This is a genomic window from Halopseudomonas oceani (assembly GCF_963677335.1).
GTDB classification, from domain to species: Bacteria; Pseudomonadota; Gammaproteobacteria; order Pseudomonadales; family Pseudomonadaceae; genus Halopseudomonas; species Halopseudomonas oceani.
In genome coordinates this window covers 4,024,425-4,079,834 of record NZ_OY781932.1, presented here as the reverse complement: position 1 = coordinate 4,079,834, position 55,410 = coordinate 4,024,425, and the positions used below count along the sequence as shown (strand labels likewise).

52 protein-coding genes and 1 riboswitch (2 of these 53 running past the window's edge) are annotated in these 55,410 nt (G+C 62.3%); of the genes, 28 read left to right on the top strand and 24 right to left on the bottom strand.

From position 1 onward, the window contains the following. The 3 genes in view from pdxA to ACKPCU_RS18890 are tightly spaced (each overlapping or abutting the next) and all read right to left on the bottom strand, a layout consistent with a single transcriptional unit that may run on beyond the window. Nucleotides 1-480, bottom strand: partial view of a 4-hydroxythreonine-4-phosphate dehydrogenase PdxA gene (gene pdxA, locus ACKPCU_RS18900; protein ID WP_104739642.1) — the 5' end (the start) only. Its footprint begins 513 nt before the window's first position; 480 of the gene's 993 nt are visible here — the first part of the coding sequence; the start codon lies at nt 478-480; its stop codon lies beyond the left edge, outside the window. Further along, nucleotides 477-1,766, bottom strand: coding sequence for a peptidylprolyl isomerase (locus ACKPCU_RS18895; protein ID WP_321349044.1), 1,290 nt, complete (start codon nt 1,764-1,766; stop codon nt 477-479). Before ACKPCU_RS18895 ends, pdxA begins: the two co-directional genes overlap by 4 nt. Then, nucleotides 1,756-4,422 carry an LPS-assembly protein LptD gene (locus ACKPCU_RS18890; protein ID WP_321349043.1) on the bottom strand — a complete coding sequence of 889 codons (2,667 nt, stop codon included), beginning with the start codon at nt 4,420-4,422 and terminating at the stop codon, nt 1,756-1,758. Before ACKPCU_RS18890 ends, ACKPCU_RS18895 begins: the two co-directional genes overlap by 11 nt. A 187-nt stretch (nt 4,423-4,609) precedes the next feature. On the opposite strand from ACKPCU_RS18890, the gene ACKPCU_RS18885 reads away from it, so the two are divergent. From ACKPCU_RS18885 to ACKPCU_RS18875, 3 genes are read left to right on the top strand one after another with little or no spacing between them, the layout of a single operon-like run. Further along, the gene (locus tag ACKPCU_RS18885; protein ID WP_321349042.1) at nt 4,610-5,626 is read left to right on the top strand and encodes an aminoglycoside phosphotransferase family protein; all 1,017 of its coding nucleotides are present in this window, start codon (nt 4,610-4,612) and stop codon (nt 5,624-5,626) included. After that, entirely contained in the window at nt 5,626-6,291 is a 666-nt protein-coding gene (murU, locus tag ACKPCU_RS18880) for an N-acetylmuramate alpha-1-phosphate uridylyltransferase MurU (RefSeq protein ID WP_321351897.1), read from the top strand. Before ACKPCU_RS18885 ends, murU begins: the two co-directional genes overlap by 1 nt. A 3-nt stretch (nt 6,292-6,294) precedes the next feature. Beyond that, entirely contained in the window at nt 6,295-7,083 is a 789-nt protein-coding gene (locus ACKPCU_RS18875) for a DnaJ domain-containing protein (protein ID WP_321349041.1), read from the top strand. Between the two features lie 4 nt (nt 7,084-7,087). On the opposite strand, the gene ACKPCU_RS18870 is transcribed toward ACKPCU_RS18875, so the two are convergent. Next, a complete protein-coding gene (locus ACKPCU_RS18870; protein WP_321349040.1) occupies nt 7,088-8,044 on the bottom strand; it encodes a DUF3530 family protein in 957 nt (318 codons plus the stop codon). A 95-nt stretch (nt 8,045-8,139) separates the two neighbouring features. Here ACKPCU_RS18870 and rpe point away from each other — a divergent pair, with 95 nt between their 5' ends. From rpe to ACKPCU_RS18830, 8 genes are all read left to right on the top strand, one after another. Next, nucleotides 8,140-8,814 carry a ribulose-phosphate 3-epimerase gene (rpe, locus tag ACKPCU_RS18865; RefSeq protein WP_321349039.1) on the top strand — a complete coding sequence of 225 codons (675 nt, stop codon included), beginning with the start codon at nt 8,140-8,142 and terminating at the stop codon, nt 8,812-8,814. A 1-nt stretch (nt 8,815) separates the two neighbouring features. Continuing rightward, nucleotides 8,816-9,496 (top strand): phosphoglycolate phosphatase, encoded by a 681-nt coding sequence (locus tag ACKPCU_RS18860; protein WP_321349038.1) that lies wholly within the window; start codon nt 8,816-8,818, stop codon nt 9,494-9,496. A gap of 176 nt (nt 9,497-9,672) precedes the next feature. Then, a complete protein-coding gene (gene trpE, locus ACKPCU_RS18855) occupies nt 9,673-11,151 on the top strand; it encodes an anthranilate synthase component I (protein ID WP_096004353.1) in 1,479 nt (492 codons plus the stop codon). A 12-nt stretch (nt 11,152-11,163) separates the two neighbouring features. Continuing rightward, nucleotides 11,164-11,760, top strand: a complete 597-nt coding sequence (locus tag ACKPCU_RS18850; RefSeq protein WP_118128914.1) for an aminodeoxychorismate/anthranilate synthase component II — start codon at nt 11,164-11,166, stop codon at nt 11,758-11,760. A gap of 18 nt (nt 11,761-11,778) precedes the next feature. After that, nucleotides 11,779-12,825: an anthranilate phosphoribosyltransferase gene (gene trpD / locus ACKPCU_RS18845; RefSeq protein ID WP_321349037.1), complete on the top strand. Its 1,047-nt coding sequence runs from the start codon at nt 11,779-11,781 to the stop codon at nt 12,823-12,825. Beyond that, nucleotides 12,822-13,616, top strand: a complete 795-nt coding sequence (gene trpC, locus ACKPCU_RS18840; RefSeq protein WP_321349036.1) for an indole-3-glycerol phosphate synthase TrpC — start codon at nt 12,822-12,824, stop codon at nt 13,614-13,616. Before trpD ends, trpC begins: the two co-directional genes overlap by 4 nt. A gap of 523 nt (nt 13,617-14,139) precedes the next feature. Further along, a complete protein-coding gene (locus ACKPCU_RS18835) occupies nt 14,140-14,715 on the top strand; it encodes a cytochrome b (protein WP_321349035.1) in 576 nt (191 codons plus the stop codon). Next, nucleotides 14,712-15,287, top strand: coding sequence for a YceI family protein (locus tag ACKPCU_RS18830; protein ID WP_321349034.1), 576 nt, complete (start codon nt 14,712-14,714; stop codon nt 15,285-15,287). The genes ACKPCU_RS18835 and ACKPCU_RS18830 overlap by 4 nt, the downstream gene beginning before the upstream one ends. Before the next feature lie 296 nt (nt 15,288-15,583). Here ACKPCU_RS18830 and ACKPCU_RS18825 read toward each other — a convergent pair whose 3' ends face one another. Beyond that, on the bottom strand, nt 15,584-16,498 hold the full coding sequence (locus ACKPCU_RS18825) for a LysR family transcriptional regulator (protein ID WP_321349033.1): 915 nt from the start codon (nt 16,496-16,498) through the stop codon (nt 15,584-15,586). A 245-nt stretch (nt 16,499-16,743) separates the two neighbouring features. On the opposite strand from ACKPCU_RS18825, the gene ACKPCU_RS18820 reads away from it, so the two are divergent. Both ACKPCU_RS18820 and ACKPCU_RS18815 read left to right on the top strand, forming a co-directional pair. After that, entirely contained in the window at nt 16,744-17,928 is a 1,185-nt protein-coding gene (locus ACKPCU_RS18820; protein WP_321349032.1) for an acyl-CoA dehydrogenase, read from the top strand. A 173-nt stretch (nt 17,929-18,101) separates the two neighbouring features. Continuing rightward, nucleotides 18,102-19,280 (top strand): CaiB/BaiF CoA transferase family protein, encoded by a 1,179-nt coding sequence (locus ACKPCU_RS18815; protein ID WP_321349031.1) that lies wholly within the window; start codon nt 18,102-18,104, stop codon nt 19,278-19,280. On the opposite strand, the gene ACKPCU_RS18810 is transcribed toward ACKPCU_RS18815, so the two are convergent. Next, entirely contained in the window at nt 19,270-20,046 is a 777-nt protein-coding gene (locus tag ACKPCU_RS18810; RefSeq protein ID WP_321349030.1) for a GntR family transcriptional regulator, read from the bottom strand. The two genes, ACKPCU_RS18815 and ACKPCU_RS18810, sit on opposite strands and share 11 nt — an antisense overlap. Nucleotides 20,047-20,249: 203 nt before the next feature. Here ACKPCU_RS18810 and ACKPCU_RS18805 point away from each other — a divergent pair, with 203 nt between their 5' ends. From ACKPCU_RS18805 to ACKPCU_RS18795, 3 genes are all read left to right on the top strand, one after another. Further along, on the top strand, nt 20,250-21,944 hold the full coding sequence (locus ACKPCU_RS18805; protein ID WP_104738720.1) for an L-lactate permease: 1,695 nt from the start codon (nt 20,250-20,252) through the stop codon (nt 21,942-21,944). A 72-nt stretch (nt 21,945-22,016) separates the two neighbouring features. After that, complete coding sequence (lldD, locus tag ACKPCU_RS18800; RefSeq protein WP_104738721.1) at nt 22,017-23,171, top strand: FMN-dependent L-lactate dehydrogenase LldD; 1,155 nt, start codon at nt 22,017-22,019, stop codon at nt 23,169-23,171. Nucleotides 23,172-23,183: 12 nt separating this feature from the next. Further along, entirely contained in the window at nt 23,184-25,991 is a 2,808-nt protein-coding gene (locus ACKPCU_RS18795) for an FAD-binding and (Fe-S)-binding domain-containing protein (protein ID WP_321349029.1), read from the top strand. 48 nt (nt 25,992-26,039) lie between these two features. Here the strand turns inward: ACKPCU_RS18795 and ACKPCU_RS18790 are convergent, their stop codons facing one another. The 9 genes from ACKPCU_RS18790 to ahcY form a co-directional block, all read right to left on the bottom strand. Further along, nucleotides 26,040-26,705 (bottom strand): lysophospholipid acyltransferase family protein, encoded by a 666-nt coding sequence (locus ACKPCU_RS18790; RefSeq protein ID WP_321349028.1) that lies wholly within the window; start codon nt 26,703-26,705, stop codon nt 26,040-26,042. A 7-nt stretch (nt 26,706-26,712) separates the two neighbouring features. Then, nucleotides 26,713-27,669, bottom strand: coding sequence for a phosphatidate cytidylyltransferase (locus ACKPCU_RS18785; RefSeq protein WP_211287134.1), 957 nt, complete (start codon nt 27,667-27,669; stop codon nt 26,713-26,715). Further along, on the bottom strand, nt 27,669-28,325 hold the full coding sequence (locus tag ACKPCU_RS18780) for a CDP-alcohol phosphatidyltransferase family protein (RefSeq protein ID WP_321349027.1): 657 nt from the start codon (nt 28,323-28,325) through the stop codon (nt 27,669-27,671). Before ACKPCU_RS18780 ends, ACKPCU_RS18785 begins: the two co-directional genes overlap by 1 nt. Next, complete coding sequence (locus ACKPCU_RS18775; RefSeq protein WP_321349026.1) at nt 28,322-28,747, bottom strand: hypothetical protein; 426 nt, start codon at nt 28,745-28,747, stop codon at nt 28,322-28,324. Before ACKPCU_RS18775 ends, ACKPCU_RS18780 begins: the two co-directional genes overlap by 4 nt. A 120-nt stretch (nt 28,748-28,867) precedes the next feature. Further along, nucleotides 28,868-29,467: a DUF3617 family protein gene (locus tag ACKPCU_RS18770; protein WP_321349025.1), complete on the bottom strand. Its 600-nt coding sequence runs from the start codon at nt 29,465-29,467 to the stop codon at nt 28,868-28,870. Between the two features lie 132 nt (nt 29,468-29,599). Further along, nucleotides 29,600-31,225: a DEAD/DEAH box helicase gene (locus ACKPCU_RS18765; RefSeq protein WP_321349024.1), complete on the bottom strand. Its 1,626-nt coding sequence runs from the start codon at nt 31,223-31,225 to the stop codon at nt 29,600-29,602. A 418-nt stretch (nt 31,226-31,643) separates the two neighbouring features. Beyond that, a complete protein-coding gene (locus ACKPCU_RS18760; protein ID WP_104738730.1) occupies nt 31,644-32,381 on the bottom strand; it encodes a substrate-binding periplasmic protein in 738 nt (245 codons plus the stop codon). 71 nt (nt 32,382-32,452) lie between these two features. Then, a complete protein-coding gene (metF, locus tag ACKPCU_RS18755) occupies nt 32,453-33,298 on the bottom strand; it encodes a methylenetetrahydrofolate reductase [NAD(P)H] (protein WP_321349023.1) in 846 nt (281 codons plus the stop codon). 129 nt (nt 33,299-33,427) lie between these two features. After that, nucleotides 33,428-34,831, bottom strand: coding sequence for an adenosylhomocysteinase (gene ahcY, locus ACKPCU_RS18750; protein ID WP_104738732.1), 1,404 nt, complete (start codon nt 34,829-34,831; stop codon nt 33,428-33,430). Between the two features lie 20 nt (nt 34,832-34,851). Continuing rightward, nucleotides 34,852-34,934: riboswitch (S-adenosyl-L-homocysteine riboswitch) on the bottom strand. A gap of 103 nt (nt 34,935-35,037) precedes the next feature. Between ahcY and ACKPCU_RS18745 the strand changes: the two genes are divergently transcribed. Beyond that, nucleotides 35,038-35,499, top strand: coding sequence for a c-type cytochrome (locus tag ACKPCU_RS18745; RefSeq protein ID WP_321349022.1), 462 nt, complete (start codon nt 35,038-35,040; stop codon nt 35,497-35,499). A gap of 107 nt (nt 35,500-35,606) precedes the next feature. Here the strand turns inward: ACKPCU_RS18745 and metK are convergent, their stop codons facing one another. From metK to ACKPCU_RS18730, 3 genes are read right to left on the bottom strand one after another with little or no spacing between them, the layout of a single operon-like run. Beyond that, entirely contained in the window at nt 35,607-36,791 is a 1,185-nt protein-coding gene (gene metK / locus ACKPCU_RS18740; RefSeq protein ID WP_321349021.1) for a methionine adenosyltransferase, read from the bottom strand. Continuing rightward, on the bottom strand, nt 36,788-37,801 hold the full coding sequence (locus tag ACKPCU_RS18735) for an ArsR/SmtB family transcription factor (RefSeq protein ID WP_321349020.1): 1,014 nt from the start codon (nt 37,799-37,801) through the stop codon (nt 36,788-36,790). Before ACKPCU_RS18735 ends, metK begins: the two co-directional genes overlap by 4 nt. A gap of 39 nt (nt 37,802-37,840) precedes the next feature. Further along, nucleotides 37,841-38,023 carry a hypothetical protein gene (locus ACKPCU_RS18730; RefSeq protein WP_321349019.1) on the bottom strand — a complete coding sequence of 61 codons (183 nt, stop codon included), beginning with the start codon at nt 38,021-38,023 and terminating at the stop codon, nt 37,841-37,843. Here ACKPCU_RS18730 and tkt point away from each other — a divergent pair. The 7 genes from tkt (at nt 38,022) to ACKPCU_RS18695 (ending at nt 45,532) form a co-directional block, all read left to right on the top strand. Beyond that, nucleotides 38,022-40,022: a transketolase gene (gene tkt / locus ACKPCU_RS18725; protein WP_321349018.1), complete on the top strand. Its 2,001-nt coding sequence runs from the start codon at nt 38,022-38,024 to the stop codon at nt 40,020-40,022. The genes ACKPCU_RS18730 and tkt overlap by 2 nt on opposite strands. A gap of 94 nt (nt 40,023-40,116) precedes the next feature. Continuing rightward, entirely contained in the window at nt 40,117-41,154 is a 1,038-nt protein-coding gene (gene epd / locus ACKPCU_RS18720) for an erythrose-4-phosphate dehydrogenase (protein ID WP_321349017.1), read from the top strand. 59 nt (nt 41,155-41,213) lie between these two features. Then, complete coding sequence (locus tag ACKPCU_RS18715) at nt 41,214-42,374, top strand: phosphoglycerate kinase (RefSeq protein WP_321349016.1); 1,161 nt, start codon at nt 41,214-41,216, stop codon at nt 42,372-42,374. 142 nt (nt 42,375-42,516) lie between these two features. Then, nucleotides 42,517-43,581 (top strand): class II fructose-bisphosphate aldolase, encoded by a 1,065-nt coding sequence (gene fba / locus ACKPCU_RS18710; protein ID WP_088274425.1) that lies wholly within the window; start codon nt 42,517-42,519, stop codon nt 43,579-43,581. A gap of 48 nt (nt 43,582-43,629) precedes the next feature. Next, entirely contained in the window at nt 43,630-43,914 is a 285-nt protein-coding gene (locus tag ACKPCU_RS18705; protein WP_321349015.1) for a hypothetical protein, read from the top strand. Nucleotides 43,915-43,944: 30 nt separating this feature from the next. Continuing rightward, entirely contained in the window at nt 43,945-44,418 is a 474-nt protein-coding gene (locus ACKPCU_RS18700) for a hypothetical protein (RefSeq protein ID WP_104738739.1), read from the top strand. Nucleotides 44,419-44,437: 19 nt separating this feature from the next. Beyond that, complete coding sequence (locus ACKPCU_RS18695) at nt 44,438-45,532, top strand: PQQ-dependent sugar dehydrogenase (protein ID WP_321349014.1); 1,095 nt, start codon at nt 44,438-44,440, stop codon at nt 45,530-45,532. A 5-nt stretch (nt 45,533-45,537) separates the two neighbouring features. On the opposite strand, the gene ACKPCU_RS18690 is transcribed toward ACKPCU_RS18695, so the two are convergent. Next, on the bottom strand, nt 45,538-46,566 hold the full coding sequence (locus tag ACKPCU_RS18690; RefSeq protein WP_321349013.1) for a helix-turn-helix domain-containing protein: 1,029 nt from the start codon (nt 46,564-46,566) through the stop codon (nt 45,538-45,540). A gap of 201 nt (nt 46,567-46,767) precedes the next feature. Between ACKPCU_RS18690 and ACKPCU_RS18685 the strand changes: the two genes are divergently transcribed. Both ACKPCU_RS18685 and ACKPCU_RS18680 read left to right on the top strand, forming a co-directional pair. Next, nucleotides 46,768-47,973 carry an alkane 1-monooxygenase gene (locus ACKPCU_RS18685; RefSeq protein WP_321349012.1) on the top strand — a complete coding sequence of 402 codons (1,206 nt, stop codon included), beginning with the start codon at nt 46,768-46,770 and terminating at the stop codon, nt 47,971-47,973. Then, nucleotides 47,970-48,137, top strand: a complete 168-nt coding sequence (locus tag ACKPCU_RS18680) for a rubredoxin (protein ID WP_104738743.1) — start codon at nt 47,970-47,972, stop codon at nt 48,135-48,137. The genes ACKPCU_RS18685 and ACKPCU_RS18680 overlap by 4 nt, the downstream gene beginning before the upstream one ends. A 12-nt stretch (nt 48,138-48,149) precedes the next feature. Here the strand turns inward: ACKPCU_RS18680 and ACKPCU_RS18675 are convergent, their stop codons facing one another. The 5 genes from ACKPCU_RS18675 to ACKPCU_RS18655 form a co-directional block, all read right to left on the bottom strand. Then, nucleotides 48,150-50,018, bottom strand: a complete 1,869-nt coding sequence (locus ACKPCU_RS18675) for an SLC13 family permease (RefSeq protein WP_321349011.1) — start codon at nt 50,016-50,018, stop codon at nt 48,150-48,152. Nucleotides 50,019-50,046: 28 nt separating this feature from the next. Beyond that, nucleotides 50,047-51,423: an ATP-dependent RNA helicase DbpA gene (gene dbpA, locus ACKPCU_RS18670; RefSeq protein WP_321349010.1), complete on the bottom strand. Its 1,377-nt coding sequence runs from the start codon at nt 51,421-51,423 to the stop codon at nt 50,047-50,049. Between the two features lie 51 nt (nt 51,424-51,474). Further along, nucleotides 51,475-51,639 (bottom strand): hypothetical protein, encoded by a 165-nt coding sequence (locus tag ACKPCU_RS18665; protein WP_170063066.1) that lies wholly within the window; start codon nt 51,637-51,639, stop codon nt 51,475-51,477. A gap of 162 nt (nt 51,640-51,801) precedes the next feature. After that, complete coding sequence (locus ACKPCU_RS18660; RefSeq protein WP_104738746.1) at nt 51,802-52,761, bottom strand: sensor domain-containing diguanylate cyclase; 960 nt, start codon at nt 52,759-52,761, stop codon at nt 51,802-51,804. 21 nt (nt 52,762-52,782) lie between these two features. Continuing rightward, nucleotides 52,783-53,787, bottom strand: a complete 1,005-nt coding sequence (locus ACKPCU_RS18655; RefSeq protein WP_321349009.1) for a response regulator — start codon at nt 53,785-53,787, stop codon at nt 52,783-52,785. 262 nt (nt 53,788-54,049) lie between these two features. On the opposite strand from ACKPCU_RS18655, the gene ACKPCU_RS18650 reads away from it, so the two are divergent. Further along, nucleotides 54,050-55,120 (top strand): GGDEF domain-containing protein, encoded by a 1,071-nt coding sequence (locus tag ACKPCU_RS18650; RefSeq protein ID WP_321349008.1) that lies wholly within the window; start codon nt 54,050-54,052, stop codon nt 55,118-55,120. Nucleotides 55,121-55,210: 90 nt separating this feature from the next. Beyond that, a protein-coding gene (gene ald, locus ACKPCU_RS18645) for an alanine dehydrogenase (protein ID WP_104738749.1) crosses the window boundary here: on the top strand, nt 55,211-55,410 show its 5' portion. It continues 922 nt past the right edge of the window; only the first 200 of its 1,122 coding nucleotides appear in the window; it begins with the start codon at nt 55,211-55,213; its stop codon lies beyond the right edge, outside the window.

Sequence of the window (55,410 nt, the reverse complement as noted above, 5' to 3'; positions counted from 1 at the left end):
GGCGACGCGCAGGCCGGGACAGGCGAGCATCATTACCACCTGCTCGGTGGCTGTCTGCTCGGCGAAGAACTCGGTGTGACCGGAAAAGGGGACCCCCGCTTCGTTGATGATGCCCTTGTGTACCGGCGCGGTCACGATGGCGTCGAACCGGCCGTTTAGGGCGCCTTCGCCAGCAAGGCGCAGAGTCTCCAGCACGTAGGCAGCGTTGTCCGCATTCAACTGGCCGGGCAGGCAGGGCGCGCCAAGCGATACCGGCAGCACGCATAGCTGGCCGGCCGCCTGGGCAGTGGGCAGGGCGTCTGGATCAAACGGCAACAGCTCGACCGTCAGGCCGAGCTGTTGAGCACGCTCGCGCAGCATGTGCGGGTCGGCAATAACCACGCGCTCGCAGGGTGAGGGCTGCTGGGCAAGCATCAGGCACAGGTCGGGGCCAATGCCCGCCGGTTCTCCGGCGGTAATGGCCAGGCGTGCCGGATTCACCCGTTTTTGATCTCGACGTAAGCCTCGTCACGAATCTGCAGCAACCAGGTCTGCAGTTCTTCTTCGTACTTGCGGCTGCGAATCAGATTGATAGCCTGCTGCTCACGCATCTCGTCGGTCATGTCGACGTTGCGGGTGCCGAGCACTTCCAGAATGTGCCAGCCGTATTGGGTCTGGAACGGACGGGACAGGGTGTTTTCGGGGGTGGTGGTCATGACTTCGCCGAACTCGGGGGTCATGGCATCCGGGGTAACCCAGTCGAGGTCGCCGCCATTGAGTGCGGTGCCCGGATCTTCCGAATAGGCTTTTGCCAGAGCGGCAAAGGACTCGCCAGCCTTGATGCGATCATAGATGCGCTGGGTCAGCTGCGCTGCTTCGCCTTCGCTGCGGATTTCGCTCGGCTTGATCAGGATATGACGGACGTGGAATTCCTCGACCATCTGGCCTTCGCCACCACGGCGATCCAGCAGCTTGAGGATGTGAATACCGGCGGGCGAGCGCATCGGCTGGGTCACGCCACCAATATCCAGTGCATCAACGGCGCGGGCAAAGGGCGGCGGCAGCTGAGCAGCCTTGCGCCAGCCCAGTTCGCCGCCTTCCAGCGCGGTATCACCGGCGGAGCGGCTGGCTGCCAGCGTGTTGAAGTCGGCGCCACTCTGCAGCTGACGATAAATATCGGTGGCGGCACGGCCAACCTTCTCCACTTCGCTTGGGCTGGCGTTCTCGGCCAGCGGCAGCACGATCATCGCCAGGCGATAATCCGCCGAGGTCTGATACTTGCCAACCTCGGAATTGAGGAAGTTGCGCACTTCCTGATCGGTCACCTGAATGTTGTCCCGTACCCGGCGCTGACGCACCCGGTTGATGATCATCTCGCGGCGGATCTGCTCGCGTAACTGGCTGAAGTTGATGCCATCACGGGCCAGGGCGGCACGGAACTGCTCCGGAGTAACGCCGTTGCGGGCGGCGATCTGCTGTACCGCCTGATCAAGGGAAGCATCATCGATGGTGATGCCGGCGCGCTCGCCCATCTGCAGCTGGATGCTCTCCAGAATCAGGCGATCAAGTACCTGCGAGCGTAGCTCGCTGTCGGTCGGCGCGGGGGTATTGTTCTGGGCGAACTGCTGGCGCACGGAGGCCATGCGCTCATCGACCTGGCTAGCCATTACGACGTCGTTGTCGACGATCGCGGCGACGCGGTCCAGCGGCTCTACGGCGGCCTGGGCTGTGCTGCTGAGAAAAATGCCCGCACACAGGCTCAGGGCCGTCATCAACTTAAAATGCATTATCTTCACGCTCTCTGTAACCGGGGATACCATCGTCAAGGAGGCTTTCCACCTCATTGCCGCTCACGCTGCCGAGCCCTTTGAGGACAATCTGCAGGAAGATGCCGCGGTTCGCATCATCGGTGGCGACGGATTCGAACTCGTTGTAGTCAACCCAGTAGCGGTTGACGACACGCAGTTTCCAGCAGCAGCTGTCGTACTCAAGACCGCCAAAGGCTTCCAGGGTTCGATCCTCGGCAAAGTCATGCTGCCAGCGACCGATCAGGCTCCACTGCGGGTTGAGCGGCCACATGAACGACAGGTCGGACTGGTCGATACGGCTGTCCGGGTCGCGCTGGAAGGTGCCGGTCAGGGCGTTATAGGTGTTGATGTTGTTGCGGTAGCGGTAGCCCATGTTCAGCACCTTGCGGGGCTCGGGCTGATAGTGGGCAAATACGCTGCCGGCATCGCTGGTGCTGTCGTCCGGGTCCCAGATGACGTCGGCGTTCAGGCGCCAGGCATCACTGACCTGGTACATAGCTTCGGCCGCGTAGGCCGAGGACGAGGACTTCTCTGCGTCGCGTGCTACGCCGTCGGTATCCAGCAGTTGCACATTGCGGTCGCGGAAGTAGAACACCTGGCCGAAACTGGCGCGGGCGCGTTCGGTGCCATTGGCTTCCAGGGCGCGACTGGTCAGACCCAGAGACAGCTGATTGGCGTCGGCGACCCGGTCGTTGCCGCTGAAGCGGTTATCGCGGAACAGTGAGCTGTAGCTGAAGGTGTTCTGGTTGGTGTCGAACAGCGGCTGATCGTCCTGATCCTCGTCTGCGGCGTACAGGTAGAACGCGCGTGGTTCCAGGGTCTGGCGCAGGTTGCGGCCGAACCAGCTGGTGGCGCGATCAAAGTACAGACCGGTATCCAGGCTGGCGACCGGGATGGTGCTGGACGGGTTGTTGTTGGCGCCAGCGTAGTCGAAGCCGTCGGCACGCGAATCGAAGTTCAGATCGTAGTAGGTGCTCTGAGTGCGTACTTTCGGTGTGACAAAGGCCCAGCTGTTACGCCACGGATAGCTGATACTTGGGCTGACCACGACGCGGTGGCCGGTTGCCCGTTGCAGGCCGACTAGGTTTTCGTCTGCGGTCAGAATTGGCTGGCCAGCACTGTCGAACTGGATGCCGTCCTTGCCGGTCAGGAAGCCGTTGCTCAGGTTGCGATCAAAATAGGCGTACTCGGCGTTGTAGCCAAAGCGCAGGCCAGTGTCGCCCAGCCAGTTGGCACCGTCGAGGCGCAGTTGCGGCAGGCGTTCGTACGGGGTAACCGAGGTAATGGTTGCCAGCTCATAGCCGTGTACGGCTGCCTGGAAGCGCCAGCCGTCGCCACGATAGGTGATGCCTGCGCGCTGGTTGACATAGGTGCCGGAGCGGGCTTCGAGTGCGGTGTCGAGATCCTGGAAGTAGTATGGATCGCTGATGTCGGTGTAATCGACTTCGGTACTCCAGCGGCTTTTCAGGCCACCTTCATGCTGCCAGCCATACAACCAGCGGTTTTCGCCGTATTTGCTGTCATTCAGGAACGCGGCGGTCAGGGTGCCTTCGTCATCGTCGTGCAGATAGCGGAAATCCCCTTCCATCTGCAGCCCGCGTTCAGACAGATAACGCGGATACAGGGTGGCGTCATAGTTCGGGGCAATGTTGATGTAGTACGGCGTTTCAATTTCGGTGCCGTTGTCGGACGAATAGCTGAACGACGGGGTCAGCAGGCCGGTCTGCCGGCGGTCATCAATCGGGAAGTACATGTACGGGGTGTAGAACACCGGTACGTCCTTGACCCGCAAGGTGACGTGCTTGGCCTCGCCCCAGCCGGTTTCACGGTCCAGCTCGATGTCCTTGCCGTGCAGTGACCAGGTATTTTCACCCGGCTCGCAGGTGGTGTAGCTGCCGTCGCTGATGACGATGACGGCGTCGTCCCGCCGCCGCAGCGTTTCGGCTGTGCCGCGCGCGCGCGCGTCGTGGACGACGTATTCCACGCCGTCGATGCGGGTCTCGCCGTTGTCGATGCGCATGGATGCGCTGTCGCCCAAAACCAGCACGCCCTGATCGCGCAGGCGAACGTTGCCTTCGAGTACCGCCTGGGCGTTGGCCTGATCAAAACTGGCCTGGTCGGCGCGGGCCTGCAGGCGGCCCTGGCGCAGTAGCACGTCGCCCTGCAGTACGCCGGTCTGGTTACCCTGTTCGAAGCGGCTGGAGTCGGCAGAGGCATAGACCGGCAGTTGGTCAAAGGGCGTGGAGTCGTCGCGGCCACTGCGTTCCGGCTCGACGTAGGTGCCACCGCAGTAGGGCGCAATGGCTGCCTGTTGCTCGCTGCTCAACTGCTCGCGCGGAACCCAGTCCAGACGAGTAAAGTCGGTACTGGGCGTTGCCCGCCCGCCGCTGAGCGGCGCTGCCGTATCGGCACTCTTGACCACGCTGTCGGTCAAGGGCGCAGGGGCCGGTGCCGGTCGTGGTGGTCTGGGCGGCAATTCGCCCCGGGGTTGCAGCGGCTCGCAGGACCAGCTGTTGCCGGCCGGCCGGCACTGGACCTGATTGGCTGCTACCGAGCTCAGCGGCTGTATTAACAGCAGCGAACTGGCCAGCAACATCGGAAAGGAGGAGCGAAAGGGAGGAGTACGGTAGGCCATTATGTAATTGTCCGGGCTTCCAGTCGGTGCGTGCTCGCGACGCCTTGTGCGAGGAGAATGCAATCTGCATGCTGTGTCAGTCGAGCAAGATAACGGATAATAAAGCAACACGCGATGCCTGATCTAGGAATGTACCGAATTAATGCCACCGGGCCAGTGCCCGGGTAGATGCTGAAGTGGGAGAACGATGGATTCACGACTGCAACAGATGCAACCTTGGCTGGATCAGGCGCTACCGCGCGCTGCAGCTGCCCTCGGCTGGGCTGAGCTGCCTGCCGGTGAGCTGGTGCCCGCCAGCGCCGACGCCAGCTTTCGCCGCTACTTTCGCTGGCAGGCGGCTGGCCGCAGCCTGATCATCATGGATGCGCCACCCGAGCATGAAAATACCGAACCCTTTGTTCGCATTACCCGGTTGCTGCAGAACGCTGGCGTGCGGGTGCCGCAGTTGTTCGCCGAGGACCTGCAGCAGGGTTTTTTGCTGCTGGAGGACATGGGCGCCAAGACTTATTTGCAGACTATCGAGCAGGGCGTTGCGCCAGCAGAGCTTGAGCGAATGTTTGCCGCAGCGATCACTAGCCTGATTCGCTGGCAGCTCGCCAGCCGGCCCGGTGTATTGCCCGACTACGACGAGGCGGTGCTGCGCCGCGAACTGGCACTGTTTCCGGACTGGTACGTCAGCCGCGAGCTCGGTCGCAGCCTGTCAGCCGAGGAGCAAACGCTTTGGGACGAGGTGCAGGCGCTGCTGCTCGACAGCAACCTCGGCGAGTCCAAGGTATACGTTCACCGCGACTATATGCCGCGTAACCTGATGACCTCTGAAGGTGAGCCGGGTGTGCTCGACTTTCAGGACGCGCTTTACGGCCCGGTCAGTTACGACGCTACCTCGCTGTTCGCCGACGCCTTTTTCAGCTGGCCGGCCGCCGAGCGCACGCAATGGCTGACGCGCTACTGGCAGCAGGCGCGGGAGGCCGGGGTGCCGGTGCCGGATGAGCTGGATACCTTCCTTGCCCAGGCGCGGCTGATGGGTGTGCAGCGTCACCTGAAGGTGCTGGGTATCTTTGCCCGGATTTGCCATCGCGACGGCAAGCCGCATTACCTGCAGGATGCGCCGCGCTTTGTCCGCTACCTGCGTGATGCTTGTGCTGCCGACACTCGGCTGGCGCCGTTGAGCGCGTTGCTCGACAGTCTGGGATTAGCCGCATGATGAGGGCGATGGTACTGGCCGCCGGCAAGGGGGAGCGGATGCGACCGCTGACCTTGCACACGCCCAAGCCGCTGTTGCCGGTTGCGGACAAGCCGTTGTTGCAGTGGCATATCGAGGCGCTGGCCACGGCAGGGGTAGCCGAACTGGTGATCAATCATGCCTGGCTGGGCGAGCAGATTGAGCGTTATTTTGGGGATGGCTCGCGCTTCGGTCTGCGTATCCGCTGGTCCGCCGAGGGTGAGCCGCTGGAGACCGGCGGCGGTATTCGCAAGGCGCTGCCGCTGCTGGGCGATGCGCCTTTTATCTTGATCAATGGTGACGTCTGGACCCGGTATAACTTTGCGCAGTTGGCACTGCCGGAAGGCATGCTGGCGCATCTGGTGCTGATCGATAATCCTGTGCACAACCCTAATGGCGACTTTTTGCTCACCGATGGCCTAGTCGGCAACCCTGCGGCCGGGCAGGTAGGCCTGACGTATAGCGGCATTGCTGTACTGCACCCCGACTTGCTGGCGGAGCACCCGGAAGGGGCTTTTGCGCTGGCGCCACTGCTGCGCGCGGCAGCGGAGCAGGGGCGGGTCAGTGGCGAGCATTTTCGTGGCGCCTGGATCGATGTCGGTACGCCAGAGCGGCTGGCCGACGCTGACCGCGTGGCGAGGGGCTGACGGATGCTCTGGCCGGTAACCGTGTTGGGCGCCGTGGTGGGCGGGCTTGGCGGCGCCGTGCCTGGAGCCGTGCTGGGTGCGGTGGTAGGCCACGCGCTGGACCGCCACTGGCAACTGCGCCACTGGCGGGATCTGCCTGACCGGTTGGCCCAGTTGCGGAGTGCCGGCAACAGTTTCGAGCGCGTGCTGTTTCTCTGCTTGGGACGGTTGGCCAAGGCCAGTGGCCGGGTGACTCAGGCGCATCTGCAGTTGGCGCGGGATCTGATGCAGCAGTATCGACTCGAGGGGGATGCCCGGCTGCAGGCCATGCGTGACTTCAATGAAGGCAAACAGGGTGATGACTTGATCAAGGTGGTGCGTGCGTTCTGTCGGCGCGAGCCGGGGCGTGCTGCCGAGCTGATGGATGGCTGTTGGCGGATGGCTGTGCTGCCGGGGCGGCTGAGCGATGAGGTTCAAGGTCTGCTGGCAGGGTGGTCAAAAGTCGCCGGGCTAGGCCAGGCCGAGCAGCAGCGGATGCATCAGCGTCATCAACACAGCCGTCAGACGCGCGGCGGTCGCGCTGCGGTTGCGCAGGAGGATCGCCTTCAGCAGGCGGCCAACATACTCAAGGTCAGCCCCGCAGACTCGCCGGAAGTGATCAAACGGGCCTATCGCCGCCAGCTCAGCCTGCATCATCCGGACAAGCTGGCCGCTCGCGGTGTTAGTTCTGCCCAGCAGAGCAGCGCCGGTGAGCGTATCCGGCAGATTCAGCAAGCCTACGAAACGCTGCGCCGCCACCGCGGGTTCCGTTAAGGCGCTACGGCGCAGCCTCCGGTTCAGCCGGTTGCTGATGGCGGGTCAGCCAACCACGCAGCCGTTTGTCGAGCATCTCGTCTGCAAAGGCCGAGCGATCCATCGCTGCGAGATCCATTTGCTGGTAGCCCTGGTTGCCGGTCCGGCGGGCGATGCGAAGGTGGTCTGCGGCAAGTTGACTGTCAACGGTTACAGCCAGGTCGAGCAGCTCGAACACTGGGCGCTCGTTCTTCTCGAACAGGCTGTCCAGGCTTGGCTCTGGCGACGACGCAGGTTGTCTGGACTGATACAGAACGAGCGTCGCCGGTGGCTGGTCGGGTCCACTGGTGCTGGCGGCCAATAGCGCCCAGTAAGCAGACTCCCGCCGGGCAATGATGTGCACCTGCTGTGCGCCTTCGCTCTCCAGTACCTGTAAGCCGGCGCGGATCAGCGCCGTGGCCCGCTCGCTGTAGCGAGCCTCGGGCGGCGGCTCTGGCGCGGCGTCAACCTGGTCGCTTGCCGCCAGCAGTTCACCCTCCGGGACGATCTCGGGTGGCGCGGCATTGTCCGCAGCAGGTGGCTCCGCAGGCTCGGGAGGTACGTCGATCTGTGGAACAGAGGGGGCATCAGGCAAGCTGATGGCCAGGGTGTGCCAGCCGGCATCGCTGAGACTGATGCGGGCGGGGCCGATCAGCTCAGGCCAGTTGGCGTGCTCGCCTGGACCGGCAATCAGCAGAATGCCGCCGAGTGGTTCGGGGCGTGCTGCAGGTAGAAACAGCCCCAGCTGGGACTCACCGGCGAACTCGAGCTGCCGCTGTTCGCTGGTTGGCGCTTCGCGCTTGAGTGCTTGCTGATACTGGATATCACGGGACAGCGCTTGCGAGCGCTCGGCTGCTGCCGCGTCCAGTTTGGGCGCCGCTGGTTCCTGGGCCTGGGTGATACCGGCAAGGCAAAGCAGGGCTATGAGGGTTGGCGCGCGCATGGGGCTGTCTCGGTCCGAAGTCCTGATGAGTATAACCACGACGGATAGGGTAAACTGGCCGGCATTTCCGTGTCTGCCCCTGCCGAGGTTCTCCCATGCTCGATTACGCCATTGCGCCGTCTATTCTGTCCGCTGACTTTGCCCGCCTGGGTGAGGATGTTGATCGGGTGCTGGCCGCCGGCGCCGACATCGTCCATTTCGATGTCATGGACAATCACTACGTGCCGAACCTGACCATCGGCCCGATGGTTTGCTCGGCGCTGCGCAAGTACGGCGTCACCGCGCCCATCGATGTGCATCTGATGGTTAAGCCAGTGGACCGCATCATCGGCGATTTCCTTGAGGCCGGTGCCAGCTATATCACCTTCCACCCGGAAGCCTCCGAGCACATCGACCGTTCGCTGCAGCTGATCAAGGACGGCGGTGCCAAGGCGGGCCTGGTATTCAATCCGGCGACTTCGCTGGATGCGCTCAAGTACGTGATGGACAAGGTCGACATGGTGCTGCTGATGAGCGTCAACCCGGGCTTTGGTGGTCAGAAGTTCATCCCGGGCACGCTGGACAAGCTGCGGGAGGCGCGTGCGCTGATCGATGCCAGTGGTCGCGACATTCGCCTGGAGATCGACGGCGGCGTCAATGAACAGAACATCCGCGCCATCGCCGAAGCCGGTGCCGACACCTTTGTCGCCGGTTCGGCGATCTTCAACAAGCCGGATTACAAGGCGGTGATCGACAACATGCGTGCGGAGCTGGCACAGGCCAAGCGCTGATATGTCGTTGCTGCGCGAGCTGTTCGGTGGCGAGCTGCCGAACCTGGTTATGTTTGATCTGGATGGCACTCTGATTGACTCGGTGCCGGATCTGGCGGCGGCGGTGGATGTGATGCTGACTCAGCTGGGGCGTGAGGCGGCGGGTGTCGAGCAGGTTCGGCACTGGGTCGGCAACGGTGCGCGGGTACTGGTGCGTCGGGCGCTGGCCGGCGATATCGAACACTCGCACATCGGCGAGGCTGAGACCGAGCAGGCGCTGGCGCTGTTTCTCGAGGCTTACGCTGGAGATCACTCGCGCAGCACGGTTTACCCCGGAGTTCGCGCGTTGCTTGATCGGCTGCAAGGCGAGCAGGTGCCGCTGGCACTGATCACCAACAAGCCGAGTCGCTTTGTGCCGGAGCTGCTGGCGGACAAGCAGTTGGGCGGGTATTTCCGCTGGCTGGTTGGTGGCGACACCCTGCCGGTGCAGAAGCCCGACCCGGCGGCGCTTCATTGGGTCATGCAGCAGGCTGGTGTTGAGGCTGGGCAGGCGCTGTTTGTCGGCGATTCCCGTAGTGATGTGCTGGCGGCGAAGGCGGCCGGGGTGCCGGTGGTGGCGGTCAGCTACGGCTACAATCACGGGCGGCCGATTGCCTCGGAGAACCCGGATTTGCTGGTTGATTCGCTTGACGCGCTCATATAGGCTTGCTCGGGTGTCCCGACCAGTGATGGATCAGCCGTGTTTGTCAGCAATCGCAAACTGATGAGAGTTATCAAGGCGCTCGCCCGCTGGCGTTGGCGTACCTGAACTGTCCTCGCTCGCTCTCGAGTGCGAGCACCCTTGTTTGCGTATGACTTACCCTGCCTTTGAGGCTGATCATGACCCGAGACGAATTCCTTCGCCTGGCTGCCCAGGATTGCAACCGTGTACCCGTTGTACGCGAGGTGCTGGCAGACCTTGAAACCCCGCTGTCTACCTATCTGAAACTGGCCGACGGTGCCTACTCCTATTTGCTGGAGTCGGTACAGGGCGGCGAGAAGTGGGGGCGTTATTCCATTATCGGCCTGCCGGCTCGTACCGTGCTGCGCGTCGACGGCCATACCGCAACCGTGCTGGTGGACGGTGTCGAGCAGGAGCGCCACGAGTGTGCCGATCCGCTGGATTTCGTCGAAACCTTCAAGGCCCGTTATCGGGTGCCGAGCATTCCGGGTCTGCCGCGTTTCAATGGTGGACTGGTTGGCTACTTCGGCTACGACTGCGTGCGCTATGTTGAGCCGCGTCTTGCCGCGACGGTCAATCCGGATGTGCTGGGTACCCCGGACATCCTGCTGATGGTGTCCGATGAGGTTGTCGTATTCGATAACCTGGCCGGCAAGCTACACGCGATCGTGCTTGCCGACCCAAGCGCCGACGATGCCTTCGAACAGGCCAATGCCCGGCTCGATCAACTGCTTGAGCAGCTGCGCCTGCCGACCCCGGCGCGCAAGCTGATTGACCTGGCTGCGCCGGTCGATACCGACCTGGAATACCGCGCCAGCTTCACCCGTGAGGATTACGAGCGGGCGGTCGACACCATCAAGGAGTACATCCTTGCCGGTGACTGCATGCAGGTGGTGCCGTCCCAGCGCATGAGCATCGACTTCAAGGCCGAGCCGATTGATTTGTACCGGGCGCTGCGCAGCCAGAATCCGACGCCTTACATGTACTTCTTCAACTTCGGCGACTTCCATGTGGTTGGCAGCTCTCCCGAGGTGCTGGTACGTGTCGAAGAGGGCGAAGTAACGGTACGCCCGATTGCCGGTACCCGCCCGCGCGGCGCGACCGAAGAAGCCGATCTGGCGTTGGAGCAGGACCTGCTGTCCGACGCCAAGGAAATCGCCGAGCACCTGATGCTGATCGACCTGGGCCGTAACGATGTTGGTCGTGTGGCCGAGATCGGCAAGGTCAAGGTTACCGAGAAGATGGTTATCGAGCGTTATTCCAACGTCATGCACATCGTCTCCAACGTACAGGGCCAGCTGAAGCCGGAACTGACCGCAATGGATGCGCTGCGCGCCATCCTGCCGGCTGGCACCCTGTCCGGCGCGCCGAAAATTCGCGCGATGGAGATCATCGACGAGCTGGAGCCGGTCAAGCGCGGCGTCTACGGCGGTGCGGTCGGCTACTGGGCGTGGAACGGCAACATGGACACGGCCATCGCAATTCGTACCGCGGTGATCAAGGATGGTGAGCTGCATGTGCAGGCCGGTGGCGGCATTGTGGCCGACTCGGTGCCCGCGCTGGAGTGGGAAGAGACCATCAACAAGCGTCGCGCCATGTTCCGTGCGATTGCCCTCGCTGAACAATCGGCCCGGTAAAGGAGAAAAGCCATGCTGCTGATGATCGATAACTACGACTCCTTTACCTACAACGTGGTGCAGTACCTCGGCGAGCTGGGTGCCGACGTCAAGGTGGTGCGCAACGACGAACTGACCGTCGCCGAGATCGAAGCCCTCAACCCCGAGCGCATCGTCGTCTCGCCCGGTCCGTGCACGCCCAACGAAGCGGGTGTCTCGGTGCCGGTGCTCAAGCACTTTGCCGGCAAGCTGCCGATCCTCGGCATTTGCCTTGGCCACCAGAGTATCGGTCAGGCTTTCGGCGGTGATGTGGTGCGTGCCCGTCAGGTCATGCACGGCAAGACCAGCCCGGTGTATCACGAAGGCCTGGGCGTGTTTGCCGGCCTCAATAACCCGCTAACCGTGACCCGCTATCACTCGCTGGTAATCAGCCGCGATACGCTGCCCGACTGCCTGGAGCTGACCGCCTGGACCCAGCATGAAGACGGCAGCGTTGACGAAATCATGGGTGTACGCCACCGCGAATACATGATCGAGGGCGTGCAGTTCCACCCCGAGTCGATCCTGTCCGAGCAGGGGCATGAGATGCTCGCAAACTTCCTCAAGCAGCAGGGCGGCCTGCGCCGCTGACCAGCCAGGAGAGACGGTATGGATATCAAGACAGCCCTCGGCAAGGTGGTCGATCAACTGGATCTGTCCACCGAGGAAATGCAGGATGTCATGCGCCAGATCATGACCGGCCAGTGCACAGACGCACAGATCGGCGGCTTTCTGGTCGCCCTGCGCATGAAGAGCGAAACCCTCGACGAAATTACCGGCGCGGCCATGGTTATGCGCGAGCTGGCTTCCGGGGTGCAGATCAACGCTGAACGCCTGGTCGACACCTGCGGCACCGGCGGCGACGGCGCCAATATCTTCAATGTGTCGACCGCCGCCGCGCTGGTGGTGGCTGCTGCTGGCGGCAAGGTCGCCAAGCACGGCAACCGCGCGGTATCCGGCAAGAGCGGCAGCGCCGATCTGCTGGAAGCGGCGGGCGTAAACCTCAACCTGACGCCCGAGCAGGTTGCCCGCTGTGTTGAAAGCGTCGGTGTCGGCTTCATGTTTGCGCCGGCCCATCACGGCGCCATGAAGCACGCCATTGGCCCGCGCCGCGAACTGGGCATGCGCACCATCTTCAACATGCTTGGCCCGATGACCAATCCGGCCGGGGTCAAGCATCAGGTCATCGGTGTGTTCACCGAAGCGCTGTGCCGGCCGATTGCCGAGGTGCTCAAGCGTCTCGGCAGCGAGCACGTGCTGGTGGTGCACTCCAAGGATGGGCTGGACGAACTGAGTCTGGCGGCGACCAACCACATTGCCGAGCTGAAAGACGGCGAAGTGCGCGAGTACGACGTCAGCCCGGAAGAACTCGGCATCAAGAGCCGCTCGTTGATTGGTCTGACAGTCGATGACGCGGCGGCCTCGCTCAAGCTGATCCGCGATGCGCTCGGCAAGCGCGAAACCGAGGCCGGTGAAAAAGCGGCCGATATCATCATTCTCAACGCCGGTGCGGCGTTGTACGCGGCAGATCATGCGACCAGTCTGCTTGAAGGCGTCCAGCTCGCCTCTGATGCCCTTTACTCAGGGCTGGCGCGGGAAAAACTCAACGAACTTATCGCCTTCACCGAGGTGTTCCGGGAGGAAGCAGCACAATGAGCGTGCCGACCATCTTGCAAAACATCGTCGCGCGCAAGCACGAGGAAGTGGCAGAACGTCTCCAGCAGCGCAGCCTGGCCGAGCTGGAGCAGCTCGTAGCGGCCGCATCGCCCACCCGTGGCTTCGCCAAGGCCATTCAGGCCGCTGCTGCCGCGCGCCGCCCGGGGGTGATTGCCGAGATCAAGAAGGCGTCACCGAGCAAGGGCGTGCTGCGCGAGGACTTTCATCCAGCCGAAATTGCGGCCAGCTACGAGGCGGGCGGTGCGGTTTGCCTGTCGGTGCTGACCGATGTCGACTTCTTTCAGGGGCACGACGATTACCTGCAGCAGGCCCGTGCGGCCTGTTCACTGCCGGTGATCCGTAAGGACTTTATGGTTGACCCGTATCAGGTCGTCGAAGCCCGCGCCCTGGGGGCTGACTGCGTGCTGTTGATCGCGGCTTGCCTGGACGACGTGCAGATGGGCGAGTTGGCGGCGACCGCAAAGCAACACGGCCTGGATGTGCTGGTCGAGGTGCACGATGCCGCCGAGCTGGAACGCGGCCTCAAGCTGGATACCCCGCTGATCGGCATCAACAACCGTAACCTGCACACCTTCGAGGTGACGTTGGACACGACTCTTGAGCTGATTCCGCAGATTCCGCGTAACAAGACGCTGGTGACCGAGAGCGGCATTCTGCATCGTGCAGATGTGGAGTTGATGCTGGCCCATGACGTCTACGGGTTTCTGGTCGGCGAGGCTTTCATGCGTGGCAACGATCCGGGCCATGAACTCAAGCGACTGTTTTTCTAATTCGCGATATCAGCATTGAAAGAACCTCCTTCGGGAGGTTTTTTTGTGGTTTATCACCACGTAATTGGAGATGCATTTTTTGCGCTGGTACCAAGCCAGCTTTTCGCCTCCACGGCGAGCCAAGGGGGGGCTGCTTGCCCAGCCCCCCTTGGCGATCCCCCCCGGCACCCGGCTACGCGGCCCTTCGGGTTCGCTGCGTTGCTCGGCTTGGCAGGGGCCGGCAGAACTCGGCTCTTCGAGCCTCAAACAGGCTACCGTCCTTTTTCCTGCCAATCCTGCGCTACTCGCCCGCGTAAACGGGATGAACCCCGGGTGCACACTCCATTATCTGAGTACTCGGAACGCCCTTCACATAGTGTTCTTTCGCATTGCCCCTGATCTCCGCAGGGCACCTTTTCGTGGCGAAAACAAAGCATACTGCCAGGTTGAAATATCGAGAAATCTGTTTGGTGGGAACCAATTTTTGCGCTTTTTATCTTATTCAGTCGATGGGATTATGGCGCCCATCGCAGGTGAGGTGATTATGCAGTGGCGTAACAGCAAGGACAGATTCGGTTGGCTGGCAACGAGCCTGCACTGGGTAATGGCGGTGATGGTCGTAGGGCTTGCTGCTGTTGGTCTGTGGATGACCAGCCTTAACTATTACAGCCCCTGGTACACCAGCGCGCCGTTCTGGCACAAGAGCATAGGCCTGGTGTTTGCGGCTCTGTTGCTGGTTCGTCTGCTGTGGCGCTGGTTGTCTCCGGCGCCGGCAGCGTTGCCCACTCACTCGCGCGTCGAGCGTATGGCAGCAGGCACTGCGCAGTGGCTGATGTACGCCGCTATGCTGATCATTGTGATCAGCGGCTATCTGATCTCGACCGCCAAGGGCAGCGGTGTCAGCCTGTTTGGTTGGTTCGAGGTGCCGGCGCTGATCACCGGCTTGCCGGAACAGGCTGATCGGGCAGGTGCCGTGCACTATTGGCTCGCGCTTGGACTGCTGGGGCTCGCCGGGCTGCACGCGCTGGGGGCACTTAAGCATCACCTGATCGACAAGGACAATACTCTGCGGCGCATGCTCGGCATGCGGCTGCGCAACTCGACGGAGAATGGCAAATGAAGAAACTGATGGTTGCAGCCACCCTTGGTGGTTTGATGATGGCAGGTGGCCTGGCGCAGGCTGCGGACTACCAGATCGACAAGCAGGGGCAGCACGCCTCGGTCAACTTCAAGATCAGCCACCTGGGTTACAGCTGGATCTACGGCCGCTTCAACGACTTCGACGGCACCTTCAGCTGGGACGCTGCCAAGCCCGAGGCCAGCAGCGTCAACGTCACGCTGAACACCGCCAGCGTGGACACCAACCACGCCGAGCGCGACAAGCACATCCGCAGCGCCGACTTCCTGAACGTTGACGAGCACGGCGCTGCCACCTTTGCTTCCACCGGCATCGAGATGACCAGTGACGATACCGCCAAGGTGACCGGCGATCTGACCCTCAACGGCGTGACCAAGCCGGTGGTGCTGGATGCGCACTTTATCGGTGAAGGTGATGATCCCTGGGGTGGTTATCGCGCCGGCTTTGACGCGACCACTACGCTGAAGTTGGCCGATTTCGGTATCACTTACAACCTTGGGCCGGCGTCTGAAACCGTCGACCTGATCATTACTGTCGAAGGCGTTCGCCAGTAACCGCGTTAGCTAGTTCATGTGTGCTTCAGGGGCCTTCGGGCCCCTTTTTTTAGCCGCAAGCGGCAAGCCTGTAGGGCGAAGTAAGCGCAGCGTCTCCGCCAGTGTTTAAGCGCGGAGTGTGTTCACGGGCTACGGCGGGTTTGCTGCCGCCTCCGGTGGAGACGCCGTTGGCTTACTCCACCCTACCGCATCAGCGCAGAGCTCTATCGCAGGGGGGGGGGGCTTCTCGCTGAGAGAGCGGCTCGACGCTATGGAAACTCTCAGGAAGCCGCCGCCCAGGCGATCCTGCTTGCGGCTTACAGCTTGAGGCTTGCCGCTTCCTTAACCCAGGCCTGCGCCTGCTGCAGGATCCAGTCGCGAAACGCCAGTAACGCAGCAGACTCGGCCTTGCGCTCGGGGATGACCAGGTAATAGCCGTTGTCGGTTTCGAAACTGCGCGGGCACGGGCTGATCAGGCGGCCGTCGGCCAGCTCCTGGCGGATCAGAAATGGCGGGATCAGCGCGACACCCATGCCGTGCATCGCCGCTTGCGCGAGCATCGAGAACAGCTCTAGCCGGGTGCCGTTGAGGTCGTGCTCGACGCGCATATCGGCGGCGGCGAACCACTGGCGCCAGGCGTAGGGCCGGGTGGTCTGCTGCAGCAGTGGCAGTTGTGCGATGTCGTCGGGTGTCAACTCGTTGGCGGGTGCGATCAGCATCGGGCTGCAGACGGGGATAGGGGCCTCGGGCATCAGATAGTGCGTCTGGGTACCCGACCAGTCGCCGTCGCCGAAGTAGATAGCGGCGTCGAATTCGGTATCGGCAAACAGGAACGGCCGTGTGCGGTTAGTCAGGTTGACGGTAATCTGCGGATGCTGGCGCAGGAAGTGACTGAGCCGTGGCAGCAGCCACTGGGTGCCGAACGTGGGGACCAGGGCCAACTCCAGCGTGGCGGTGCCCTGGTTGCCCATGACTGACAGGGTGTCGCGCTCGACAGCATCCAGCCGGCTGGCGATGCGACGGCTGTAGATCTGCCCTGCGTCGGTCAGCTTGACCCCGCGACGGGTGCGGCGAAACAACTGGATGTCGAGAAAGGCCTCTAGGTTGGCGATCTGCCGGCACACAGCGCTTTGGGTCAATGACAGCTCTTCGGCGGCCTTGGTGAAGCTCTCGTGACGGGCAGAGGACTCAAAGCAGACCAGGGCCTGGGTTGGCGGTATTTTGCGACGCATGGGGCTCCTTCGGAGCGGCTATAAGCTATAAGTATCAAGCGGCAAGCTGTCCGTGCGCGGAGCTGGGGTGGCTTGCAGCTTGAAGCTTGCGGCTTATCGCTATGTTTTTCTGTCGGAGTTCCAATTTAGCACAAGTGACTGCATAAAAGGCGCTTGTTTGTGGTGTTCTCTGTGCGTAGAGTCGCTGATATCTTACGGTTCCCCTGTGGAACCCGATCACCAATAAAACGAATATCGGAGAGCTCATGGCCGCATCCAAGGCAAGTTTCAACTGGGAAGATCCGCTGCTGCTGGATCAGCAACTGACTGAAGAAGAGCGCATGGTGCGTGACAGTGCACGCCAGTACTGCCAGGACAAACTCATGCCGCGGGTGCTGAACTCGTTCCGCAACGAGCAGACCGACGTGGAAATCTTCCGTGAAATGGGCGAGCTGGGCCTGCTGGGTGCAACCATTCCGACCGAGTACGGCGGAAGCGGGCTGAACTATGTCTGCTACGGCCTGATCGCGCGTGAAGTTGAGCGCGTTGACTCCGGCTACCGCTCGATGATGAGCGTGCAGTCCTCGCTGGTGATGGTGCCGATCAACGAATTCGGTTCTGAGGAGCAGAAGCAGAAGTATCTGCCCAAGCTGGCCAGTGGTGAGTTTATCGGCTGCTTCGGTCTGACCGAGCCGAACCACGGCTCCGACCCGGGCTCCATGGTCACCCGTGCACGCAAGACCGAGGGCGGTTACCTGCTCAAGGGTGCCAAGATGTGGATCACCAACAGCCCCATCGCTGACGTGTTCGTGGTCTGGGCAAAAACCGACGACGACGTCATCCGTGGCTTCATTCTGGAAAAAGGCTGGAAAGGTCTGAGCGCGCCGGCGATCAAGGGCAAGGTTGGTCTGCGTACCTCCATCACCGGTGAAATCGTGATGGACGATGTGTTCGTTCCGGAAGAAAACATGCTGCCGCACGTGACCGGTCTGAAAGGTCCGTTCACCTGTCTGAACTCTGCCCGTTACGGTATCTCCTGGGGCGCGCTGGGTGCGGCCGAGTTCTGCTGGCACACCGCTCGTCAGTACACTCTGGATCGTCTGCAGTTTGGTCGTCCGCTGGCGCAGACTCAGCTGGTACAGAAGAAGCTGGCTGACATGCAGACCGAAATCACCCTGGCGCTGCAAGGCTGCCTGCGCCTAGGCCGCATGAAGGATGAGGGCACTGCTGCGGTGGAAATCACCTCGATCATGAAGCGCAACTCCTGCGGCAAGTCGCTGGACATCGCCCGCGTTGCTCGTGACATGCTGGGTGGTAACGGTATCTCCGACGAGTACGGTGTTATCCGTCACGTGGTCAACCTGGAAGTGGTTAACACCTATGAAGGTACCCACGACGTTCACGCGCTGATCCTCGGCCGTGCGCAGACCGGCCTTCAGGCGTTTTTCTAACGCCTTAAGGCAGCTGCAAGCTTTAAGCTGCAAGCGACAAGCCGTTCCGAGTTGGGTCGGCTTGTCGCGTTTTCCTCACGCTGCATTGGCGTACCGCTAGTCCCCTTATTTTCGTATTCCGCACGGCCAGCTTGTGGCTTGTAGCTTGCCGCTTGAAGCTTGGAGCTCACGACATGAGTGCATTATCCGGTTTGCGCGTTCTCGATCTCTCCCGTGTGCTGGCTGGCCCCTGGGCCGGGCAGATGCTGGCGGATCTGGGGGCGGATGTGGTCAAGGTCGAACGGCCGGGGGCGGGTGACGACACCCGTGCCTGGGGGCCGCCGTATCTGCGCGACGCGGATGGGCGTGACACCTCCGAGGCGGCGTACTTTCTGTCGGCCAACCGCAACAAACGCTCGATTACCATCGACTTTACCCAGCCCGAGGGGCAGCAGCAGGTGCGTGCGCTGGTGCAGCGCGCAGATGTGCTGATCGAGAACTTCAAGGTTGGCGGGCTGGCGGCCTATGGGCTGGATTGCCAGAGCCTGCAGGCGCTCAATCCGCGTTTGATCTACTGCTCGGTGACCGGTTTCGGTCAGCAGGGGCCGTATGCCAAACGCGCAGGCTATGACTTCATGATTCAGGCCATGGGTGGCCTGATGAGTATCACCGGCAAGGCCGATGAGGAAGAGGGCGCAGGGCCGGTCAAGGTCGGCGTAGCGCTGACCGATATCCTCACCGGGCTGTACGCCAGCAATGCCATTCTCGCCGCATTGGCTGAGCGCGAGCGCAGCGGCCAGGGCCAGTACATCGATCTGGCGCTGCTGGATGTGCAGATCGCCTGCCTCGGTAACCAGGCGCTGAACTATCTCACCACTGGCGTGCCGCCCAGGCGGCTGGGCAACGCTCATCCGAACATCGTCCCGTATCAGGATTTCCCGACCGCCGATGGCGACTTCATCCTGACGGTGGGTAACGACGGCCAGTTCCGCAAGTTCTGCGAAGTGGCGGGGCACCCGGAGTGGGCGACTGATCCGCGCTTTGTCAGCAACGCTGCTCGGGTTGCCAACCGCGCCGAGCTGATTCAGCTGATTCGCCAGGTGACGGTATTTCGCACGACTGCTGAGTGGATTGCGGCGCTGGAGCAGGCGGGCGTACCCAGCGGGCCGATCAATGATCTGGCGCAGGTGTTTGCCGATCCGCAGGTGCAGGCGCGGGGTACGCGTATCCGCATGGCCCATCCGCTGGCCGGTGAGGTGGATCTGGTCGCCAACCCGATCAGACTGTCGCGCACACCGGTTGACTACCGGCGCCCGCCGCCGCTGCTGGGCGAGCACAACAGCGAGGTGTTCGCTGACTGGCTCAGCGACTGATCGGCCGCTCGCGTCTTTGCGCGCGGGCCAGTCGTCTGCTTTCCTCTTCCCGCTCTTCTAGCACGTCCTGCACGTAGCTGATGTGCTCGCTGGCGATGCGTCTGGCATCGTCGGCGCGGCCCTGCATGATGGCGTCGAACAGCGCCTGATGCTGCGCTACCAGCATCCGCCGGGTTTCGCTGCGTAGCGCATACATGCCGCCGATATTGGTTACCACATTGCGTTTGAGCAGGTCGAACAGGCCGCGAATGGTGTGCAGCAGCACCAGGTTGTGGCTGGCTTCGGCAATGGCCAGGTGAAAGCGCGCGTCGGCGGCGCCTTCCTCGGCGCGTGACGCCTTGCCCTCGCGGGCGTAGCAGGCCTGCAGGGCGTCAAAGGCGCTCTGCAGGTGCCGGCGGTCCAGGTCGGTAGCGCGCAGCGCGGCGTAATAGGCGCAGTCGGCTTCCAGCGTGTGGCGGAACTCCAGCAGGTCTCGGTGCGCTTCCGGATGACCTTCGAGCAGGCTGAGCAGTGGATCGCTGAAGCTTGAACCGAGTGAATCGCTGACATAGTTGCCGCCGCCCTGGCGGCTGATCAGCAAGCCCTTGGCGACCAGTTTCTGTACTGCCTCGCGCAGCGACGGGCGGGATACGCCGAACTGTTCGGCCAGCGCGCGCTCAGCCGGCAGGCGCTGCCCTGGCTGCAGTGTGCCCTCAAGAATCATGGTTTCCAGTTGCTCAACGATATTGTCGGACAGTCTGCGCTGCCGAATCTGACCTACTTCCATTGTTGTTCCTTTGGTCTGACCAATCGCCTGAAGAGGGTAACCAGCATGACCTTTACAGGCAACCCGTAAGGACTGATCTATACCAAAGTATAGCGCTGCGGGTTTGACATGCCTCTGGTGCTTTTTTAATCTGGTCATCCATTTTTGTAAATTGGTATTACCAATTGGTGCTCGACCGCCAATAACAAGTACAGGAGCGCTCCATGTCTTCCGGTTTTCTTGCCTTCATGGCCTTTGCCCCGATCCTGCTAGCAGGCGTGCTGCTGATCGGTCTACGTTGGCCGGCGCGTCGCGCCATGCCGCTGGTGTATCTGCTCAGCGCCGGGATTGCGCTGTTTGTCTGGGATATGAGTTTTAACCGGGTGCTGGCGTCGACCCTGCAGGGTCTGGTTGTCACCGTGGGGGTGCTGTGGATCATTTTTGGCGCGATTCTGCTGCTGAACACCCTCAAGCATTCTGGTGGCATTACCGCGATTCGTGCCGGCTTTACCACCATCAGCCCTGACCGCCGCATTCAGGCAATCATCATCGCCTGGTTGTTTGGCTGCTTTATCGAAGGCGCCTCCGGCTTCGGTACGCCGGCAGCGATTGCCGCGCCGTTGCTAGTGGCGATCGGCTTCCCGGCGATGGCTGCGGTGCTGATGGGCATGCTGGTACAGAGCACGCCGGTGTCCTTTGGTGCGGTCGGTACGCCGATCATTGTCGGTGTGAACACCGGCCTGGATCACGCCGTGATTGGCGAGCAGTTGGCGGCCAGCGGCTCTAGCTGGGACGCCTACCTGCAGCTGATCACCAGCCAGGTAGCCATCGTGCATGCGCTGGTCGGTACGGTCATGCCGCTGGTTATGGTCATCATGCTGGTGCGCTTCTTCGGCAAGGACAAGAGCTGGCGCGCGGTATTCGAGGTGCTGCCGTTTGCCCTGTTTGCCGGCCTGTCGATGACTATCCCCTATCTCATCAGCGGTGTGCTGCTCGGCCCCGAGTTTCCGTCTTTGATCGGTGGTCTGGTCGGTCTGGCAGTGGTGACCACCGCCGCCCGTCTCGGTTTTCTGGTACCCAAGCGTCACTGGGACTTTGCGCCCCGCGACAGCTGGCCGGAGGCCTGGATGGGCACGGTCGAGATGAAGCTGGAAGAGTTGACTGCGCGCCCGATGAGCAGCTTCCGCGCCTGGCTGCCCTACCTGCTGGTCGGTGTGCTGCTGGTGATCAGTCGGGTGTTCCCTGAGGTCAGCGCCGCGTTCAAGTCGGTGGCGATCAACTTTACCGACATCCTGGGTGAGCCGGGCGTGAGTGGGGGTGTGCAGCCGCTGTATCTGCCGGGCGGCATTCTGGTCATGGTGGTGATCGCGACCTTCTTCCTGCATCGCATGAAAGTGCGCGAGCTGGGCAAGGCGCTTGGTGAGTCCGGTGGCGTGCTGCTGAGTGCCGGTTTCGTATTGCTGTTTACCGTGCCGATGGTGCGTATTCTGATCAACTCCGGTGTGAACGCGGCAGATCTGCCAAGCATGCCGATTCTGATGGCCCGTTATGTGGCCGACAGCGTCGGTGGCATCTACCCGTTGCTGGCGCCGACCATCGGTGCATTGGGCGCGTTCCTCGCGGGCTCCAATACCGTCTCGAACATGATGTTCAGCCAGTTTCAGTTTGGCGTGGCCAGCAACCTTGGCCTGTCGACCGCGTTGATCGTGGCGGTGCAGGCCGTGGGGGCTGCTGCCGGCAACATGGTGGCGATCCACAACGTGGTTGCCGCCTCGGCGACTGTGGGCCTGCTCGGCCGTGAGGGCACCACCCTGCGCCGGACTGTCTGGCCGACGCTGTACTATGTGCTGATGACTGGCCTGATTGCACTGTTTGCTGCCTATGTGCTGGGTGTCAGCGATCCGCTGATGGCTGGCTGATGTGTTGACTGCTCGCGCCCCGTCCCTGGCTGCCGGGGCGTTGCCCGTTGAAGAACCGATGAGAATTTGCTGATGATCATTTCTGCCTCGACCGATTACCGCGCCGCCGCCCAGCGCCGACTGCCTCCGTTCCTGTTTCACTATATCGACGGTGGGGCCTACGCCGAGCACACGTTGAAGAAGAACGTCGAGGATCTGGCCGGTATTGCCCTGCGGCAGCGGGTGCTGAAGAACATGTCGGAGCTGAGCCTGGAAACCCGTCTGTTCGATGAAACCCTGAGCATGCCGGTAGCGCTGTCACCGGTCGGCCTGACCGGCATGTACGCCCGTCGTGGTGAAGTGCAGGCGGCGTGCGCAGCGGCTGACAAGGGTATTCCCTTCACCCTGTCGACCGTCTCGGTCTGCCCGATTGAAGAAGTCGCACCGGCGATCAGCCGTCCCATGTGGTTCCAGCTCTACGTGTTGAAGGATCGCGGATTCATGAAGAATGCGCTGGAGCGCGCCAAGGCAGCGGGCGTCACCACTCTGGTGTTCACCGTCGACATGCCGGTGCCCGGTGCGCGCTATCGTGACGCGCACTCGGGTATGAGCGGTCCGAATGCGGCGATGCGTCGTTACCTGCAGGCGGTAATGCACCCGCGCTGGGCCTTTGATGTAGGCTTGCTCGGCAAGCCCCACGACCTGGGCAATATCTCCGCCTATCGCGGCAACCCAACCGGTCTGGAAGACTACATGGGCTGGCTGGGTGCCAACTTCGACGCCTCCATTTCCTGGAAGGACTTGCAGTGGATTCGTGATTTCTGGGACGGCCCGATGGTGATCAAGGGCATCCTCGACCCGGAAGACGCCCGCGATGCGGTCCGCTTCGGTGCTGACGGCATTATCGTCTCCAACCACGGCGGTCGTCAGTTGGACGGTGTGCTGTCCAGTGCCCGCGCGTTGCCGCCGATTGCCGATGCGGTGAAGGGCGATCTGAAGATTCTGGTCGACTCCGGCATCCGTACCGGTTTGGACGTGGTGCGCATGCTGGCGCTGGGCGCCGACTGCACCATGCTCGGCCGCGCCTTTATCTACGCGCTGGCGGCTGATGGGCAGGCTGGCGTGACCAACCTGCTGGAGCTGATTGAAAAAGAGATGCGGGTGGCAATGGTGCTGACTGGCGCCAAATCCATCAGCGAGATCAACGCCGATCTGCTGGTGCGTGAACTGCAGCATTTGAGCCAATAATACGGAGATAGCATGAGCCTGCCTGCCGACTTTCTGACCGGCGCCCGTCGCCTGATTCCGCCCGAGCGTCTGTTCGACGACCCGCTGTCGACCCTGGCGTTTGGCACCGACGCCAGCTTTTACCGACTGATTCCCAAGCTGGTGGTGCGGGTCGAGTCAGAGGCTGAGGTGGTGCGGCTGCTGCATCTGGCCGCGCGCTATCAGGTGCCGGTTACCTTCCGGGCGGCGGGAACGAGTCTGTCTGGGCAGGCGATCAGCGATTCGGTATTGGTTGTGCTGGGCGACTACTGGAACGGCCGCGAGATCCGCGATGGTGGCAACCAGATTCGCCTGCAGCCCGGCGTAATCGGCGCGCAGGCAAACGCCGTGCTGGCACCGTTGGGGCGCAAGATTGGCCCGGACCCGGCCTCGATCAACGCTTGCAAGATCGGCGGCATCGTCGCCAATAACGCCAGTGGGATGTGCTGCGGCACGGCTCAGAACAGCTACCAGACGCTGGCCGGTATGCGCCTGGTGCTGGCCGATGGCACCGTGCTGGACAGCGAAGACGAGCGTGGTGTGGCGGCGTTTCGCCAGAGTCATGCTGCGCTGCTTGAGCAGTTGGCCGAACTGGGGCGCGAAACCCGCGCCAACACGGCGCTGGCAGAGCGTATTCGTCACAAGTATCGGCTGAAGAACACCACGGGGCTGTCGCTCAACGCGCTGGTCGATTTCGATGATCCGCTGGATATCCTCACCCACCTGATGGTCGGCTCGGAGGGGACGCTCGGCTTTATCAGCTCGGTGACCTACAACACCGTGCCCGAATACCCGCACAAAGCCAGTGCGCTGATCGTGTTCCCGGACGTGGATACCTGCTGCCGTGCGGTACCGGTGCTCAAGCAGCAGCCGGTGGCTGCGGTGGAGCTGCTGGATCGCCGCAGTCTGCGCTCGGTGCAGAACCAGCCGGGCCTGCCGGACTGGGTCGCCGCGCTGTCGGACGGCGCCTGCGCGCTGTTGATCGAGTCGCGCGCCGCCAGTCAGTCGCTGCTGCACGAGCAACTGGCGCAGATCCGCACGGCGCTGGCCCCGTTCCCGGTCGAGCAGCAGGTTGACTTCACCGAAGATCCGGCGGTCTCCGGTCAGCTGTGGGCGATCCGCAAGGGCACCTTCCCGGCAGTCGGTGCGGTGCGCGCGACCGGAACCACGGTGATTATCGAAGACGTTACGTTCCCGGTGGAGCAATTGGCTGCGGGCGTGCACCGGCTGATCGCGCTGTTCGAGAAGCATGGTTACGACGAGGCGATCATCTTTGGCCACGCGCTGGAGGGCAACCTGCACTTTGTCTTTACCCAAGGGTTTGAGGACCCGGCGCAGGTCGCCCGTTATGAAGCCTTCATGGGCGATGTCGCCGAGCTGGTCGCGGTCGAATTCGGCGGCTCACTGAAGGCCGAGCATGGCACCGGCCGCAATATGGCGCCGTTCGTCGAGCAGGAATGGGGCAGTGATGCCTATCAGTTGATGTGGCGAATCAAGCGGCTGCTCGACCCGCAGGGCATTCTCAACCCGGACGTGGTGCTGTCCGATGACCCGCAGATTCACCTGAAAAACCTCAAGCCGCTGCCGGCAGCGAACGACATCGTCGACAAGTGCATCGAGTGCGGCTTTTGTGAACCGGTCTGCCCGAGCAACGGCCTGACCCTGACGCCGCGCCAGCGCATCGTCATCTGGCGCGATATTCAGGCCAAAAAACGCGCGGGTATCGATACCCGTGAGCTGGAAGCAGCCTACCAATACCAGGGCATCGACAGCTGCGCCGCGACCGGCTTGTGCGCCGAGCGCTGCCCGGTGGGCATTAACACCGGTGATCTGGTGCGAGAGCTGCGCGCCTCGCAAGCGGCATACCCGGATCGCGCCGCCTGGCTAGCCAAGCACTTTGCCGGCGCACTCAAGGGGGTGCGGTTTACCCTGCGCGCCGCAGATTTGGCCCACCGCCTGCTTGGTGCACCGCGTCTGCAGCGCTGGAGCGAGGGCGCTCGCAAGCTGTCTGGTGCGCGCCTGCCGAGCTGGACGCCGGCACTGCCGCAGCCGGTCAAACTGATTCCGCCGCCCGATCAATGGCAAAGCGGCAAGCCGCGGGTGGTCTACCTGCCGGCCTGTATCTCGCGCAGCATGGGGCCGGCGCGTAGCGACGGCGAGCAGATGCCGCTGATCGACAAGACTCGGGCACTGCTTGAGAAAGCAGGATATGAAGTGGTGCTGCCGGCGCAGCTCGACGGGTTGTGCTGCGGACAGCCGTTTGCCTCCAAGGGCTATCCCGAGCAGGCCGAGGCCAAGCGCAACGAGCTGCTTGCAGCGCTGCGCGAGGCTAGCCGCAACGGTCAGGATCCGATCTACTGCGACACCAGCCCATGTACGCTGAGTCTGGTCAATGGCGAGGCCGATGGGTTGGATATCTTTGATCCGGTGCGCTTTATCCGCACCCATCTGTTCCAGCGGCTGGAGTTCACTCCCCAGACCGGGGCGGTAGCGGTGCACGTAACCTGCAGTACCCAGCATCTGGGCGAGGGGCAGGCGCTGATCGAGATCGCCAGGCGCTGCAGCAGCAATGTAGTGGTGCCGGAAGGGATTCACTGCTGCGGCTTTGCTGGCGATAAGGGCTTCAACCTGCCCGAGCTGAATGATCATGCACTGCGCACGCTGAAGCCGGTGGTGCAGCATTGCAGCGAGGGGGTATCAACCAGCCGTACCTGCGAGATCGGGCTGTCCAGCCATAGCGGCGTGGACTATCACAGTCTGGTCTATCTGGTGGATCGGGTTACCAAGCCCGTCCTTCTCTAGCTGCTCACGGGTGGCAGGGCGGCGCGCCGCTGCCACCGTGGACGCGGCTTACTCATCCTCCCAGCGCGCATCCCGTTTGGTAATGCACTGTGCCAGCAGGGTTTCCAGCGAGGTTTGCAGGTCCTGCATGAAGGCGTTGCTGTCGTCGCCAGGCAGCAGTGCTTCACCAATCACCACATCGGCGTTGAACGGTACGATCATCGAGCCGCCCTTGGGCAGTGCGCGCCCGAGGCCGTGCATGGCGATGGGGACGACCTGAGTGCCGGCGTGGCTGCGGGCGAGGTGGTAGACACCCTTGCGTAGCGGCTGCAGCTGCTCGGGGTCGCCGCGGCTGCCCTCGGGGAACAGCAGCAGAATCTGACCGTCAGCCAGCGCCTGCTGGCACTGTTCGAAGACTTGATCCTTGTCGACCTGACCTTGTCGGTCGAGTGGGATGATGCCGATCAAATTCAGCGACAGCCAGCTGGTGAAGCGGTTACGCAGGAAGTAATCCGCTGCCGCCACCGGGCGTACCCGGTGCAGCTCGCCGAGCGGGTAGAGGGCCATCAGCACCAGGGTATCCAGGTGGCTGTTGTGGTTGGCCGCCAGGATCGCCGGGCCGTGGCTGGGCAGGCGTTGCTTGTTGTAGATGTTCAAGCCGAGCAGCAGGTACACCACTGGCTTGACGACCAGTAGAAAGAACAGCTGTTTGGGCAGGCGCTTGATGACGGACATGGCGGCCTCAGTAAGTGGTGTAGACGAGGAAATGGAAGAACAGCGGCGCGGTGTACATCAGGCTGTCGATGCGGTCGAGAATGCCGCCATGACCCGGGATCAGCTGGCTGGTGTCCTTGATCCGCAGGTCGCGCTTGACCGCCGATACGGTCAGGTCGCCGATGAAGCCGGCCAGACCGATCAGCAGGCCCGCAGCCAGGCCAAGGCCCCAGCCGAGTGGCGTCAGCCAGGGAGCCAGAACCGCGCCAAACAGGGTGGTGGTGGCAACCCCGCCAAGAAAGCCGGCCCAGGTCTTGTTCGGGCTGATCGCCGGGACAATCTTGCGGTTGCCGAACTTCTTGCCCCAGATGTACTGGGCCACATCGTTGAACTGGGTCAGGAATACCAGATAGATCACCAGCCCGACGCCACCGCCCGCCGGGTTTTCCTCCGCTGGTAGCATTAGCAGATAGGCGACATGGCTAATGGCGAAGACGGTGGTCATGGTTGCCCACTGATAGGAACCTACGGCGCGGATAAAGCCCTTGGTTTCACCCAGCATCAGCAGGCCGAAGGGAATCAGCAGGAACAGGTAGACGGGAATGAAGATGATGAACATCCCGTACCAGCCAAGCCCCACCCAGTAGTACTGCAGTGGTACCGCGAGATAGAGCGCGAGAATCAGCCGGCGGTCGGTCACGCGTACCGGCAGAATCGAGAAGAACTCGCGCAGGGCGATGAAGCTGAGGATGGTGAAGAAGACCAGTGAGGCGGTGGGGCCGATCATCAGTGCGGTAAATACCACGCCGACCATTACCCACCAGGAGTTGATGCGCTGCTTCAGTTCCAGGTAACCGTCGTCACTCAATCGCGGGCGCAACAGCACCTGCGTAATGCTGGCGATGACCAGCATCGCGACCACTACCAGCATGGCGGTCAGGGTGTTGGGTGTCAGGTCAAGCATGAAAGGCAGGCCGATATCCATTATTCAATCCCCCGGCGTTCCAGTCGCAGATAGGCGCCGATCAGCCGGCGCAGAACGGTCAAGCCACTGCCGATCGCAATGATGATCAGGCTGACCCAGAGAATCAGGCCCGGTTGCTGCCACAGTGGGTCAAATGCAGACAGTACGCAGGCACCAGTCAGCAAGGCCATGCGCTGCTGTTTGGCCATGGGGCCGCGAAAGTCGGCAGGCAAGCCGAGCGAGACGCCCAGTACGCGCACATAGGCGGTCATCACGGCCAGTAGCGCGCCGAGCCAGGCCAGCCATTGAGCCGACTCGAAGCCGGGCAGGGCGAAGCCGCAGGCGACGATCAGCAGCGGGTCGGCGATGCGGTCCGGGACATCATTGAACAGCTCGCCTGCCGGTGTCTGCTTGCCGCCTTCCATTGCCACCATGCCGTCGAACAGGTTGCACAACAGGCGCAGCTGAATGCACAGGGCGGCGACGATCAGCCAGATCGAGCGCTCGCCGCCCACCTGCTGGCCGGACCAGACCAGCGCGGCCGCGCCGGCCAGTGCGCAGATCACACTGAGTACGGAAATCTGATTGGGGGTAACGCTGCGCTGGCTGAGCCAGGCGGCGAAGCGGTTCATGATCCGCTGATCGCGGATCTTCAGTGGGCGGCGATTGCTGGTCATGGTGTCTCGTTGTTGAGGGTGAGTGCGCAGGCCTCGCGATGCAGGCGGACGCTGAGAAACAGGCAGTAGGCGAAGGCCATGCTGCTCGGAGGAATGATGGTCTGCCAGAGCGCGGGTGTCTGATGCCAGCTGTGCAGCAGGTAGAGCAGGGTGAAGCTCACGCTGACGATCAGCAGCGCCGGCAGCAGCATGCGCAGTGGATTATCCGGCAGGCGGCGAAACAGTGTGGTGACGGCCATGGCCATCAGCAGGGTGAGGATGCCGCTGAAGGTGCCTTGCAGCAGGCCGGCCATCAGTGCGTGGGTGGGGTCGCTGTGCCAGTTGGCCACCAGCGCCCAGCCGCCCCAGATCAGGAAGGCGAACACAACCGCGACCAGGCGGCCGCGGCAGCTGTTGGCACCATCTTGGTTGGCTGCAGGCATGTACGCTCCCTGTTGCTGCGCGGTCCCGGCGGGTGCCGGGCTGAGCAGAATACCGCGCGCAGAGCAGGCAGGCGAGTCTTGCGCTGTTTCGGTGTGAAACAGCGCAAGACTCGGTAGGGATCAGTAAGCCGGTGCGTCGCCGCAGTCGGCCGACTGCCAGCGGCTGACCTGCTGGTGAGTCAGGGTAACTTCACCGTCGCCGGCCTCAGCGCCCTGGCTGAGCAGCCCGGCCGGCAGAGCGTAGCTACCCTGGCCGTTGAAGGTAGAGCGCATCTCGGTGCTGGAGATCATTTCGATACTGCCGTTCAGGTCGCCGGTGAATCCGTCGGGATCGGCGCAGTGACCAGTAAACTTCAGGGCATCGTCAGCGGACTGGGCGATGGTCAGCTGGCAGCGGGGCATGTTTTCCTGAGCATCACGCAGCAGCGCTTCGGGGTCGGTCAGGGTTTGTGCGGTTTCGGCAGTGATGCATTGGCGCTCGCCAACCTGACCGTCAGTGCCAAGCATCTCTTCGGCCATGGCGCGCTGCTCGGGTGGCAGGCTTTTGAGCATGTTCTCGCGCATCTCGCGCATGCGGGCCTGCATATCCATACCGTTGATCATTGTGCTGCTCTCGCTGATCCACAGACCGGGTTCCGGTGTGGTGCTGAGAGGCTGTGCGTGCAGTGCGGTTGTGGCGAGGGTGAGGGTGCTGATTAGTGCGAGCCGCGGCAGAGTCATGAAACAGTCCTTGTGTAAGTGGTGCGTCTGAGGACTATAGCTCTTGGCGAAGCAGCTGTGCAGCGTGGATGACATGGGACGTGATCGACGCACAAAAAAACGGGGGCACATGGCCCCCGTTTCGTGTCCGCATCAGCGTGGGCCGAGCAGTGCCGGTTTTTCGCGCTGCGGGCGGCCACCCGGTTTGCCTTTGGCCGGTTTACGTTCTTCGACCTCCGGCTCAATACGGTTGCCGAGGGCCTGACGACGGCGTTCAATTGCAACCGGATCTTCCGGGGCATGAATGCCGGGCATCACACGCGGCTGGCCGGCAGCACGTGGGCGCTGCGGGCGTTGTTCGCCGCGCAGGCGTTCGTCACGACGCTGACCGCGTGGCTGGCCGTTACCTGCACTGCCACCCTTGCCGCCGTTGCCTGCATTGCCGGCGTTCGCACGCGCGCCCTGGCTCTGGCCCTGACCCTGAGGCTTGCTTTGGCCGTTGCGCTTGCTGCCTTGACTGCCCTGGCTGCGGTTGTTGCGCGCGCCGCTGTTGCTGTTCCGTGGGTTCTGGCCACGCGGGCGCTCGCCGCGCTCCGGACGTTCGGGACGGTCGCTGTTCAGCTCAGCCTGGGCAGGCGGCTCGAAGCCCTCAAGCGTGCCTTCCTCGATGCGTTGCTTGGTCATGCGCTCGATCGCGCGCAACAGCTTGTCTTCGTCCGGGCTGACCAGCGATACCGCTTCGCCGCTGCGACCAGCGCGGCCGGTGCGGCCAATACGGTGGACGTAGTCTTCCGACACGTTGGGCAGTTCGAAATTGATCACGTGGGGCAGCTGGTCGATGTCCAGGCCGCGGGCGGCGATATCGGTAGCAACCAGAATGCGCAGGGTGTTGGCCTTGAAGTCGGCTAGTGCCTTGGTGCGTGCGCTCTGGCTCTTGTTGCCATGAATCGCTGCAGCCGGCAGGCCGTTCTTGACCAGGTACTCGGCCAAGCGGTTGGCTCCGTGTTTGGTGCGGGTGAAGATCAGCACCTGCTCCCAGGCACCCTGAGTAATCAGGTGGGCGACCAATGCGCGCTTGTGGCCAGCGGCAACGCGGTAGACCTTTTGATTGATGCGCTCGACGGTGGTGTTCGGCGGCGTCACTTCGATGCGTGCCGGGTTGTCGAGTAGCTTGTTGGCCAGGTCGGTGATGTCTTTCGAGAAGGTCGCGGAGAACAGCAGGTTCTGGCGCTTGGCCGGCAGCTTGGCAATGACTTTCTTGACGTCATGGACGAAGCCCATGTCGAGCATGCGGTCGGCTTCGTCGAGCACCAGCACTTCTACCTTCGATAGATCGACAGCCTTCTGGCCAACCAGGTCGAGCAGGCGACCGGGGCAGGCAACCAGGATGTCGAGGCCGGGGGCGATGGCTTTCATCTGCGGGTTGGCACCAACGCCACCGAAGATGCAGGTGGACTTGAGCGGCAGCTCGGCAGCATAGGCACGGATACTGTCGTGCACCTGAGCGGCCAGCTCGCGGGTCGGGGTCAGCACCAGGACGCGGACTTGCTTGGCGCCGGGGCGCTTGCCGGCGGGCTCGCCAGCGGGGAACAGACGTTCAATGACTGGAAGTGCAAAACCGGCGGTCTTGCCAGTACCGGTTTGCGCCGCAACCATCAGGTCGCGGCCTTCGAGAACAGCCGGAATCGCTTGCAGCTGAACCGGGGTGGGCGTGGTGTAACCAGTGGCTGCCACGGCGCGTACCAACGCGTCCGACAGGCCCAAGGAGGCAAAGGACATTCAGAATAACCCTGTGATGGCCGATGCGAACGGGCAGAGGGCAGCGGGCATGGGTGCTTGGCACCTTGCGGCTGCCGCTTGTTCGTGCGGCCTGGAATGAAAGGAAGCAGTGCCTGACTTGCACGCGCGCTACGAGGGTTCAAAACCACTGCCGTTTAGTGCTGGTGAGCGGGGATACCCGGACATCAATGCAAAACAGCGGATATGTGGTTGAGCGCCCGCCCTGTCTGACCGTCGTTACAGGCCGCTCTCTGCGTGGCGGCTGTTTGACTGGTCTCGGCAGGCCTTCGAGTTTGCGCCTGTTGCGCAGTTGATCGGAAGGCCGGAGAGCATGCGGAGTTGTTCAGTGCTTCCTGAAGCGACGCGAGTATAACAGAAAGGGCCCTGACGCATATAGCCGAGCTTTACGCCGTGCAGGCTAGTTCAGTCCGTAGCGCGCCAGCAGGCTGCGATACTCGGCGGTCTGCTTGAATTGGCGCAGTGCTGAGCTGAATCGCTCTGCCAGCTGCGCCATCGCTGGCTGGCGCTGGAAGGCCAGATAGACATTGCCGCTGCTCAGCGGTTTGGGGTTATAGCTGATCTGCTCATCCAGATTGAGATTGTGCAGGGTGTAGAGCCCGGCCCGGCGGTTGACCACGGCCAGATCTACCCGGCCGTGCTGCAGCATCAGCAGGTTCGCTTCGATGGAAGGAGCCAGTTTGCGGCTGAAAAAGTCGGCCTGCATGAACTCGGGATTGCTGTAGCTGTAGCCCGCCGATACGCCGATACGCAGGCCGCGCAGGTCTTCGAGCGAGTTGAAAGGGTGGGGGTGGGTGTTGTGGTAGAACAGCACGGTTTCGCTCAGCGACAGCGGCTCATCCGGGAAATGGTATTGCTGCAGCCGCTCGGGGGTGATTGCAATGTCGAGAATGGCGTCGGCACTGCCATTGAGCACTTCGTACTGGGCACGCTTCCACGGCATCATGCGCCATTGCGGCTGGTAACCCAGCTCGCGCAGCAGGTGATCGCTCACCTCAAGGTCGGCGCCGCACGGGGCTCCGTTCTCGAGAAAAACATAGGGTGGCCAGGGCTCACTGACGATCTTCAGGGGGGTAGCCCCGAGCGGGGTGGTCAGCAACCCCAGCATTGCCGCGAGCAGGTAGGGAATCCATTTCATGGCCGCAGTCTAGCGCGCTTTGCGCGCGCTCGCATGACCGGGTTGCCGGGGGCGCCAGCAACCCTTTCGGCTTAGCGACCGCTGTGCAGGTTGCGTAGCACTGCGAGGCAGGGCTCGGCCTGGTTCAGCGTGTAGAAGTGCAGGCCGGGCGCGCCGCCGTCCAGCAGGCGTTCACACAGCTGGCTGATTACCTCGGTACCGAAGGCGCTGATGCTGTCACTGTCGTCCCCGTAGGCTTCCAGCTGCTTGCGGATCCAGCGTGGAATCTCGGCACCGCAGGCGTCGGAGAAACGTGCCAGCTTGGTGTAGTTGGTGATCGGCATGATGCCCGGAATGATCGGGATATCGAGCCCGGCCTGGCGTACCCGATCCACGAAGTGGAAGTAGCAGTCGGCGTTGAAGAAGTACTGGGTAATCGCGCTGTCGGCACCGGCGCGGGCCTTGCGGATAAAGTTCTGCAGATCGGTTTCGAAGTTCGGCGCCTGCGGGTGCGACTCCGGGTAGGCAGCGACTTCGATGGTGAAGTGGTCGCCGGTTTCGGCGCGGATGAACTCGACCAGCTCGTTGGCGTAGCGCAGCTCGCCGCTGGCGTGGCCCATACCGGAGGGCAGATCGCCGCGCAGGGCAACGATGCGCTTGATGCCGTTGGCGCGGTAGTCGTTGATCAGGGAGCGCAGATCGTCGCGCGAGTCGCCGACGCAGGACAGGTGCGGCGCGGTCGGGACGTTCACGTCGCCGTCCAGCTGCAGTACGGTGCGGCGGGTACCGTCGCGGGTGGAGCCGCCGGCACCGTAGGTGACGGAAAAGAATTCAGGGCTTGCCGCCGCCAGGGTCTGGGCGGTGGCGAGCAGTTTTTCGTGGCCGGCCTCGGTCTTGGTCGGGAAGAACTCGAAGCTGATGGGGGCGTTGGTCGTCATTATCTCTCTACTCTTGGAAGGGCGTCAGCTTCAAACCTCAAGCTACAAGCGGCAAGCAACCCCGGAAACCCGTGCCCGCCAGCGGCGCGGGCAGGGCTCTTGAGGCTTGCAGCTTGCGGCTGATAGCTATCAGTAGCGATAGCTGTCGGGCTTGAACGGGCCTTCGACGGTGACGCCGATGTAGTCGGCCTGGGTCTTGGTCAGCTGGGTGACGACGCCACCGAAGCCCTTGACCATTTCCAGCGCGACTTCTTCGTCCAGTTTCTTCGGCAGTACTTCCACGGTCAGTGCGGCGGCTTTGCCTTCGGCAGACTGATCGGCGAACTTGCGCTCGAACAGGTGGATCTGGGCCAGCACCTGGTTGGCGAAGGAGCCGTCCATGATGCGCGAGGGGTGGCCGGTTGCGTTACCCAGGTTCACCAGACGGCCTTCGGCCAGCAGGATCAGGTAGTCGTCGTTGGTCGCGTCGACGGTCTTGCCGGTGCGGTGGATCTTGTGCACCTGCGGCTTGACCTCTTCCCAGCCCCAGTTGGCGCGCATGAAGGCGGTGTCGATCTCGTTGTCGAAGTGACCGATGTTGCAGACCACGGCGCGCTTCTTCAGGGCCTTGAGCATGCCGGCGTCACAGACGTTGGCGTTGCCGGTGGTGGTGACGATCAGGTCGATCTTGCCGAGCAGTGCTGCGTCGATGCAGGCGTCGGTGCCGTCGTTCAGGCCGTTGAGGTACGGGGAGACGACTTCGAAACCGTCCATGCAGGCCTGCATGGCACAGATCGGGTCGATTTCCGAGATCTTGACGATCATGCCTTCCTGACGCAGCGACTGCGCAGAACCCTTGCCCACGTCACCGTAACCGATGACCAGTGCCTGCTTGCCAGACAGCAGGTGGTCGGTGCCGCGCTTGATGGCATCGTTCAGGCTGTGACGGCAGCCGTACTTGTTATCGTTCTTGCTCTTGGTGACCGAGTCGTTGACGTTGATTGCCGGGACTTTCAGGGTGCCGGCTTTCAGCATGTCGAGCAGGCGGTGTACGCCGGTGGTGGTTTCTTCGGTGATGCCGTGGATCTTGTCCAGCATCGCCGGGTATTTCTTGTGCAGGATTTCGGTCAGGTCGCCGCCGTCGTCCAGCACCATGTTGGCGTCCCACGGCTGGCCGTCCTTGAGGATGGTCTGCTCGATGCACCATTCGTACTCTTCTTCGGTCTCACCCTTCCAGGCGAATACCGGGATGCCGGCGGCAGCGATTGCAGCGGCGGCCTGATCCTGGGTGGAGAAGATATTGCAGGAAGACCAGCGTACTTCGGCGCCCAGGGCAGTCAGGGTTTCGATCAGCACGGCAGTCTGGATGGTCATGTGGATACAGCCCAGAATCTTGGCACCCTTGAGCGGCTGCTCGCCGGCGTACTTGCGGCGCAGACCCATCAGCGCCGGCATTTCCGACTCGGCGATGATGATCTCGCGGCGGCCCCAGTCGGCCAGGCTGATGTCGGCGACCTTGTAGTCGGTAACGGCGTTATTGATCACGGCACTCATCTGATTTCTCCATTCGTGGTTGCGAATGGGCGCGGTTAAATGTCGCACGCCCCGGACGAGCCTGGCAGCGGCTGGAGCCGCTGCTGCAGCGCCCCTCGTCCGGGGCTGAAGTTACCCGGTCAGGCTGTTCGCACAAGAACACGCCTTGGCCGGAATCGGTTCAGAGGCGATACTGTCGCCCCTCCTGTATGTCGTCTGGATGAAACATGATCGCTGTTCCATACCGAAAACTCGTTGTCGCCCTGTTGCTCGGCGCGGCCCTGGCTGGCTGCAACAATGAACCCGACCCCAACTCGCACGAAGGCAAGCGCCAGGCGCTGTTCAAGCAGATGCTGCGCCAGACTGAGCCGATGAGCGGCATGCTGACCGGTCGCGTCACCCCCAGCATGGGCGAGTTCATGAACAAGGCCGATACTCTGGCCCAGCTCGCCGACCAGCCCTGGGAGCACTTCCCGGTACCGGGCGATGACCCAGAGCCGAACCGCACCAAGGACACCGTCTGGTCCGATCCCGAAGGTTTCGCCCTGGCCATCGATGATTTCAAGGACAAGGTCGCCGCCCTGCATGCCGTTACCTCTGTTGGCATCAAATCCCTGGACCAGGCAGCCGATCAGCTGAGCGCGGTCCAGCAGTCCTGCAAAAGCTGTCATGACAGCTATCGCCGCTGAGCGGCGATAGCTTCAGCCGAAAGCTGCAAGCCTCAAGCTACAAGTAGAAGCACAGCTCTAGCCTGATTGCTTCTTGCCGCTTGCCGCTTGCCGCTTGCCGCTGCGCCTCAGGCGTCCGCGCGCAGCGCGTCGGCCTTGTCTGTTTTCTCCCACGGGAAGGCGGTGAAGGTGTCACCCTTGACGGTCATCTCGAACGGGTTGCGGCCGAAGTGGCCGTACGCGGCGGTTGCGCGGTACATCGGGTGCAGCAGGTCGAGCATGCGGGTGATCGCGTACGGGCGCAGGTCGAAGTGCTGACGGACCAGTTGGATGATCTTCTCGTCGCTGATCTTGCCGGTGCCGAAGGTATTGATCGATACCGAGGTCGGCTGGGCCACACCGATGGCGTAGGAAACCTGAATCTCGCACTTGTCGGCCAGGCCGGCAGCCACGATGTTCTTGGCGACGTATCGGCCGGCGTAGGCGGCGCTGCGGTCAACCTTGGACGGATCCTTGCCGGAGAACGCGCCGCCACCGTGGCGCGCCATGCCGCCGTAGGTGTCGACGATGATCTTGCGACCAGTCAGACCGCAGTCGCCCACCGGGCCACCGATGACGAACTTGCCGGTCGGGTTGATGTGGTACTGGGTGTCGGCGTGCAGCAGCTCGGCCGGGATCACCTGCTTGACGATCTCTTCCATCACCGCTTCGCGCAGATCCGCCTGGCTGATGTCCGGGTTGTGCTGAGTCGACAGGACGATGGCGTCGATACCGGTGACAATGCCGTTTTCGTAGCGGCAGGTAACCTGGGACTTGGCGTCCGGGCGCAGCCAAGCGAGGGTGCCGTCCTTGCGCGTTTCAGCCTGACGCTCGACCAGGCGGTGAGCGAAGGTGATCGGCGCCGGCATCAGCACGTCGGTTTCGTTGCTGGCGTAGCCGAACATCAGGCCCTGGTCGCCAGCGCCCTGATCTTCCGGTTTCTGGCGGTCAACGCCCTGGGCGATGTCCGGCGACTGCTTGCCGATGATGTTGATCACGCCGCAAGTGGCGCCGTCGTAGCCGACATCCGAGGAGGTGTAGCCGATGTCGCAGATCACGCCGCGTACCAGGTCTTCGAGGTCGACCCAGGCGCTGGTGGTGATTTCACCGCCGACGATGGCAACGCCGGTCTTGACCATGGTTTCACAGGCGACCCGGGCAAATTTGTCTTCGCTCAGGATGGCGTCCAGAACGGCGTCGGAAATCTGGTCAGCCAGTTTGTCCGGATGGCCTTCGGACACGGATTCGGAGGTGAAAATCGAGTAATCGCTCATGGGTCTTTCCTGTCCTCGGGAGAAGGGGATTCGGGTTTGGCCAGCTGCAGCAGTTGCAGCTGAAAGCCGTTACGCAGGCCGATGTACTGGCTGTTGCCCGGACGCAGTCCGGCAGCCTCGGCCCAGCGCGAAACATCATCCTGATCAAAGCCTAGCCAGAGATCGCCGCAGCTGTCGCGCACCCAGCTTTGATCGTGGCTGCACAGCTCGGTCAGCACCAGGCTGCCACCGGGTTTGAGTAGCGCGGCAAAGCGCTTGAGCGCTTCGGCGGGCGCCGGCATGTGGTGCAGCACCATGTTGCAGACCACGCAGTCGGCCAGCGGCAGTTGCTGCGGCAGCAAAGCGTCGGCGAGCAGGCAGTCGACGTTGGTCAAGCCCGCCTCGTGACACTGCTGGCGCGCGCGCTCAAGCATGGCCTCGGCGTTATCGAGTGCCACCACGTGCGCGAAGCGGCTGGCCAAGCTGGGCAGAAATCCGCCTTCGCCCGGGCCTATCTCAATGGCCAACTGCTGGCCGGGCAAGGGCAGGGCGTCGATCAAGGTCAGCAGCGGCTCGCGGTAACTGCCGAAGTGGGCAATCAGGTCCTGCTGCGCTGGTGTGCCATCGGCAAAGCGGGCGAAAAACTGGCGTGAAAGCTCTGCACGCTGGGCGTGGACGGCTGCAATCGCCTGCGCTAGCTGCGGGTCGTCCGGCTGGTTGTCGAGTTCGCTCAGCAGTTGGCTGTGCAGTCGATGCCAAGACTGTTCAGTCACCGGCAGGCTGCGGCGGTAGAAGATTGAGTTGCCTTCGCGGCGGGTGCTGACCAGCCCTGCGTTGGCCAGCACTTTGAGGTGATGGCTCATGCCGGACTGGCGCATGTCGAAGATCTGGGCCAGCTCCAGCACGCCGAATGAGTCGCTGCGTAGCACCCGCAAGATGTCCAGCCGCAGCGCGTCACCCGCGGCCTTGCAAAAGGCAGCGAGGTCGTCAGTCTGGCTGGGGGCAGCGGGAAGGCGCGCAATCTGGTTCATGCGGCGCAGTGTAGTTGTGATTGGACAGTGTCGCAACGGCTATATCAAAAAACTTTGATATAGATGCCTCCATTCGTCCGGCGAACGAACGATAACCGTACCCGCAATGGTGTTTTCATTGCCCGAGGCGGCCGTTTGCGCGAAAATGCCCGCCTTCTTTTCCCGGCCAGCCGCATGTTGCGGTAAAAGCCCCATGCCTTGCCAACCACAGGAGTTGTTCATGCCCAGTCGTCGTGACCGTGCCAATGCCATTCGTGCCCTCAGCATGGATGCCGTGCAGAAAGCCAACAGCGGCCACCCCGGTGCGCCCATGGGTATGGCGGATATCGCCGAAGTGCTGTGGCGCGATTACCTCAAGCACAACCCGGCCAACCCGAAGTTCGCTGACCGCGACCGTTTTGTGCTGTCCAACGGCCACGGCTCGATGCTGATCTACTCTCTGCTGCACCTGACCGGTTACGACGTCAGCATCGATGACATCAAAAATTTCCGTCAGCTGCACAGTAAGACCCCGGGTCACCCGGAATACGGTTACACCCCGGGCGTTGAAACCACCACCGGCCCGCTGGGTCAGGGCATCGCCAACGCTGTGGGCATGGCGATTGCCGAGAAGGTGCTGGCTGCTCAGTTCAACCGCGAAGGGCATCAGATCGTCGACCACAACACCTACGTGTTCCTTGGCGACGGTTGCATGATGGAGGGCATCTCCCACGAAGTGTCCTCGCTGGCCGGCACCCTGGGGTTGGGCAAGCTGGTTGCGTTCTATGACGACAACGGCATCTCCATCGACGGTGAAGTTGAAGGCTGGTTCACCGACGACACGCCCAAGCGTTTCGAGTCCTACGGCTGGCAGGTCATCCGCAATGTCGATGGCCACGATGCCGACGAAATCAAGACCGCCATTGAGACCGCACGCAAGAACACCGAGCAGCCGACCCTGATCTGCTGCAAGACCATCATCGGTTTCGGTTCGCCGAACAAGCAGGGCAAGGAAGAGTGCCACGGCGCTGCACTGGGCGAGGCGGAAATCGCTGCTACCCGTGAAGCGTTGAACTGGCCGCACGCCCCGTTTGAGATTCCGGCTGACATCAAGGCCGAGTGGGACGCCCACGAGGCCGGTGCCAAGGCCGAAGCGGCCTGGAATGACAAGTTTGCTGCCTATCAGGCTGCCTTCCCGGAACTGGCTGCCGAGCTGCAGCGTCGTTTGGCTGGCGATCTGCCGGCTGACTTCAGCGAGAAGGCCGATGCCTACATCGCCGAAGTAGTTGCCAAAGGTGAAACCATCGCCAGCCGCAAGGCCAGCCAGAACACCCTGAACGCCTTTGGCCCGCTGCTGCCGGAAATGCTCGGCGGCTCCGCCGACCTGGCCGGCTCCAACCTGACCCTGTGGAAGGGCTGCAAGGGCGTCGAGTCTGCAGACGCGTCCGGCAACTACCTGTTCTACGGTGTGCGCGAATTCGGCATGACTGCGATCATGAACGGTATCGCCCTGCACGGCGGCTTCGTGCCCTACGGCGCGACCTTCCTGATCTTCATGGAATACGCCCGCAACGCGGTGCGCATGTCGGCGCTGATGAAGCAGCGCGTGATCCACGTCTACACCCACGACTCCATCGGTCTGGGCGAAGACGGCCCGACCCACCAGCCGATCGAACAGCTGGCCAGCCTGCGCGGTACGCCGAATCTGGACACCTGGCGTCCGGCTGATGCGGTTGAGTCGGCGATTGCCTGGAAGTACGCGCTGGAGCGTGCCGATGGCCCGAGCGCATTGATCTTCTCGCGTCAGAATCTGCCGCACCAGGAGCGCGATGCCGAGCAACTGGCCAACGTTACCCGCGGTGGTTACGTGCTGAAGGACTGCGACGGCGAGCCTGAACTGATTCTGATCTCGACCGGTTCCGAAGTCGGTCTGGCGGTCAATGCCTGGACCGCCCTGACCGAACAGGGCCGCAAGGTTCGCGTGGTGTCCATGCCGTCCACCAGCGTGTTCGACCAGCAGGACGCGGCCTACAAGCAGTCGGTGCTGCCGCTGGAAGTGGGTGCACGTATCGCCATCGAAGCCTCCCACGCCGACTTCTGGTACAAGTACGTCGGCCTCGACGGCCGCATCATCGGCATGCAGAGCTTCGGCGAATCCGCTCCGGCTGCCGCGCTGTTCGAGGAGTTCGGTTTCACCCTCGATAACGTGCTGGCAGCGGCTGAAGAGCTGTTGGAAGACTAAACCAGCGGCAAGCCTCAAGCCTCAAGCTACAAGCGGCGCTTTGCCTGCTTGCAGCTTGCAGTTTGCAGCTTGCAGCCAGGCGGAGCCTGCTGTTATGTCCCACCCGCGTCCCTATAAAATTGCTCTGAACGGCTATGGTCGGATCGGTCGCTGCGTGCTGCGCGCGCTGCACGAGCGAGGGGACTTGGCGGTGCAGGTGGTGGCGCTGAACGATCTGGCCGACCGCGACAGCATTGAATACCTGACCCGCTTCGACTCCACGCACGGCCGCTTTCCGGGCGAGGTGCGGGTCAGCGGTGACTGCTTGCAGATCAACGGGCAGGCGATTCAGGTATTGCGCGAGGCGGAGCCGGAAGGGGTTGACTGGCGCGGGCTGGATATCGATCTGCTGCTGGAATGTTCCGGCCAGTACACCACCCGTGAACAGGGTTTGCGCTTTGTTCACGCCGGGGTGCCGCGGGTGCTGTTCTCGCAGCCGATGGCCAGCGAAGACGCGGTCGATGCCACGCTGGTCTATGGCGTCAATCACGGCAGCTTGCCGGTGGATGCGCGGCTGGTGTCCAACGCCTCCTGCACCACCAATTGCAGCGTGCCGTTGCTCAAGTTGCTGAATGAGGTGATCGGGCTGGAGTACGTTTCCATCACCACCATTCATTCGGCAATGAACGATCAGCCGGTGATCGACGCATACCATCACGCTGACCTGCGCCGCACCCGTTCGGCATTCCAGTCGGTGATTCCGGTTTCCACTGGTTTGGCACGCGGCATCGAGCGGCTGCTGCCGGAGCTGGCCGGGCGCATTCAGGCCAAGGCCATCCGGGTGCCGACAGTGAATGTGTCGGCGCTGGATATCACCCTGCAGACCGCGCGTGACACCAGCGCTGCTGAAGTCAATGCGCTGCTGCGGGCCGCCGCCGAAGGCGACTACGCTGGACTGCTCGATTACACCGAGCTGCCCCACGCCAGCTGCGACTTCAACCACGACCCGCACTCGGCGATTGTCGATGGCAGCCAAACCCGCGTCTCCGGCCCGCGGTTGGTGAACCTGCTGGTCTGGTTTGATAACGAATGGGGTTTTGCCAACCGCATGCTGGATGTTGCCCAGTACTGGCTGGCGCAACCTGTCGAATGACTTGAGCGCGGCCAACGGCGGCGCAACTGATTAACCCTTATTGAACGAAGGAGCGGGCTATGACCGTACTGACCATGAATGAGCTGGACCTGAACGGCCAGCGTGTACTGATTCGTGAAGACCTCAACGTGCCAGTCAAGAACGGCAAGGTCGCCAGCGACGCGCGTATCGTTGCCTCGCTGCCTACCATCAAGCTGGCGCTGGAAAAGGGCGCCGCGGTTATGGTTTGCTCACACCTGGGTCGTCCGGAAGAGGGCGTGTTCAGTGAAGAGAACAGCCTGGCACCGGTCGCCGCTTACCTGAGCGAAGCGCTGGGCCGTGAAGTGCCGCTGGTGCGCGACTATCTTGGGGGCGTCGAGGTCCAGCCGGGCGAGCTGGTGCTGCTGGAAAACGTCCGCTTCAACAAGGGCGAGAAGAAGAACACCGACGAGCTGGCTCAGCAGTACGCGGCGCTGTGCGATGTGTTCGTGATGGATGCCTTCGGCACCGCCCACCGCGCCCAGGGTTCGACCCACGGCGTTGCCAAGTTTGCCAAGGTCGCCTGCGCCGGTCCGCTGCTGGCCGCCGAGCTGGACGCGCTGGCCAAGGCGCTGGACAAGCCGGCCCGCCCGATGGTGGCGATAGTTGCCGGCTCCAAGGTTTCGACCAAGCTGGACGTACTGACCGCGCTGTCGGAAAAGTGCGATCAGCTGATCGTTGGTGGCGGTATTGCCAACACCTTCCTCGCGGCCGCCGGTTACAAGGTTGGCAAGTCGCTGTACGAAGCCGACCTCGTTGACACCGCCAAGTCCATTGCCGCCAAGGTCAGTGTGCCGCTGCCGGTTGACGTGGTGGTGGCCAAGGAATTTGCCGAGTCCGCCACTGCCACTGTCAAGGCCGTCGCTGACGTGGCTGACGACGACATGATTCTCGACATCGGTCCGCAGACTGCAGCGCAGTTTGGCGAGATGCTCAAAGCCTCCGGCACCATCCTCTGGAACGGCCCGGTTGGCGTATTCGAGTTCGACCAGTTCGGCGAAGGCACCAAGGCGCTGGCGCACGCCATCGCTGCCAGTGAGGGCTTCTCGATTGCCGGTGGTGGTGACACCCTGGCTGCCATCGACAAGTACGGTGTTGCCGAGCAGATTTCCTATATCTCCACCGGTGGTGGCGCCTTCCTCGAGTTCGTCGAGGGCAAGGTACTGCCGGCTGTCGAGATTCTGGAGCAGCGTGCGCGCTAAGCGCAGCTGCAAGCCTCAAGCTGCAAGCGGCAAGGGGTGACCAGCCTCAGGTCAGGCGGGTAGACTGTCGGAATCGCCCGGACAGCTTGCCGCTTGGGGCTTGTCGCTTGCCGCAACGACTTTTTTAACGGAGAGATTGATTATGGCTCTTATCAGCCTGCGCCAGATGCTCGACCACGCCGCCGAATACGGTTACGGCGTGCCCGCTTTCAACGTCAACAACCTGGAGCAGATGCGCGCCATTATGGAAGCGGCCGACAAGACCGATTCCCCGGTGATCGTGCAGGCCTCTGCCGGTGCCCGCAAGTACGCCGGTGCGCCCTTCCTGCGCCACCTGATCCTGGCCGCGATCGAAGAGTTTCCACACATTCCGGTGTGCATGCACCAGGATCACGGTACCAGCCCTGACGTATGCCAGCGCTCGATCCAGCTGGGTTTCAGCTCGGTGATGATGGACGGCTCGTTGAAGGAAGACGGCAAGACCCCGGCCGACTACGACTACAACGTCCGCGTGACCCAGCAGACTGTGGCGTTCGCCCACGCCTGCGGTGTGTCTGTAGAAGGCGAACTGGGCTGCCTGGGCAGCCTGGAAACGGGTATGGCGGGTGAAGAAGACGGCGTTGGTGCCGAAGGCGTGCTGGACCACAGCCAGCTGCTGACCGATCCGGAAGAAGCCGCGGCCTTCGTCAAGGCCACTCAGGTTGATGCGCTGGCGATTGCCATCGGCACCAGCCACGGCGCCTACAAGTTCACCAAGCCGCCGACGGGCGATGTGCTGTCAATCGAGCGCATCAAGGAAATCCACAAGCGTATTCCCAACACCCACCTGGTGATGCACGGCTCCTCCTCGGTTCCGCAGGAGTGGCTGAAGGTGATCAACGAGTTCGGCGGCGACATCAAGGAAACCTATGGCGTGCCGGTCGAAGAGATCGTCGAGGGCATCAAGCACGGCGTGCGCAAGGTCAACATCGATACCGACCTGCGTCTGGCGTCCACCGGTGCCATGCGCCGCATGATGGCCGAGCACCCGAGCGAGTTCGACCCGCGCAAGTTCTTCGCCAAGACCATCGACGCCATGCGCGACATCTGTATCGCCCGCTACGAAGCCTTCGGCACCGCCGGCAATGCCTCGAAGATCAAGCCGATCTCCCTGGAAGGCATGTTCCAGCGTTACGCCAGCGGCGAGCTGGAAGCCAAGGTTAACTGAGCACTGAAGGGGCGGCGCAAGCCGCCCTTTTTGCAACAGGACAGAGATATGAGCAATCAGGACGAACAGGACGACGAGTCCTTCGCCGAGGCCCGCCTGATCGAAGCGATCGAGAATCAGCTGGCGGCAGGCGAGCCGGCTGCTGCGCAGGCAACCATGAACAAGCTGACGCTGGTCGGCTATGCGCGCGAGGATATTCTCGACTTGATGGCGCAGGTTCTGGCCCACAGCATCAATCAGATGCTGGAGCAGGACAGTGCTTTTGATACTCCCGCCTACGAGCAGGCATTGCGCAATCTGCCGACCTTGCCCGATGGAACTGACGCGAGCTAAGCGCTCGCACTGTGTAACAGGATAACGACAATGAAATTGATGACCGTGCTGCGGATCGTCTTCCTCTATCTGCTGGCTGTGCTGGTGGCGACCCTGCTGGGCTCCCTGGTACAGACTCAGTTCAATCTGGCTGCGCTGCAGGCCATGGATGTGCCGGTTGATCTGGCCACCCGCATGCAGACCAGCCTGCAGGATCTGCTGTCCTTCACCCCGATTTTCGTCATCATGGTAGCGGCCACCCTGCTTCTGGCGCTGCCGCTGGCCGAGGCGCTCGGCCGCATCTTCAAGCCCTGGCGCTGGCTGCTGTATTTCCTCGCCGGTTTCGTCGGTATCTGGGCGGCCTTCAGTCTGGCCAATACCCTGCTGCCGATGCCGACCTTTATCGCCGCGACCCGTGAAGCGCCCGGTTTGCTGAGCATGATGGCCGCTGTTGGTCTGGGTTCGGCGCTGTTCGGCCGTTTGACAAAACCCAAGGCGCGGCGCGGATTGCGCGTGCTCGGTTGAGTCTGCAAGGAGACAGTTTATGAACAGACGTACTCTGATTGGCGCCGCTCTGGCGCTCTCTACCGGCTTCGCCAGCGCAGCGGATTACCGCATCGAGACCGTGGCCGACGGCTTGGCCAACCCGTGGTCGCTGGCGTTTCTGCCCGACGGCGGCATGCTGGTGACCGAGCGAGCCGGCCGCCTGCGCCTGATCGATGCTGATGGCGCGCTGCGCGCCGAGCCGGTTGCCGGTGTGCCCGAGGCCTTCGTCAACAGTCAGGCAGGCCTGATGGAGGTGGCGCTGGCACCTGATTTCGCTGAATCTGGCGAGCTGTTCCTCAGCTACAGCTGCGGCACGCTGGAAGCCAACCACACTTGCTTGGCGGCGGCGACCTTCAATGGCACGGCGCTGGAAAATGCCCACGAGATCTTCCGCGTGCAGCCAGCCAAACGGGGCAGCGCGCACTATGGTGGGCGCATCGCTTTTCTGCCAGACAATACCCTGCTGCTGACGCTTGGGGATGGCTTTGATTACCGCGAGCAGGCGCAGAACACCGGTAACCATCTGGGCAGCATCGTGCGCCTCAATCGCGATGGCTCGGCGCCGGCTGACAATCCCTTTGTGGTGCAGCAGGGCGCGTTGCCTGAGCTGTACAGCATCGGCCACCGCAATGTGCAGGGGATCCTGGTGGACGGCGAAGGTCGAGTGTTCAGCCACGAACACGGCCCGCGCGGTGGCGACGAGCTGAACCTGATTCAGGCTGGACATAACTACGGCTGGCCGAAGATCACCTACGGTGTCGATTACAACGGCGCGCAGATTTCGCCCTACACCGAATTGCCGGGGCTTGAGCAGCCGCTGACCTACTGGGTACCGTCAATTGCGCCCTCCGGTATGGCGCTGTATCAGGGGGATCTTTTCCCTGAATGGCAGGGCAACTTGCTGATCTCTGCCCTGGCGGGCAAGGAAGTCCGTCGAGTGGTGCTGGATGGCGAAAAGGTCAGCGCTCAGGAGTCGCTGTTTACCGAGCTGGGTCAGCGCTTTCGTGATGTGCGCAGCGGCCCGGATGGGGCCGTCTATCTGTTGACCGACAGCCCGGCTGGCAAGGTGCTGCGGGTACTACCGGCCAACTGAAGCTGCTAGCTGGTTGCCTGGCTGCGTTGCCGGTAGGCGCGCGGCGGGCAACCCAGCCAACGCCGGAAGGTGCGGCTGAAATTGCTGGTGTCCTGATAGCCGAGCCGCTCGGCAATCAACTCCACGCTCAACTCCGTATGCTCAAGCAGCCAGCACGCCTGATCGCTGCGAACCTCGTCCAGTAATTGCTGAAAGCGCACGCCTTCGTTGCCCAGGTGGCGAATCAGTGTGCGCGGGGTCATGTGCTCCAGCTCCGCCATTTGTGCCAAGGTAGGGTAGCGGTACTCACAGTTCAACAGACGTTTCTTGATCCGCTCACTCAGGTCGCCACCACGGCGCTGGTGCTGCAACTGGTGCTCGCAATCGCGCAGAGCCTGGCGGTGTACGTCCGGATCGGCGCCCAGGCATGCCTGTTCAAACAATCCTGCTGGCAGGTGCAAGCGCAGTGCATCGCTTCCGAATATCCATCTTCCGACATAACCGGCGACCTGACCTGCCCAGTCCGGCCGCGGCAGCGGCCACTCGAGGGTGACCTCCTGCTGCAGCGGCTGGCCGCTGACGGTCTCCAGCAGGCGCAACATGGCATTGGTGAAATGGCCGAGCACGTATTCGCGTAGCCGCAGCGGCATTTGCTCTTCGTCCAGCCGCAGAACGGGTGGCTCATGCTGCTCGATAACAAAATGGCCAAGGTGCTGGCGCAGGGTGGAGTACTGCTCAATGACCTCGACCGCGGCACCGATAGTCGGGGCGGTGACTGCGGCGTATCCACCGGGTCCGTGCGCAGAGACATCGGTGTGCATGCCAACGGCAAAGCCGAGACCGGGGTGGCCGGTCAGAGCGATTGCGCTGTCGAGTAGCTTGCTGAGCGTTTCCAGGCTGAGGAACTGGTTATCCTGTTGCAACGCATCCCAGTCGACGTCGCTGGCGGCGCGGATGGCATCAGCGGTGAAACCGAGGCGTCGGAGCTCAGCGTGTACCAGGCGCGTATAGACAGGGTGTGCAGCTGGACTCAGCCAGGACTGGTCGGGGGGCATGGTCGGCCTTGCTGTTATTGTTGGTTGAGGGGACGCGTCCACTGCCTGTCACAATATGACGGTTTATTGCCGCTTGCAACGGGTGGAGCTCTGCGGCTGCAAGCGCATGATGCGATCAGGCACTTATTGCTTGCGGGCGTACGAGCTGCAGGCAGTGCGTGTGCTGTATCCCTGAAAACACAACAAGAAGAGGGTGAAGGCATGACTTCTACCGCTGCAGCTCCGAGTGGCCTAGCTGGCTATGTCGACCGCAAGCGCCGGCTCTGGCTGTTCTCCCTGGGTGTCCCCATGCTGGCGCTGGTTGGGCCGCTACTTTATGTGCTGGTCTCGCCGCAGGTCATCTGGCTGTGGATTTCGACCATCTTTGCTTATGTCGTCATTCCGGCGCTGGACGGCGTGCTTGGCGAGGATCTGAGCAATCCGCCGGAAGAGGCGGTGCCTGCGTTGGAAGCTGACCCCTATTACCGTTACGTGACCTATGCGCTGGTGCCGATTCTCTGGATCAGCTTTTTGGTCAATATCATTTTCCTCGGTTATCACGATCTGCCCTGGTACGGCACCCTGGCGGTGATTATTTCGACCGGCGGCAGTCTGGGCTTCGGGCTTAACTTGGGCCATGAAATGGGCCACAAGAAGACCGAGCTGGAACGCTGGCTGGCCAAGATTACACTTGCCCTGGGCTTTTACGGACACTTCTTCGTCGAGCACAACCGTGGCCATCACCGTGACGTGGCGACGCCGGAAGATCCTGCCTCCTCCCGGATGGGGGAGAGCATTTACCGGTTCGTGTTCAGAGAAATGCCCGGTGCCTTTTTTCGTGCCTGGGATCTGGAGGCACAGCGGCTGGAGCGCTGCGGCAAGTCAGTCTGGAGTCTTGAAAACGAGGTGCTGCAACCGGCGCTGATCAGTGCGGTGCTGTATGGTGGCCTGATTGCCTGGCTGGGCATCGAGATCCTGCCGGTGATGATGCTGATTGCTTTCTGGGGGGCGTTCCAATTGACCCTGGCCAATTACATCGAGCATTACGGCCTGCTGCGGCGCAAGGAGCCAAGTGGGCGTTACGAGCGCTGCCAGCCGCACCATTCCTGGAACAGCAATCACCTGTTCTCCAACTGGGCACTGTTTCACCTGCAGCGTCACTCCGATCACCATGCTCATCCGACCCGACGCTATCAGTCGCTGCGCGACTTCCCGGACCTGCCGCGGCTGCCAAGCGGGTACTTCGGCATGTATCTGCTTACCTACTTCCCGCCGCTGTGGTTCAAGGTGATGGACAAGCGCCTGCTGGATGCGGTTGGGCATGACCCGTCGCGGATCAACTTTCTGCCGGCCAAGCGCGAGATGCTGATACGACGTTACGGACTGGACAATGGCGCAGCGCCGGAGGGTGCGGAGGTGGCCGCATGAGTCGCTATCAGTGCCCGGAATGTGGTTACGAGTATGACGAGGCGGCTGGTGATCCGCATCAAGGCTACCCGGCCGGCACCCGCTGGGAGGCGTTGCCGGACAGTTTTACCTGTCCGGATTGTGCGGTGCGTTACAAGGAAGACTTCAAGCCCGTTGAAGACTGACGCCGTGGCCGCTCACAGCGGCCATACCCACAGCAACATGGGAATGCCGATGGCGACCACCAGCAGTTCCATCGGCAGGCCCAGCCGCCAGTAATCGCCAAAGCGGAAACCGCCCGGGCCCAGAATCAGTGTGTTGTTCTGATGGCCAATCGGCGTCAGGAAGGCGCAGGAGGCGCCGATGGCGACGGCCATCAGAAAACTGTCCGGATTGACGCCCAGCTGACTGGCGATGCTCAGTGCAATCGGGCACATCACGGCGGCGGTCGCGGCGTTGTTCATGAAGTCGGACAGCGTCATGGTGACCACCAGCATCAGGGTCAGGGCGATCACCGGGTTGCCCTGGGCCACATGCTCCAGCAGCGTACGTGCCAATACGTCGGCGGCGCCGGTGTCGGCCATGGCTGCGGCCAGCGGCATCAGCGCCCCAAGCAGTATGATGATAGGCCAGTCGATCGCCTCGTAGATGCGCCGCAGCGGAATGACGCGAGTCAGCATGTAGCCCAGTACCCCGGCGGTAAAGGATACCGCCGCGGGCAGCACGCCGAAGGCAGCGAGGGCCACGGCGCCAATCATGATCGCGACTGCGGTGATCGCCCGGCGACGGTCCGGTATCAGGATCGAGCGGGCGGCCAGTGGCACGCACCCGTATTCAGTAGCAAAGCCGGCGATGGCTTCAGCGTCGCCCTGCATTAGCAGCACGTCGCCGGCCTCAATTTCAGTCCAGCGCAGCCGGCGAATGGAGCGGTGGCCCTGGCGCGAGATGGCCAGGAGGTTGATACCGAAACGGGTGCGCAGGGCAATGTCCGATGCACTGCGGCCGAGAATGGCAGCGCCGGGCTGGACAACCAGTTCCTGCAGGGCTATATCGTCGCTGTGACGGGCCGCCGGCTTTTCCTGCTCTTTTTCTTTTTCCGGGTTGGCTGCCGCAGCGGTATCTGTGCTGGCGTCTGCTTCGGACGCGTCTGCGTCGTCCTTGCTGTCCCTGTCCGGCTCGACCGCTTCTTCCAGTTTTAGCCCCAGACGGGTCAGTGAGGTCCCCAACGCGTCCGGTTCTGCCTCGATGACCAAAATATCGCCTGCATGTAGCCTGCGGCTGGGCAGCGGTGCGACGACGCGAAAGTCGTTGCGTACCATGCCGACGATCTGTGCATCGCTGTCTTCCAGCATCTGCTCTACTTCGCGCAGTCGTTTGCCGTCGGCCTTGCTGTCGGCATCAATGTGTACTTCTGTCAGGTAGGTGCCGGTATCGAAGTTGCTGGCGTCCGACTGGGGGCGGTGGGGCACCAGCCAGCGGCCGGCAATAACCGCCAGCAAAACGCCGCCGGCGGCGATGCCGAGACCGACCGGGGTGAAGTCAAACATGCCGTAGGCACCCAGTTCGGTCTGCGCGCGGAAGCCGGACACGATCAGGTTGGGCGGCGTGCCGATCAGTGTGGTCATGCCGCCAAGAATGGTGCCGAAGGCCAGCGGCATCAGCACCTTGCCGGGCGGGATGTCGTTGCGACTGGCGAGTTGCAGTGCAATCGGCATCAGCAGCGCCATGGCCCCGACGTTGTTCATGAAGGCGGAGAGCGTTGCGCCCAGCAGGGTCAGTACGCCGAGACCAAGCAGGATGCCGCCGCGCTGGGGTAGCGCTCGCTGTGCCAGCGCTTCGACCGCACCGGTGGTCTGCAGGCCCTTGCTGAGGATCAGTACCGCGGCCACGGTGATGACCGCCGGGTGACCGAAGCCGGCGAAGGCCTCCGCGGTCGGGGTCAGGCCACACACCACGCAGGCCATCAGCGCCGCCAGCGCGACCACGTCATGACGCCAGCGGCCCCAGAGGAACAGCCCGACGGTACAGGCAAGAATCAGCAGAATCAGTTGCTGGCTGGCGTCCATGCGTGGGCAGGCCTCCCGGGTTGGTTATTCAGATCAGTCGTACCTTGAAGCGGCGACCCTTGATCTTGCCCTCTTCCAGGCGCTGCAGCGCCAGTTTGGCCTGATCACGGCGGATGGCGACGAGGGCCTGGTAGTCGCTGATACTGATCTTGCCGATTGCGTCACCGCTTAGGCCCGCCTCGCCGGTCAGGGCGCCGAGCAGGTCGCCGGGGCGCAGCTTGTCCTTGCGGCCGCCGGCGACTGCCAGTGTGCGCATGGGGGCAATCAGCGGCCGGTCCGGGCGCTCCGGCAGGCGTTCGATATCCTGCCAGTTCAGCTCGCCGTAGGCTTCTTCGATCGGGCGCAGGCGCTTGAGTTCGCGCGGGGCGACCAGACTCAGCGCCAGGCCGGGCTGGCCAGCGCGGCCGCTGCGGCCTATGCGGTGGACGTGGGCCGCCGGGTCGGCAGCCAGCTCGACGTTGATGACTGCCGCGACGCCGGCGATGTCGATACCGCGGGCGGCGACGTCGGTGGCAGTCAGCACGCTGCAGCTCTGGTTGGCGAACAGCGCCAGTACCTGGTCGCGCTCGCGCTGTTCCATGTCACCGTGCAGCGCCTGCGCGCTGATACCTTCCTTGTTCAGATAGTCGGCCAGCTCCTGGCACTGCTGGCGGGTATGGCAGAAGGCAATGCAGGGTTGCGGACGGTTGGCTGCGAGCAGGCGCAGTACGGCGGCAAAGCGTTGCTCTGGCAGGATCTCGTAGAAGCGTTGCTCAATCGGGTTTTCCGGCGCGGACTGTTCAATCCGCACCTGCGCCGGATTACGCTGAAATTCGCCAGTTAGCTGTTCCAGACTTTCAGGGTAAGTGGCCGAAAACAGCAGGGTCTGGCGGCGGCTCGGTGTCTGCTGGATGATCTCGCGGATGGCGTCGACAAAGCCCATGTCGAGCATGCGGTCGGCTTCATCGAGCACCAGGCAGTTCAGCTTGTCGAGGTTCAGCGTGCCGCGCTTGAGGTGGTCCTGTACGCGTCCGGGCGTACCGACGATGACGTGAGCACCCTGTTCGAGTGAGGCAGCCTGCGGGCCGAAGGGGACACCACCGCTGAGAGTCACGATCTTGATATTGCCCATCCCGCGGGCTAGCTTGCGCAGCTCATCGGTGATCTGGCCCGCCAGTTCACGGGTCGGGCTGAGTACCAGTGCCTGACACCCGAAAAAGCGCGGGTTCAGCGGTGTCAGCAAGCCGATGCCGAACGCAGCAGTTTTGCCGCTGCCGGTGGGCGACTGGGCGATCAGGTCCTGACCGGCCAGAATCGGTGGCAGTGCCTGTGCCTGAATCGGCGTCATGCGTTGATAGCCAAGCTGGGTAAGCGTTGCCAGCATGCTTTGCGGCAGTGGCAGGGTATTGAACTGATCGGAAGTCACGGCAGGCGCCCTTAGGACCGGGCGCTGCAGTGTAGCAGAGAAGCGCTGTGCTCAGCGACGGATGCGGGTCTTACGAAAGCCACCATGACTGGCGAAGTGGCCGGTGTCGCCGGTTAGCCAGAAGCGGGTAGCCCGGTAGGCTGCCTGCAGTTTGCTGGTGTGGTAGCTGCGGGTTTTGCTGTAGGCCCAGCGCCAGCCACGCTTGCGAGCTTCCATGGTCGTAAGCCTTATCTCGACATAGTGTCACGGGATCGTCAAAAATCAGCCACAGTCGCGGCGTCATGCCGATTTTGTCTTGTTTTTGACGACTTTCAAAGGAGGCTGAGAGCATAGCGTCATTTTGACACTATTGGAACCGGTGATCGCTAGCGGCCGATTTTACTGGCCGCCATCCAGGGTTACCCGGTTTCGGCCTTGCTCCTTGGAGACATAGAGGGCTTTATCAGCGCGCTCCAGCAGAGCCTGATAACCGGGCATGTCATCGCCGATGGCGGCAACGCCGAGACTGACGGTAAAGGTCAGTGGCGAGCCTTGGTAGTCGAGGACCTTTTGTTCCACGGCGTGACGCAGCCGTTCGGCAAACTGGGCGGCTCCGTCCAAGGGAGTGCCTGGGAGTAGCACCACAAACTCCTCTCCGCCGTAGCGCCCGGCAAAGTCGGTTTCGCGTACCAGCTGAGAGGTGATTTCCGCGACGGTACGGATCACCTCGTCCCCAGTCTGATGACCGTAGGTATCGTTGACCCGTTTGAAATGGTCGATATCAAAGATGACCAGGCTCACCGGGTTGTCGTAGCGCTGGTGGCGGGCGAATTCCCGTTCCAGGCATGATTCCCAGTAGCGGCGGTTGAGCAGGCCGGTAAGACCGTCGCGCAACGCCAGCTCTTGCAGCTTGGTGTTGGCAGACTCGAGTTGCCGCTTGTTGACCGCTACACCGGTCACATCGTAGATGATCAGGCAGACGTGATCGGTTTTGCCGGTGGAACTGCGCAAGGGCAGGATGGTGACGTTCTGGTACATCTCGTCGGCTAGCCCGGTAATTGGCTGGTAGCTCTTGAAATGCACCAGGTTGGGGCGTTGCTCCCAGATCGTAAACGCGCGGGTGCCGAGCATCACGGCCGTTTCAACCTTGTGGGTGAACCAGCTTTGATCGATCTCCGGAAACAGCTCAAACAGAGACGTCCTTGACGCCCGCTCTGCGCTGATCCCGGAGTGGTTTTCCATGAAGCTGTTCCAGACTTCGACGTTGTAGTCGCGATCCAGGACCACGACACCGACATCGATGCTCTGCACGATGTCGAGAAGCCAGTGAAGTTCATTGATATCGATAGTGTCCGGCATGTGCTGTGCCTGCGCCCTTGATCAATCGATCATGTAGTCGAGCCGCTCCCGTAGCTTGGGTACCGAATCCTCGGTAAACAGCAGTAGCAGGTCGAAATGAATATCGAGATTTTCCAGACCGTAGCTGATCTCCACTGCCAGTGTACGCTTCCAGCGGCGCTGGTTGATGCGAATCAGGTCTTCGATCGGGCAGTGCTGACCGAGCACCAGCGGATGGCCTTGCGAGAGAGTAATGTTCAGTTGTTCGGACAGGCCGTTTAGGCAGGCGCCAATGATAATGCTCGCCAGATCAAGCAGCATCTCCAGTTGAGCGCCTTCGTCGCGCTGGGTATTCAGCAGCTTGGCAACGTCGTCGATTTCCGAGTCGTGGAAGATCAGCAGAGCTTCGCCGGCGATACCTCCGCCAATGTAACCCTGGCAGATGGCGGACAGGCGTGCGTCGCGCTGGGCATCGGCCAGTGCCATGTGCAGCTCCCCCACTTCAAGAATATTGACGTTGGGAATCGGCAGTTGGATAAAGACGCCAAGTACCCGACCAAGCAGTTCGGCCGCGCGCCCCATGGCAACGTTGGACACTTCCCGGAACGCATCGCGGAACGAGACGTTTGGCAGGGAACGGTAAACATCTTCTTCGGCTGCGTGCAGCGGTTCCATCGGCACGTCGACACCGAGGGTGTTGAGCGCTTCGGCCAGTTGTATCGGGTCTGCCGGTTTCTTGATGAAGGCGCGGGCACCGAGCGCCTTGGCGCGACGCACGGCTTCATCCTGAACGTCGCCGGAAACGACAATGACCTCTGGCGTAAGGCCTTCTTCGCGCAGCGCGGCCAGCACGCCAAAGCCGTCCAGTTCCGGCATGGTCAGGTCGAGCAGCACCACCTGACCATTGCCCTGGCGAATAGACTCCAGGCCTTCGACTCCGTTGCAAGCCTGGCTGATTCGGAATGGCCAGTTTGCCGGCAGGGCTCGGATTAGCTGCTTCCGAGCCATGTTCGAGTCGTCGCATACAAGCAAGGGGATGGCACTCACGGCATTATCCTTGTTGCTAATCTGTCCGGCAGGAGTTCAGTTGAGGGCGAGATGGCCGATAACAGCAGATGGCCATCAAATAACCTATCTGCCAAGCATGACAACTTATTGAACAGTTGAGAAGGGACTCGGGGAATATGCCAAGCGTTTTTCCGGGGAAATTCGGGTATTTTGCGACTCATGGCTGATTTAACGGCGGATAAACGGATGAATCAACACGACACGCTCGCCGTTCTGCCCGGCTTGCTGGTGGAGGGATACCGTGGCTGACAGGCTTGAACGGAATGTACAGCACCGGCGGACGGTGCTGAGGGCTTTGCTGTGGATTACCACCATCGCCGGCGTTGTTTTTGCCATCATTAACATACAGCGCGACGTTTATCTGTTGGCGGTGCTAGAGCTGATCTATGCTGGCTTTGCCGCCTGTCTGCTGCGGTTCGTCAACACGACTCCCCATCTTGGAGCCTGGACCACCGCTTTTCTGGTGCCGTTTTTCTGCATCATGGAGATCGCTCTGGTTCTGCCGCAAAGCTCGTTCACGGTATTCACCTGGATTCAGACCATCCCGATCATCTCCTATCTGCTGCTCGGCAAGCGCGGTGGTTTCTGGATGTCGTTGATCTTCATCAGTCTCGGTGTCGTGGCGTTCAATGTGCGGTATGTCACCGAGGCGAGCCTGCTCAATATGGTTGTCATGGCCAATATCGGCTTCAGTAGCCTGGCGGTGATGATCTTCTCGCACATTTATGAAAGCAGCCGGGATGACAACGAGCGTCGCCTGATTGAGCTGGCCGGCACTGACAGTTTGACCGGGCTGGCCAATCGCATGCGCCTAGCGGAGACCTTCAAGAGCATGCGCAACCAGGCAGAGCGCAATAACCTGCCGCTGTCGCTGGTCGTGCTGGACCTGGATAACTTCAAGCAGGTCAATGACCGCTATGGCCACGAGGTGGGCGACAGCGTGCTGCAGCGCGCGGCAGCACTGTTTCAGGATCGGCTGCGGGACTCGGATCTGGCCTGCCGGCTCGGTGGCGAGGAATTTGCCCTGCTGTTGCCAGGAGCCTCGCTTGAGCAGGCGGCGGATCTATCAGACGGGTTGCGCCAGCGACTGGCTGATACCCCGGTTGCCGCCGGCTATGACACCCTGAGGGTGACGTTCAGTGCCGGCGTGGCTTCTCTTGGGGAAGATGGCGACAGCCTGAGCGAACTGCTCAAGACCGCCGACCGGAGAATGTACGAGGCCAAGGGCAGCGGCCGAAACCAGGTGGTCGCGGCGGGGCAACGCTACGCGCTGAGTGCGGCCAGTACAGCGCCGGAAGAGCGTTCTGAATAAAGAACGATTCGTTCAAATTATTTGTCAATCATGGCGGCTCTTCTACACTGATCAGTAAGTCACTGAGCGGATTAGAGGAGGTAGCACGTCATGCGAATCGGCGTTCCCCGCGAGATAAAAAACCATGAGTATCGGGTAGGGCTGACACCTGCCTCGGTGCAGGAGCTGGTCGGGCACGGGCATGCGCTGCTGGTCGAGGCAGGGGCCGGTGAGGCGATCGGTTACCACGATGAACTCTATCGACAGGCCGGTGCTGAGTTGGTCGCTTGTGACCAGGTATTCAGCGACAG

Coding starts and splice junctions, on each gene's coding strand:
- ACKPCU_RS18690 (WP_321349013.1), bottom strand. CDS start 46,566: ATGCCCCCCGACCAGTCCTGGCTGAGTCCAGCTGCACACCCTGTCTAT.
- ACKPCU_RS18695 (WP_321349014.1), top strand. CDS start 44,438: ATGAACAGACGTACTCTGATTGGCGCCGCTCTGGCGCTCTCTACCGGC.
- ACKPCU_RS18870 (WP_321349040.1), bottom strand. CDS start 8,044: ATGCGCGCGCCAACCCTCATAGCCCTGCTTTGCCTTGCCGGTATCACC.
- ACKPCU_RS18830 (WP_321349034.1), top strand. CDS start 14,712: ATGAAGAAACTGATGGTTGCAGCCACCCTTGGTGGTTTGATGATGGCA.
- ACKPCU_RS18810 (WP_321349030.1), bottom strand. CDS start 20,046: ATGGAAGTAGGTCAGATTCGGCAGCGCAGACTGTCCGACAATATCGTT.
- metK (WP_321349021.1), bottom strand. CDS start 36,791: ATGAGCGATTACTCGATTTTCACCTCCGAATCCGTGTCCGAAGGCCAT.
- ACKPCU_RS18680 (WP_104738743.1), top strand. CDS start 47,970: ATGAGTCGCTATCAGTGCCCGGAATGTGGTTACGAGTATGACGAGGCG.
- ACKPCU_RS18885 (WP_321349042.1), top strand. CDS start 4,610: ATGGATTCACGACTGCAACAGATGCAACCTTGGCTGGATCAGGCGCTA.
- ACKPCU_RS18685 (WP_321349012.1), top strand. CDS start 46,768: ATGACTTCTACCGCTGCAGCTCCGAGTGGCCTAGCTGGCTATGTCGAC.
- ACKPCU_RS18660 (WP_104738746.1), bottom strand. CDS start 52,761: ATGCCGGACACTATCGATATCAATGAACTTCACTGGCTTCTCGACATC.
- tkt (WP_321349018.1), top strand. CDS start 38,022: ATGCCCAGTCGTCGTGACCGTGCCAATGCCATTCGTGCCCTCAGCATG.
- ACKPCU_RS18805 (WP_104738720.1), top strand. CDS start 20,250: ATGTCTTCCGGTTTTCTTGCCTTCATGGCCTTTGCCCCGATCCTGCTA.
- ACKPCU_RS18780 (WP_321349027.1), bottom strand. CDS start 28,325: ATGACCAGCAATCGCCGCCCACTGAAGATCCGCGATCAGCGGATCATG.
- ahcY (WP_104738732.1), bottom strand. CDS start 34,831: ATGAGTGCCGTGATCAATAACGCCGTTACCGACTACAAGGTCGCCGAC.
- ACKPCU_RS18775 (WP_321349026.1), bottom strand. CDS start 28,747: ATGCCTGCAGCCAACCAAGATGGTGCCAACAGCTGCCGCGGCCGCCTG.
- ACKPCU_RS18735 (WP_321349020.1), bottom strand. CDS start 37,801: ATGAACCAGATTGCGCGCCTTCCCGCTGCCCCCAGCCAGACTGACGAC.
- murU (WP_321351897.1), top strand. CDS start 5,626: ATGAGGGCGATGGTACTGGCCGCCGGCAAGGGGGAGCGGATGCGACCG.
- metF (WP_321349023.1), bottom strand. CDS start 33,298: ATGACGACCAACGCCCCCATCAGCTTCGAGTTCTTCCCGACCAAGACC.
- ACKPCU_RS18890 (WP_321349043.1), bottom strand. CDS start 4,422: ATGGCCTACCGTACTCCTCCCTTTCGCTCCTCCTTTCCGATGTTGCTG.
- epd (WP_321349017.1), top strand. CDS start 40,117: ATGTCCCACCCGCGTCCCTATAAAATTGCTCTGAACGGCTATGGTCGG.
- ACKPCU_RS18705 (WP_321349015.1), top strand. CDS start 43,630: ATGAGCAATCAGGACGAACAGGACGACGAGTCCTTCGCCGAGGCCCGC.
- rpe (WP_321349039.1), top strand. CDS start 8,140: ATGCTCGATTACGCCATTGCGCCGTCTATTCTGTCCGCTGACTTTGCC.
- ACKPCU_RS18770 (WP_321349025.1), bottom strand. CDS start 29,467: ATGACTCTGCCGCGGCTCGCACTAATCAGCACCCTCACCCTCGCCACA.
- ACKPCU_RS18820 (WP_321349032.1), top strand. CDS start 16,744: ATGGCCGCATCCAAGGCAAGTTTCAACTGGGAAGATCCGCTGCTGCTG.
- ACKPCU_RS18875 (WP_321349041.1), top strand. CDS start 6,295: ATGCTCTGGCCGGTAACCGTGTTGGGCGCCGTGGTGGGCGGGCTTGGC.
- ACKPCU_RS18790 (WP_321349028.1), bottom strand. CDS start 26,705: ATGTCCGTCATCAAGCGCCTGCCCAAACAGCTGTTCTTTCTACTGGTC.
- lldD (WP_104738721.1), top strand. CDS start 22,017: ATGATCATTTCTGCCTCGACCGATTACCGCGCCGCCGCCCAGCGCCGA.
- fba (WP_088274425.1), top strand. CDS start 42,517: ATGGCTCTTATCAGCCTGCGCCAGATGCTCGACCACGCCGCCGAATAC.
- ACKPCU_RS18860 (WP_321349038.1), top strand. CDS start 8,816: ATGTCGTTGCTGCGCGAGCTGTTCGGTGGCGAGCTGCCGAACCTGGTT.
- ACKPCU_RS18765 (WP_321349024.1), bottom strand. CDS start 31,225: ATGTCCTTTGCCTCCTTGGGCCTGTCGGACGCGTTGGTACGCGCCGTG.
- trpE (WP_096004353.1), top strand. CDS start 9,673: ATGACCCGAGACGAATTCCTTCGCCTGGCTGCCCAGGATTGCAACCGT.
- trpC (WP_321349036.1), top strand. CDS start 12,822: ATGAGCGTGCCGACCATCTTGCAAAACATCGTCGCGCGCAAGCACGAG.
- ACKPCU_RS18665 (WP_170063066.1), bottom strand. CDS start 51,639: ATGGAAGCTCGCAAGCGTGGCTGGCGCTGGGCCTACAGCAAAACCCGC.
- ACKPCU_RS18730 (WP_321349019.1), bottom strand. CDS start 38,023: ATGAACAACTCCTGTGGTTGGCAAGGCATGGGGCTTTTACCGCAACAT.
- ACKPCU_RS18850 (WP_118128914.1), top strand. CDS start 11,164: ATGCTGCTGATGATCGATAACTACGACTCCTTTACCTACAACGTGGTG.
- ACKPCU_RS18675 (WP_321349011.1), bottom strand. CDS start 50,018: ATGGACGCCAGCCAGCAACTGATTCTGCTGATTCTTGCCTGTACCGTC.
- ACKPCU_RS18785 (WP_211287134.1), bottom strand. CDS start 27,669: ATGGATATCGGCCTGCCTTTCATGCTTGACCTGACACCCAACACCCTG.
- ACKPCU_RS18700 (WP_104738739.1), top strand. CDS start 43,945: ATGAAATTGATGACCGTGCTGCGGATCGTCTTCCTCTATCTGCTGGCT.
- ACKPCU_RS18715 (WP_321349016.1), top strand. CDS start 41,214: ATGACCGTACTGACCATGAATGAGCTGGACCTGAACGGCCAGCGTGTA.
- ACKPCU_RS18745 (WP_321349022.1), top strand. CDS start 35,038: ATGATCGCTGTTCCATACCGAAAACTCGTTGTCGCCCTGTTGCTCGGC.
- ACKPCU_RS18760 (WP_104738730.1), bottom strand. CDS start 32,381: ATGAAATGGATTCCCTACCTGCTCGCGGCAATGCTGGGGTTGCTGACC.
- ACKPCU_RS18815 (WP_321349031.1), top strand. CDS start 18,102: ATGAGTGCATTATCCGGTTTGCGCGTTCTCGATCTCTCCCGTGTGCTG.
- ACKPCU_RS18895 (WP_321349044.1), bottom strand. CDS start 1,766: ATGCATTTTAAGTTGATGACGGCCCTGAGCCTGTGTGCGGGCATTTTT.
- ACKPCU_RS18825 (WP_321349033.1), bottom strand. CDS start 16,498: ATGCGTCGCAAAATACCGCCAACCCAGGCCCTGGTCTGCTTTGAGTCC.
- ACKPCU_RS18835 (WP_321349035.1), top strand. CDS start 14,140: ATGCAGTGGCGTAACAGCAAGGACAGATTCGGTTGGCTGGCAACGAGC.
- trpD (WP_321349037.1), top strand. CDS start 11,779: ATGGATATCAAGACAGCCCTCGGCAAGGTGGTCGATCAACTGGATCTG.
- ACKPCU_RS18795 (WP_321349029.1), top strand. CDS start 23,184: ATGAGCCTGCCTGCCGACTTTCTGACCGGCGCCCGTCGCCTGATTCCG.